Annotated in this window: 54 protein-coding genes (2 of these 54 cut by a window edge); 25 read left to right on the plus strand and 29 right to left on the minus strand. The window is 37.3% G+C overall.

Annotated elements, in window-relative coordinates:
- The 3 genes from rpmG to ND855_RS17295 form a co-directional block, all read left to right on the plus strand.
- Nucleotides 1-119 carry the 3' portion of a 50S ribosomal protein L33 gene (gene rpmG / locus ND855_RS17285; RefSeq protein WP_100715880.1) on the plus strand. The gene continues 43 nt to the left of window position 1, outside the view, so only the last 119 of its 162 coding nucleotides appear in the window; the start codon falls outside the window, past its left edge; its stop codon occupies nt 117-119.
- A gap of 8 nt (nt 120-127) precedes the next feature.
- On the plus strand, nt 128-592 hold the full coding sequence (locus tag ND855_RS17290) for a TraR/DksA family transcriptional regulator (RefSeq protein ID WP_108961089.1): 465 nt from the start codon (nt 128-130) through the stop codon (nt 590-592).
- Nucleotides 593-736: 144 nt separating this feature from the next.
- Complete coding sequence (locus tag ND855_RS17295; protein WP_265359481.1) at nt 737-2815, plus strand: hypothetical protein; 2079 nt, start codon at nt 737-739, stop codon at nt 2813-2815.
- 24 nt (nt 2816-2839) lie between these two features.
- Here the strand turns inward: ND855_RS17295 and ND855_RS17300 are convergent, their stop codons facing one another.
- The gene (locus ND855_RS17300) at nt 2840-3334 is read right to left on the minus strand and encodes a DUF4442 domain-containing protein (protein WP_265359482.1); all 495 of its coding nucleotides are present in this window, start codon (nt 3332-3334) and stop codon (nt 2840-2842) included.
- 42 nt (nt 3335-3376) lie between these two features.
- Nucleotides 3377-4612: a methyl-accepting chemotaxis protein gene (locus ND855_RS17305; RefSeq protein WP_265359483.1), complete on the minus strand. Its 1236-nt coding sequence runs from the start codon at nt 4610-4612 to the stop codon at nt 3377-3379.
- 75 nt (nt 4613-4687) lie between these two features.
- On the opposite strand from ND855_RS17305, the gene ND855_RS17310 reads away from it, so the two are divergent.
- Both ND855_RS17310 and ND855_RS17315 read left to right on the plus strand, forming a co-directional pair.
- Nucleotides 4688-5092 carry a hypothetical protein gene (locus ND855_RS17310; protein WP_265359484.1) on the plus strand — a complete coding sequence of 135 codons (405 nt, stop codon included), beginning with the start codon at nt 4688-4690 and terminating at the stop codon, nt 5090-5092.
- 26 nt (nt 5093-5118) lie between these two features.
- Complete coding sequence (locus ND855_RS17315; protein ID WP_265359485.1) at nt 5119-5490, plus strand: PAS domain-containing protein; 372 nt, start codon at nt 5119-5121, stop codon at nt 5488-5490.
- Nucleotides 5491-5545: 55 nt separating this feature from the next.
- Here ND855_RS17315 and ND855_RS17320 read toward each other — a convergent pair whose 3' ends face one another.
- The 3 genes from ND855_RS17320 to ND855_RS17330 form a co-directional block, all read right to left on the minus strand.
- A complete protein-coding gene (locus tag ND855_RS17320; RefSeq protein ID WP_265359486.1) occupies nt 5546-6961 on the minus strand; it encodes a non-ribosomal peptide synthetase in 1416 nt (471 codons plus the stop codon).
- 64 nt (nt 6962-7025) lie between these two features.
- Nucleotides 7026-8789 (minus strand): LruC domain-containing protein, encoded by a 1764-nt coding sequence (locus ND855_RS17325; RefSeq protein WP_265359487.1) that lies wholly within the window; start codon nt 8787-8789, stop codon nt 7026-7028.
- A gap of 168 nt (nt 8790-8957) precedes the next feature.
- Nucleotides 8958-9689 carry a ubiquinone/menaquinone biosynthesis methyltransferase gene (locus ND855_RS17330; protein WP_265359644.1) on the minus strand — a complete coding sequence of 244 codons (732 nt, stop codon included), beginning with the start codon at nt 9687-9689 and terminating at the stop codon, nt 8958-8960.
- A gap of 145 nt (nt 9690-9834) precedes the next feature.
- Here ND855_RS17330 and ND855_RS17335 point away from each other — a divergent pair, with 145 nt between their 5' ends.
- Together ND855_RS17335 and ND855_RS17340 are read left to right on the plus strand one after the other, a co-directional pair.
- Nucleotides 9835-10170, plus strand: a complete 336-nt coding sequence (locus ND855_RS17335) for a MotA/TolQ/ExbB proton channel family protein (protein WP_407658760.1) — start codon at nt 9835-9837, stop codon at nt 10168-10170.
- Nucleotides 10167-10562 (plus strand): ExbD/TolR family protein, encoded by a 396-nt coding sequence (locus tag ND855_RS17340; protein WP_265359489.1) that lies wholly within the window; start codon nt 10167-10169, stop codon nt 10560-10562. Before ND855_RS17335 ends, ND855_RS17340 begins: the two co-directional genes overlap by 4 nt.
- A 3-nt stretch (nt 10563-10565) precedes the next feature.
- Here the strand turns inward: ND855_RS17340 and ND855_RS17345 are convergent, their stop codons facing one another.
- Both ND855_RS17345 and ND855_RS17350 read right to left on the minus strand, forming a co-directional pair.
- Nucleotides 10566-12560, minus strand: a complete 1995-nt coding sequence (locus ND855_RS17345) for a PAS domain-containing sensor histidine kinase (RefSeq protein WP_265359490.1) — start codon at nt 12558-12560, stop codon at nt 10566-10568.
- Nucleotides 12557-13690: a PP2C family protein-serine/threonine phosphatase gene (locus ND855_RS17350; protein WP_265359491.1), complete on the minus strand. Its 1134-nt coding sequence runs from the start codon at nt 13688-13690 to the stop codon at nt 12557-12559. The genes ND855_RS17345 and ND855_RS17350 overlap by 4 nt, the downstream gene beginning before the upstream one ends.
- A 67-nt stretch (nt 13691-13757) precedes the next feature.
- On the opposite strand from ND855_RS17350, the gene dinB reads away from it, so the two are divergent.
- The 3 genes from dinB to ND855_RS17365 all read left to right on the plus strand — a co-directional run bounded on the left by dinB (nt 13758) and on the right by ND855_RS17365 (nt 16373).
- Nucleotides 13758-14840 carry a DNA polymerase IV gene (gene dinB, locus ND855_RS17355; RefSeq protein WP_456152069.1) on the plus strand — a complete coding sequence of 361 codons (1083 nt, stop codon included), beginning with the start codon at nt 13758-13760 and terminating at the stop codon, nt 14838-14840.
- A 3-nt stretch (nt 14841-14843) separates the two neighbouring features.
- Nucleotides 14844-15545 carry an alpha/beta hydrolase gene (locus ND855_RS17360; RefSeq protein ID WP_265359493.1) on the plus strand — a complete coding sequence of 234 codons (702 nt, stop codon included), beginning with the start codon at nt 14844-14846 and terminating at the stop codon, nt 15543-15545.
- Between the two features lie 69 nt (nt 15546-15614).
- A complete protein-coding gene (locus ND855_RS17365; RefSeq protein WP_291879339.1) occupies nt 15615-16373 on the plus strand; it encodes a DUF547 domain-containing protein in 759 nt (252 codons plus the stop codon).
- 56 nt (nt 16374-16429) lie between these two features.
- On the opposite strand, the gene ND855_RS17370 is transcribed toward ND855_RS17365, so the two are convergent.
- From ND855_RS17370 to ND855_RS17380, 3 genes are all read right to left on the minus strand, one after another.
- Nucleotides 16430-16846 (minus strand): OsmC family protein, encoded by a 417-nt coding sequence (locus ND855_RS17370; protein WP_265359495.1) that lies wholly within the window; start codon nt 16844-16846, stop codon nt 16430-16432.
- A gap of 47 nt (nt 16847-16893) precedes the next feature.
- A complete protein-coding gene (locus tag ND855_RS17375; RefSeq protein WP_265359496.1) occupies nt 16894-17529 on the minus strand; it encodes a peroxiredoxin in 636 nt (211 codons plus the stop codon).
- A 120-nt stretch (nt 17530-17649) separates the two neighbouring features.
- Nucleotides 17650-20421 carry an adenylate/guanylate cyclase domain-containing protein gene (locus ND855_RS17380; protein ID WP_322113584.1) on the minus strand — a complete coding sequence of 924 codons (2772 nt, stop codon included), beginning with the start codon at nt 20419-20421 and terminating at the stop codon, nt 17650-17652.
- 177 nt (nt 20422-20598) lie between these two features.
- On the opposite strand from ND855_RS17380, the gene sthA reads away from it, so the two are divergent.
- The 5 genes from sthA (at nt 20599) to ND855_RS17405 (ending at nt 25007) form a co-directional block, all read left to right on the plus strand.
- On the plus strand, nt 20599-22002 hold the full coding sequence (gene sthA, locus ND855_RS17385) for a Si-specific NAD(P)(+) transhydrogenase (RefSeq protein WP_265359498.1): 1404 nt from the start codon (nt 20599-20601) through the stop codon (nt 22000-22002).
- A gap of 123 nt (nt 22003-22125) precedes the next feature.
- Nucleotides 22126-22623, plus strand: coding sequence for an RNA polymerase sigma factor (locus tag ND855_RS17390; protein WP_083930052.1), 498 nt, complete (start codon nt 22126-22128; stop codon nt 22621-22623).
- Nucleotides 22624-22628: 5 nt separating this feature from the next.
- A complete protein-coding gene (locus tag ND855_RS17395; RefSeq protein WP_265359499.1) occupies nt 22629-23669 on the plus strand; it encodes a FecR family protein in 1041 nt (346 codons plus the stop codon).
- An 80-nt stretch (nt 23670-23749) separates the two neighbouring features.
- Nucleotides 23750-24301 carry a methyl-accepting chemotaxis protein gene (locus tag ND855_RS17400; RefSeq protein ID WP_100715899.1) on the plus strand — a complete coding sequence of 184 codons (552 nt, stop codon included), beginning with the start codon at nt 23750-23752 and terminating at the stop codon, nt 24299-24301.
- 307 nt (nt 24302-24608) lie between these two features.
- Complete coding sequence (locus tag ND855_RS17405; RefSeq protein ID WP_265359500.1) at nt 24609-25007, plus strand: TIGR04452 family lipoprotein; 399 nt, start codon at nt 24609-24611, stop codon at nt 25005-25007.
- Between the two features lie 705 nt (nt 25008-25712).
- Here ND855_RS17405 and ND855_RS17410 read toward each other — a convergent pair.
- The 4 genes from ND855_RS17410 to ND855_RS17425 form a co-directional block, all read right to left on the minus strand.
- Entirely contained in the window at nt 25713-25991 is a 279-nt protein-coding gene (locus ND855_RS17410) for a hypothetical protein (protein ID WP_265359501.1), read from the minus strand.
- Between the two features lie 18 nt (nt 25992-26009).
- The gene (locus tag ND855_RS17415) at nt 26010-26309 is read right to left on the minus strand and encodes a hypothetical protein (protein ID WP_265359502.1); all 300 of its coding nucleotides are present in this window, start codon (nt 26307-26309) and stop codon (nt 26010-26012) included.
- Between the two features lie 61 nt (nt 26310-26370).
- The gene (locus ND855_RS17420) at nt 26371-28422 is read right to left on the minus strand and encodes a S8 family serine peptidase (protein WP_265359503.1); all 2052 of its coding nucleotides are present in this window, start codon (nt 28420-28422) and stop codon (nt 26371-26373) included.
- Nucleotides 28423-28443: 21 nt separating this feature from the next.
- Nucleotides 28444-29949, minus strand: coding sequence for a choice-of-anchor D domain-containing protein (locus tag ND855_RS17425; RefSeq protein ID WP_265359504.1), 1506 nt, complete (start codon nt 29947-29949; stop codon nt 28444-28446).
- A gap of 301 nt (nt 29950-30250) precedes the next feature.
- Here ND855_RS17425 and ND855_RS17430 point away from each other — a divergent pair, with 301 nt between their 5' ends.
- Nucleotides 30251-30991 (plus strand): lysoplasmalogenase family protein, encoded by a 741-nt coding sequence (locus tag ND855_RS17430; RefSeq protein WP_265359505.1) that lies wholly within the window; start codon nt 30251-30253, stop codon nt 30989-30991.
- Here ND855_RS17430 and ND855_RS17435 read toward each other — a convergent pair.
- A complete protein-coding gene (locus ND855_RS17435) occupies nt 30988-31854 on the minus strand; it encodes a bifunctional helix-turn-helix domain-containing protein/methylated-DNA--[protein]-cysteine S-methyltransferase (protein WP_265359506.1) in 867 nt (288 codons plus the stop codon). The genes ND855_RS17430 and ND855_RS17435 overlap by 4 nt on opposite strands.
- A gap of 122 nt (nt 31855-31976) precedes the next feature.
- On the opposite strand from ND855_RS17435, the gene hrpB reads away from it, so the two are divergent.
- Nucleotides 31977-34442 (plus strand): ATP-dependent helicase HrpB, encoded by a 2466-nt coding sequence (gene hrpB / locus ND855_RS17440; protein ID WP_265359645.1) that lies wholly within the window; start codon nt 31977-31979, stop codon nt 34440-34442.
- On the opposite strand, the gene ND855_RS17445 is transcribed toward hrpB, so the two are convergent.
- Nucleotides 34424-34909 carry a hypothetical protein gene (locus ND855_RS17445; RefSeq protein WP_265359507.1) on the minus strand — a complete coding sequence of 162 codons (486 nt, stop codon included), beginning with the start codon at nt 34907-34909 and terminating at the stop codon, nt 34424-34426. The genes hrpB and ND855_RS17445 overlap by 19 nt on opposite strands.
- Nucleotides 34910-34992: 83 nt before the next feature.
- Between ND855_RS17445 and ND855_RS17450 the strand changes: the two genes are divergently transcribed.
- The 5 genes from ND855_RS17450 to ND855_RS17470 all read left to right on the plus strand — a co-directional run bounded on the left by ND855_RS17450 (nt 34993) and on the right by ND855_RS17470 (nt 40549).
- A complete protein-coding gene (locus ND855_RS17450; protein WP_265359508.1) occupies nt 34993-36876 on the plus strand; it encodes a polysaccharide biosynthesis protein in 1884 nt (627 codons plus the stop codon).
- Entirely contained in the window at nt 36873-37331 is a 459-nt protein-coding gene (locus ND855_RS17455; protein WP_238761434.1) for a ClpXP protease specificity-enhancing factor SspB, read from the plus strand. Before ND855_RS17450 ends, ND855_RS17455 begins: the two co-directional genes overlap by 4 nt.
- Nucleotides 37328-38944 (plus strand): NCS2 family permease, encoded by a 1617-nt coding sequence (locus ND855_RS17460; RefSeq protein WP_265359509.1) that lies wholly within the window; start codon nt 37328-37330, stop codon nt 38942-38944. The genes ND855_RS17455 and ND855_RS17460 overlap by 4 nt, the downstream gene beginning before the upstream one ends.
- Before the next feature lie 87 nt (nt 38945-39031).
- Nucleotides 39032-39922: a protease HtpX gene (gene htpX / locus ND855_RS17465; protein ID WP_265359510.1), complete on the plus strand. Its 891-nt coding sequence runs from the start codon at nt 39032-39034 to the stop codon at nt 39920-39922.
- Nucleotides 39923-40015: 93 nt separating this feature from the next.
- A complete protein-coding gene (locus ND855_RS17470; RefSeq protein ID WP_265359511.1) occupies nt 40016-40549 on the plus strand; it encodes an adenine phosphoribosyltransferase in 534 nt (177 codons plus the stop codon).
- Between the two features lie 33 nt (nt 40550-40582).
- On the opposite strand, the gene ND855_RS17475 is transcribed toward ND855_RS17470, so the two are convergent.
- Nucleotides 40583-41620 carry an ATP-binding protein gene (locus ND855_RS17475; RefSeq protein ID WP_265359512.1) on the minus strand — a complete coding sequence of 346 codons (1038 nt, stop codon included), beginning with the start codon at nt 41618-41620 and terminating at the stop codon, nt 40583-40585.
- Nucleotides 41621-41651: 31 nt separating this feature from the next.
- Between ND855_RS17475 and ND855_RS17480 the strand changes: the two genes are divergently transcribed.
- Both ND855_RS17480 and ND855_RS17485 read left to right on the plus strand, forming a co-directional pair.
- Nucleotides 41652-43199 carry a S1C family serine protease gene (locus tag ND855_RS17480; RefSeq protein WP_265359513.1) on the plus strand — a complete coding sequence of 516 codons (1548 nt, stop codon included), beginning with the start codon at nt 41652-41654 and terminating at the stop codon, nt 43197-43199.
- Entirely contained in the window at nt 43200-44672 is a 1473-nt protein-coding gene (locus tag ND855_RS17485; RefSeq protein WP_265359514.1) for a PDZ domain-containing protein, read from the plus strand.
- Here ND855_RS17485 and ND855_RS17490 read toward each other — a convergent pair.
- Genes ND855_RS17490 through ND855_RS17515 form a run of 6 tightly spaced genes read right to left on the minus strand, consistent with a single transcriptional unit; the run spans nt 44669 to nt 51357 of the window.
- Complete coding sequence (locus ND855_RS17490) at nt 44669-45883, minus strand: AZOBR_p60025 family cell surface glycopolymer formation protein (RefSeq protein ID WP_265359515.1); 1215 nt, start codon at nt 45881-45883, stop codon at nt 44669-44671. The genes ND855_RS17485 and ND855_RS17490 overlap by 4 nt on opposite strands.
- Nucleotides 45884-45904: 21 nt before the next feature.
- Nucleotides 45905-47470: a hypothetical protein gene (locus ND855_RS17495; protein ID WP_265359516.1), complete on the minus strand. Its 1566-nt coding sequence runs from the start codon at nt 47468-47470 to the stop codon at nt 45905-45907.
- Entirely contained in the window at nt 47443-48165 is a 723-nt protein-coding gene (locus ND855_RS17500) for a glycosyltransferase (RefSeq protein WP_265359517.1), read from the minus strand. The genes ND855_RS17495 and ND855_RS17500 overlap by 28 nt, the downstream gene beginning before the upstream one ends.
- 1 nt (nt 48166) lies before the next feature.
- Nucleotides 48167-49207, minus strand: a complete 1041-nt coding sequence (locus ND855_RS17505) for an NAD-dependent epimerase/dehydratase family protein (RefSeq protein WP_100715920.1) — start codon at nt 49205-49207, stop codon at nt 48167-48169.
- The gene (locus ND855_RS17510; RefSeq protein ID WP_265359518.1) at nt 49197-50672 is read right to left on the minus strand and encodes a sugar phosphate nucleotidyltransferase; all 1476 of its coding nucleotides are present in this window, start codon (nt 50670-50672) and stop codon (nt 49197-49199) included. The genes ND855_RS17505 and ND855_RS17510 overlap by 11 nt, the downstream gene beginning before the upstream one ends.
- Nucleotides 50673-50706: 34 nt before the next feature.
- Nucleotides 50707-51357, minus strand: coding sequence for a hypothetical protein (locus tag ND855_RS17515; protein ID WP_265359519.1), 651 nt, complete (start codon nt 51355-51357; stop codon nt 50707-50709).
- On the opposite strand from ND855_RS17515, the gene ND855_RS17520 reads away from it, so the two are divergent.
- Nucleotides 51349-52857 carry a peptidase MA family protein gene (locus ND855_RS17520; protein ID WP_265359520.1) on the plus strand — a complete coding sequence of 503 codons (1509 nt, stop codon included), beginning with the start codon at nt 51349-51351 and terminating at the stop codon, nt 52855-52857. The genes ND855_RS17515 and ND855_RS17520 overlap by 9 nt on opposite strands.
- Here the strand turns inward: ND855_RS17520 and ND855_RS17525 are convergent.
- From ND855_RS17525 to ND855_RS17550, 6 genes are all read right to left on the minus strand, one after another.
- Entirely contained in the window at nt 52811-53872 is a 1062-nt protein-coding gene (locus tag ND855_RS17525; RefSeq protein ID WP_265359521.1) for a DUF1574 domain-containing protein, read from the minus strand. The genes ND855_RS17520 and ND855_RS17525 overlap by 47 nt on opposite strands.
- A gap of 83 nt (nt 53873-53955) precedes the next feature.
- Nucleotides 53956-54318 (minus strand): PLU-1-like domain protein, encoded by a 363-nt coding sequence (locus ND855_RS17530; protein WP_265359522.1) that lies wholly within the window; start codon nt 54316-54318, stop codon nt 53956-53958.
- A 58-nt stretch (nt 54319-54376) separates the two neighbouring features.
- The gene (locus ND855_RS17535; RefSeq protein WP_265359523.1) at nt 54377-54823 is read right to left on the minus strand and encodes an SRPBCC family protein; all 447 of its coding nucleotides are present in this window, start codon (nt 54821-54823) and stop codon (nt 54377-54379) included.
- Nucleotides 54824-54926: 103 nt separating this feature from the next.
- Nucleotides 54927-56240 (minus strand): SAM-dependent methyltransferase, encoded by a 1314-nt coding sequence (locus ND855_RS17540; protein ID WP_265359524.1) that lies wholly within the window; start codon nt 56238-56240, stop codon nt 54927-54929.
- Complete coding sequence (locus ND855_RS17545; protein ID WP_265359646.1) at nt 56197-57000, minus strand: DUF1365 domain-containing protein; 804 nt, start codon at nt 56998-57000, stop codon at nt 56197-56199. The genes ND855_RS17540 and ND855_RS17545 overlap by 44 nt, the downstream gene beginning before the upstream one ends.
- A gap of 8 nt (nt 57001-57008) precedes the next feature.
- Nucleotides 57009-57671, minus strand: partial view of an NAD(P)/FAD-dependent oxidoreductase gene (locus ND855_RS17550; protein WP_265359525.1) — the 3' portion only. It continues 609 nt past the right edge of the window; the window shows 663 of its 1272 coding nt (coding positions 610-1272); its start codon lies beyond the right edge, outside the window; the stop codon is at nt 57009-57011.

Below are 57671 nucleotides of genomic sequence, written 5' to 3' on the forward strand. Positions count from 1 at the left end.
CTGGGCGGTCAAATTACTTCCAGACTAAAAACAAGAAGACAAAGTCGGAAAAACTTGTGACAAAAAAATATTGCAAATTTTGCAAAGCACACACGGATCACAAGGAATCCAAAGTCTAAGGAATAAGATGCCTAAACCAGCTGCAAAATCCTCCGCCGAGAAGGGAGTCGACAAGAAGTTCATCGAAGAGGTGCGTGAGCTCCTCCAAGAGAAAAAAGAATCTCTTCTCATCAAACTCAACCAGTGGGAAGATACAAGTTCTCCTTCTGGCCTTAAGGAAATGGGAGATATTGCAGACATCGCATCCGAACTCAACTCAGAAGCCCTCACTTCTGTTTTGACAGAAAACGAAATTGAGACTCTACGTGAGATCGAACTCGCCTTAGAGAAAATTGAAAACGGAACCTATGGTATCTGTGAAGGGACAAAGAAAAAAATCCCCCTTGCCAGACTCAAAGCCATCCCGTGGACAAGATTCACCGTAGAATACGCGGAACAAATGGCAAAAAGCCGTAACCGTGCAGGTGGTTACCGAATGGATTCCCTATCGGCATACCCCACAACTGGAATGGATGTAGATTCTCTCGACTAGAGAGAATCCTCTGATTTTGTCCCAACACTCATTTTAGAAGTTTTCCCTTAAGATCCCTTCCTCTTTTGATTCCCTAGATCGAATTCTCTTTTTTATCTGAAAATACAATTGATTCGCCATACCATTCCTTAAACTCTTTCTATCGTGAGTTTTTTAGATAGGCTTCGTTCTTTACCAATCCTTGACTTAGTATTTTTTTTTGGTGCGAGTATTCTCGTTTGGAATTTACACCGGTACGTAGAGCCTGTTCCCCAAACACTTTTTTATCCTTCCTTTTTCTTCCAGTTTTCCTTTGGTTTTTTCCCACAATTGTACCAACGGAAATGGGGAAGGGTTTGGACAAGTCTATCGGCGATGACTCTTGTTAGACTTCCCTTTTTATCGGGAATACCAATGGTGGGTTCTTACCAATTAGTGGGACTCCTTCTTGGTTCCATCCTTGGGATTTGGGTTAGAGAAAGCTTACTTGTGTTACTTGGCCGCAATGAAACTGCATTGCCAAAACAATCTGAACAAATCATTACCGACTGGATGATTCGAAATCCTACGGGAAAATCAAATTTGCCCATTTGGTATTCTACCTATTTTGGATTTTTATTTTTTATCTTTTGTTTAACTATTTTGTGTTTTTTGGAATACCAAGGAATGGGGATTTTTACAGGTCTTGGGATCCAAGAATATTTGTATTATCCAAAACTTTCTTCAAGAGAGGCCATGGGGCTTTCTTGTAAAATACTAATTCCGCTAACACTTGTCATTTTGTATTTCTTTTCAGAAGAACGTTCGATGCCAACTCCATCAAAGGATAGTTTATCTGAACAAATTCGATTTGGACTATTTTTAGGATTTGGAATCAATCTTTTGGTGATGTGTATCCAATCCATTTGGAGTTTGGAATTTTTTTCACAGGGGACTCACTTAAGTGTCAGTGCAGGTCGTACAACCGGATTTTTCCAAGACTCAGGGTCGGCATCTTGGCTCCTTCCCGTCATCGGATTTTTATGGATGACGAAGTTAACTCATATTTGGCGAAAATCAAAAGAACGTTTTAGTTTAATATTATTAATCCTATCTTTTTTCCTTCTCACTTGGTTGGGATTAAAACAAGGAAAGGCTTTTTGGGTGATATGGGGTGTGATTGTTTCAGTAGGATTCATCCAACTCACAACAGATTTATGGATTGTATCATCTAAAACCAAAATTTTCACACGAATTGGATTGTATTTCGTTTTGCCAATGTTAGGTTGTTTGGCATTCTACGGTATTAGTCTAGTACCAAAAGAATGGGATCTTGTGATTTTAGCAAAACGATTTATGTTATTTCTAAAATCATTCCCAAATTCTCCCAGTTTAGCCTTCCAACAATTGGATTTGGTCCGATATGAGCTCATCAAAGTAGCAAATTTGGGGATCCATGAAAACCTATGGATGGGAAATGGGATTGGATCTTTTCCATTGTTTTTACTTTCCCCAGAACAAAATGGATCAAATGCCAACATTCCCTTCGTTGACTTCCCACCTACATTTTACCATTGGATGTTGTATGAATTAGGCATCCTTGGTTCCATTGTCTTTCTATTTTATATCGGGATTTTCCTTTGGGAAAGAGGGCTTTGGAAACAAGGAATTTTACTTCTTATCCCATTTTTATTTGGAGTCCAAATTCAAAATTCGGATGGTGCCTTTTTATGTTTTTATCTCATTCTTTTAGGGGAAAAAGGAACTGGTTTTTCTCCCAGTTTTGATAAGTATAGGAAAACGATTTGGTTTTCTCCCTTACTCCTCATCTTGTCAGTTGGTCTTCCTTTAAACTACAGTTTGTTCCATTCACAGAAATTTTTAACCTATGGAATTGGGTCGGAATTTCGTAAAAATGAAATCAAAGATTATCAAATCGCATATACAATCCCTCCTGTATCACCTAACTATGAATATGAATTTCATGGAAAAATTTGGGAATGGAAATTGGTAGATATAAATGTTTCCCGTAGTGGCCGAATTTTCTTGGAAACAAACTCAAAATCCTCTCTTGTTGGAATTAATTTTTTAAATATAGAAAGAAATCAGATCAAACAAGAATTATTTTCGGAAACTAAGTCTGGTTATGTTTGGACTGGAGACGCTCCCAAAGGTGCTACTTACATCCAAATTCATACCAGATCTAAATTGGAATTTCGATTACCAAAATCCCAATTTGATGGTTTAGGTCGTTTTCAGTTTTAAATAAAGAAAATCATTTTACTGTGCTTAGGTGAGCCTACGGATGTATAAATCCTTGGTAATTTGAGCCACAGTTTTTCCATCTTCACCAACAACGAGAGCCTCATAGGTTCTAATTGTTTTTTTCTCTTTTTGTAAAAGATTTTTGATTTCTGCAAATTCTGAATCAGGAAGATGGAATGTTGCTGTCACCGTGCCTTCACCTGGTTTGACAAAATCGATTTTGGCTCCTTTGTCCCAAACCATATAATCTTTTCCTAAATTCGCCATGAGTAAAAACATAAAAAAAGGATCACACATAGAATATAAGGAACCACCAAAATGGGTTCCTACATAATTTGTATTGGAGAGAATGAGTGGCATAGAAACTACCATTGTGTTTCGATCGACAAGTTTTGGTAAGATGTTTGCCCCTTCATACGGTTTGAACATTCGGAATGCTTGTTCAAAACCATAAGTTTCTTCTAAAAATTTCCAAAGGGGATGAACTTTGTATTCGAGTAATATCTCTCTATTTCTCATTCACCCAGTTTTTGAATTATAGAACAATCGGTCTATCTCTTTTCAAGTGGTTCCCATCATCATCTTATCTGTGACAGAATGGATGTCTTTGATTTGTGATTTTAAAATTTCAGTTGTTTTTAGGATCACTTGTTGTGCAGAACGAATCTCTTCACATTCATTTTGGATTGTATTGGATAAGGATTGGATTTCGTCTAGGTTGGAATTGATTGTAACAATCTCACCATAAACCTCACCAGAAGTATCTCGCACACGTTCTGCAACATCATCTAATGTTTTTGCTTTGGAAAGGATGGCACCACCTCTCGACTTTAATTCCTGAATGGATTGTACAACTTCCGCGATTGTTCCATGAACAACATGAATTTCCGAAGCGATGAATTGAAAGGCATCTCCAGATTCTATTCCTAATTTTTCAGCTTTCTTGTAATCATTCACATTTTCGTTTAAGATTTTCGAAATCTGTTTTGCATTGTTTGCAGTCATTGTGGATAAATTTTTAATTTCATCGGCAATGACCGTGAATCCTTTCCCTTCGGAACCGGAGTGAGTTGCCTCAATGGCCGCATTGATTGCGAGTAAATTCGTTTGTTTGGATACTCCATTAATGAAGTCGATGAGTTTTAGAATATTCCCTGAGGACTCACTGATCCTTTGGATTGTAAAATTGGTATCATTTACTTTTTTTCTACCATCCTTGCTTAATTGTACTAAATTCTCCATTGTTTCATTTCTGCTTTGGATCTCAGCAATGACAACATTTACAATATCAAACATGATGTTGATTTCTTCGGAAGTTTTACCCACTGCATCCATGAGTTTTACTTCTTCTGAAGCGAGTTGGGAAACAATTTGATACACACGATCAATATCACTTCCTGTCGTTTGGATTTTCGCATTTAATTCTATGATATGATTTCCAATGGCATCCAATCTTTTTTGCAAATCAGAACATGTATCTGTGAGAGACTCCGAATATTCGTGGATATCAATTCCATATCCGGAAAGTAATAAAACTGGATCAGCGGCTAAATGATTTGAGACCAAATCTTCCTTTAGAATATTTTTATTTTGGATCATTCGAAAAATAGAAAATACGAATGTAACAAAAACCACCAAACCAGCTAATATTTGGAGTGGTACTGGGAGTAGTCCGTAAATGGATTGGAATCCAAACATAGCTGCGAGGAGGAGAAAAAGGACTAAGTTGATAGAATCATTCCAAACCAATCGAGAGTAGAGTCTCTCTTTTTCACTGAAGATTTTTTGTTGTGGCATTGGTTTCCCTAATTTTTTGTAGGATTCATTTTTTTTGGCGTATTTTTAACGAAAAATACATCTAATCATTAGACTATGATATTCACGAAAAGGGAAATTGAAGAACACTACCCGCTTTCAGAACGTTTGCGTTTAGAGAAGGCGAAATCACAAAATTCCGTCATATATTGGATCAATGAGTTGGTCCGAAATCAAGTCAGAGGTGCAGAGGACGTGACAAGCCTCATCGAAGTCACAAAAGATTTGGTGATGCAAGTGGAAGACTTATATGCAGAAAAGGAAAATTCTGTGACGAATGCGACAGGGAATCCGTCAAATTCTATAGAGTCAGATTCGATTGAAGAACAAATCTCTGATTTATATGCGGAAAAGGAAATGTTGTTAAAGGAAACAAAAACCCATTCTATTTCTGAGGTGATGGCACTCATCCGAGGTATGGAAGAACAACTCAATTCGATGTATTCAGAATACGAAACATAAAACACATTCGAACAGGAACGAAATTAATGAGCAAATTTATTGACCCAAGTATTTTAGGTAAACTCGGATCCCTTAACCAATCGGATGCAGATGCATACCCATTTGGAATTGTAAAGGTAGATGAATCAGGTAAAATTTTACTCTACAACAAATATGAATCAGAACTAGCCAATGTTCCCATTCAAACAGCGGTAGGGAAAAACTTTTTCACTGAAGTAGCCATCTGTACCAATAACCGTATTTTTTATGGAAGGTTTAAGGAAGGGATGATCTCAGGTGATTTGGACATCGCTTTCAATTATGTTTTTACTTACAAAATGAAACCTACCAATGTGGTGATTCATTTGTATCATGACAAAGGTACAAATTCAAATTGGATCTTTGTAAAATTAAGATAAAAAAGAATCCAATTGAGTAACACTGGGGGAGGAACAAGTTTTTCCCCTTTAGTTTTCATTTTATCAAGTATAGTTTTTCCCTGATATATTCTTCAAGCCCTGACAAACTGAATAAATATCCAGTTTGTTTATCTTCTTCTGGGATTGGGTACCCAATTTTTTTTTCCAATTTCAAAATGAGTTCACTAAAGAGGATAGAATCCATCCCACAATCATAGATGAAATGTTGGTCTGGTTTTGGAACCGAACCCAAAATTGATTCGAGGATTTCAGGAATTGTGGTTTCCGAATTGATGTTTTGAATGTTTTTTCCCTTTTCCTTTAGCGATTGAAGCCTAAGGAATTCTTCATAACAAAAACTTGAGATTTTGGAATAGTCAGTTTTCCCGTTTGGTAATTTTGGGATTTCGTTTTGTTTGACAATCACTCTTGGAACATGACTACTTGGGAGTTCATTGCGTAACGTCTGGTAGATGGTATCAATAGGTTGTAAAGAATCCGTAAATAACCCAATTGTATCACCTGTTTCATGATGCACTGGTACACAAAAAAACTGACCTTCTAGTCCTAAACCAAGTATTTCTGATTCAATTCGGTCCAATGACACTCGTTTCCCTTTGTGTTTGATAATACGGTCTTTCCTTCCTAAAAGATAAAATCCTAGATCCGAATTTTCTCCTAAATCCCCTGTCGCATAATATGAATTAGTGGGCAGTTTATGTAGTTCCCATGCACTCGATTGTAAGGAATAATATTGTTTTGAAACAAATGGACTTTTGACTAAAAGTTCCTGATTTTCCTCTACGGATTGGAATTGAAATTGCAAATTTGGTAACAATTGGAATCTGTTTTGCCTAAGTGGGTCACGGTAACCCATTCCCCCGGTTTCTGTGGACCCATAAATCTCAATGATTGAAATTTCTGTTTTTTCTCTGAGTTCCCGAGCGAGTGGAACTGGAAATTTCATCCCAGAAACAATGGCTCGTTTTGGAAGTTGCATACCTTGTGAAAATGCCAGTTGTAACTGGGGGGCAGAAGTAATGTAGAGAGTTGTTTCCGAATGGTTATATCCATCCCGAAAGACAATGGGTAAACCTAACTGTTTTGGAAGTAAATATCCCCAAAGAAGGCCGTAGAGATGGCAAAAGGGGACTTGGACTTGGATTTCCCTTATCCCATCTAAAAAACTTTGGATTTCTTTTTCCTTTGCCCAAACCTCAAGTTCTGATTGGATTTCTTCCCACTCTTTCCATACTATTTTTGGGACTCCAGTGGACCCGGATGTCACTAAACCAAACGAGCGGTGGTTTGGTGTTTCTAAAACTGGGAGAGGGAATTGTTGGAATTGAGTTTCTAACTTCGTTCCTTGCCAAAGTGGATCTACAAGGATCGGATGGTGGAACTCTAGGTCTTCGAAAAAATTGCCAGATAAAAAGTAATCTTTGTCAGCGAACCGTAAAAGAGAGGCCATAAAACAAAAATCCTCCCCCCGTGGTTTCGGAGGAAGGATTTCTTTTGTTTAGGTAGAATTGTTTTTAAGCAGCTTTTGGATTTCCCATTTTACGTTTCATGAGAAAACCTAACGCAGCTCCTACGACGATGAGGCTTGCTGATACTTCAAATGCGTTATTACGAACCGCTTTGATGAGGTAAGCAGTAAATCCATTGTCTGTGTAAAAATCACTCACTCTAACTACATAAGATGGACGGTTTGGTGCAGGGATTTGGTCGATGTGTAAATACCAATCCTTATGAGCAACACCATTGGAGTTCATCCAAGAGTTAAAGAAAATGTAACCAGAAGTAGATGGTTTGCGAATGTCAGCACCTTCTGTTGGGTGGTTGAAAACACCTGGAACGATGATCGCCCAAGGGAAACCATTTTTGTCTAGGAAAGCGTCTTTTCCTTTTGCATCTTTGAAGTAACCTGGACGGAAAATTTGTCTGAAAACACCGTCAGTTTTTTGGTTGATTGCAAGGAAGTAGTTTAGGTGTCCCCCAACTAGGTTCTTAGTCGCATTCAAATCCACTGGTTCTTCGAAAGTAATTGTAACTTGTGCAGTTACCCCTCTTACAAAGTCATTGATTGTAAAAGTAGATCCAGCTGCAGGAGCATTTTTCTTTCCAAACAATGTTTTATCAGAACTTGGGAGGATTAATACACCACGTTTGAGTTGTGCAGGAGTTAGTGTTCCACCAGTGCAATCACCTGCAGTATTGGCAGTGTATTTGGGAGCAGAAGCACATCCATTCCATGGGTTTCCACTTCCGTCTAGGTAACTGATTTGAACAGTTGCATTTGTTGGAACATCAAGTGAAAGTCTCAATTCGTGATTGTAACCTGCACCTTTTGCAACATGTGTATAAGTTCCACGAATGATCTTTACTTTGTTAGTTGGAGTTTTATCCATCTCAGTACTAAAAACTGTAGAGTGGTCGTTTAAATCCGCATCCCCTGCAGAAGGGAACATGTCCTCAAATGCAATTGTATAACGTCCAGATCTTGCAATGGTTGCTAAGCTTGGATCATCTGGGAATTCGTCAAAATTATTGGCAATTCCATCACAATCAGAGTCAACTGCTTGCACACAACCATTCACAGGTTGGAAATTGGTAGTGTCTACATTGATCACTGGTGCTACAACAACAGTACCCTCAGAATTGGAGCCAGTTGCTGGTTGTTGTACAGGAGCTGAACCCACGATTTCAACAACTTCACCTGTTGTTGGATTCACACCCACAACGCTGATATCTACAGAAACAACTGTAGGAGGAACACTGATTGGAATGGTGACTGAACCATTGCTGTCAGTAGTTCCGACTCCTACAACATTTGGTTCCCCTGTTGTAATGGACTCAGTCACAGTGACAGGAGCGTTAGTCACAGGACCAGCCTCATTCACAATCACAACAGTAACTGGTACAGTGATATTTGTTTCAAAATTAAAATCTCCACCATTGGTTTGGTCAACCACAGTCGTTGTTGTTTCATTATTAACGGTTGTGGGAGCAGGTGTTGGAGCCGCTGGAGTTGGTGTAGGAGTGACTACGGAAGGAGTATCGGAATTACCAGTATCACCAGTGTTTGTATTGGCATCAGGTGTTGTTACTTGGCTTGGATCTGTTGTTTCCAATCCTACCACAGTAAATGTTCCATCACCATCATTTGCGGAAGCCGTAGTGGCCTGTGTGGTTCCATCGCCGAGCCCTAAAAAGGGGAGTAATAACATTCCTTTTTTCTTATTGGAGCAATCCAGAAGAAAGAGTGGAAGCACCAAAAGAATGATCCATCGATTCATATTTTTTTCCTACCTATATAGGGGATTAAACGACAAATATTGAAAATAATCAACGCTTTTGCGAAAAAATTTAGGGAAATCCATGGGATTTCTGGGTAGAAGTACGAACAGGAATCAAAAAAAAGGACAATTTTTGAAACTGATCAGACATAATTGCTTAAAAAAACATCATTTTCCCTTTTTTGCAATGTGGGCAACTGCATTTCCGAAGACAAAATTCTGGAAACGAACATTAGTAAATCCAACCTCATTTAGGATGAGAGAAAGTGATTCTTGGTCAGGGTAAAGTTTGGAAGAATGGGGGAGGTAATCAAACATTTCGTTTTGTTTCCCGTACAACAAATGCCCAAACAAAGGGACGATTTTAAAAAAGTAAAAATCAGCAAAATATTTCAGGAATTTGGGTCTCACACGACCAACATCCAAATTGACATACACTCCATCTTTCTTTAACACACGTTTGATCTCAAATAGGCATTTTTTTAAATCAGAAACATTCCTAAGGCCAAAACCCATGGTTACAATATCAAAACTCCCTTCGGAAAATTGTTTCAGGTCCATAGCATCACCTACAAGGAGTTTAACCTGTGTTTTCCCTTCCACTTTCGGGAAGGCATAGGATAACATCTGTTCTGAAAAATCGAGTCCTACCACTGTTTGCAATTGGGGGTCCAAGGATAACCGATAGGTAATATCACCTGTACCACAACAAAGATCCAGTGCAGAAGTTGCGTTAGGGACCTCTTTTTTCGCTTCTTTGACAACCCAATCCTTCCAGATTCGATGTAGGTAAAAACTATTCCAATCGTTGAATCTGTCGTAAGCTCTCGCGATTCCATCAAAGTTCTTTCTCACATATTCGGGTTTCTTTTCTTGGGAAGGCAGTTTGTATTGGTTCATAGAGGTCGATACATCCATGAATTGGACATTTTCAATTCCCGCAATTTTGATTTTTATTCTTCTTTTGGCTTTTTCGATGATTTCTTTGGCTTCTTTTTTGCGATTGTTCCTTGGATTTCGAAAATTGGAAGAAAAGGAAACAAGAATGAACTGTTTCCCGAAAGTACCATCTGAAGATGAGTTGGATCTGTTTTTTTCTCCCTTAGAACGAACTACCCATTGGTTCCCAACCATAGCTTCCTTAGCCATGTTACTTGGTTTACTTGGAACAGTGATTGGGATCAACACTGCCTTTGGTGAAATGGAAGCCCAAAAAAAGGTAAGTTTGGAAGTATTGGCAGGTGGAATCAAAGATGCTTTGAATACTACTATCGCTGGGTTACTTGTAGCTATCCCTTCCTTGTTTTTCCATCGAATCATTGAGAATAAAATTCGATATATATCGGAACTGATCGCAAAAGACCATACCAAAACAGAATGAAACTCAGAAAACCTAAACAAGAATCAGGAATTGATATTAGTAGTTTGATTGATGTTTTGTTTATCCTTTTAATCTTTTTAATGTTAGCTGTTCGATTTTCAGAACCAACATCATCCCTCTCATTGGATTTACCCAAATCAAAAACCGAAAGTATTGGAAATGAAACCTATGCTTTCAAAATTCAAATCAGAGCTAGTGGTGATCTATATAAGGATGATACCAAAATGGATATGGATAAATTTGTAAAAACCTTAGAGATCAATTCTGATCCAAACAAAACTGTAATCTTAGAAGTACACCAACACATCGAATTTGGAACTTTTGTTACAGTCACAGACATTTTAAAACAAAAAAATTACCAAAAAATAGACATCAAAACTGAAAAACAATGACCTTTAAAGGGAAGAAGATTGAACCAAATCGATTAAAAACTTGTATCGTTTGTTCTTCACTTTTTCGAGTAAAATGGTTTTCCCTTTTTCTTCCGAAGGGATTTTGCCAAGTAGTTGTAATAATTGGCCGAAGTTTTGGATTTTAATCAATTGTAAAATTTCATTTTTAAACTGATTTTCTTCTGAATTTAGGAAGTCCTGTACATATTCTTTTTCTCTTTCGTCAACCTTTGTTATATGCCAAACTTCTTTAGAATTTGTAGGGCCAATTTTTGATTTCTGAATGAGGTCATTTGGAATTTCAATCAACCGTAGAAGAGGTAATTCAAATACAAAAGTAGAACCTTGGTTCAATTCACTGTCTACATGGATAGTTCCACCCAAAAAATCAACTAGTTGATGGGATATGGAGAGACCAAGTCCTGTCCCTTCTTGGTAGGAACTACCTTGTTCTGTTTGTTGGAAAGCTTCAAATATAGAATGGAGTTGCTCTTTAGGAATTCCAATGCCAGAGTCTTTGACAGTAAAACAAACCAAATCAATATTAGGTTCCAATCCTTGCTTAATCTGGATTTCCAAATTGACGAATCCTTGGTTAGTAAATTTCAACGAATTGCCGAGTAAATTGACTAATATTTGTCTAATTTTTTGCAGGTCTGCTTCATAAAATTTATTTTCAATTGTTTCCGGTTTTAGTAGCTCAAAATGAATTTGTTTTTCTGCAAATCGATACGAAAACATCGAAAATAATGTGTCCCATAATTGAATTAAAGAAAATTTTTCTCTAGTCTCTGTCATCTTACCGGCTTCTATTTTAGAAAGATCTAATATATCATTGATCATTCCTAATAAATGTACACCATTTTCGTATAAGGAATTAACATATCCTTTTAAATGGTCAGGCAAATTAGGATCTTTTTCTAAGATTTGAGAGAATCCGATGACTGCATGTAATGGTGTTCGAAGTTCATGAGTGATTTTGGAAAAAAATACTGATTTTGATTGGTTCGCTTTGATCGCTGCTTCGACTGCTTTTTGCAGTCGTTTGTTTTGGAGTTGGATTTTTTGCGAATAATCATTTAGTTTATCTTCAGCGAGTTTTCGGTCAGTGATATCAAAAACAGTCGATTTACTAATCACAAAATTCCCATTTTTATCATATGTTGGAATAGAATTTAAACTCACAAAGAAGGTGGATTTATCCTTTCTAACAAACTCTAATTCAACTCCCGTTAAAGTTTCATGAGGAAATGAATGAATGATTTGTTGGAATTTTTCGAAACTACTTGGGGTTAATAAATCATTAATTCGAAAGTTACCAACAATTTCTTCTCTTGAATAACCCAACCAATCCAATTCAGTATCATTGATTGATACTAGAATATTATCTTTGTCTAGAGAGTGATAACCACAAGGAGCATTATTATATAAATCCAGAATCCGTTCATAGGATTTCATTAAGTTCTCTTCGGCAATTTTTCTGTTTGTGATATCGATCCCAATTGATAACACTTCGTGTGGATAACCGAATTCATTTTTCAAAATACGATTGGACCAAGTAACAGTTCTTTTATCATCTAAACCTACATACACGTCAAATTCTTGGCGAATGTTTTGTTCGGGACGATGAAAGATGTTCCATAATAACGATTTGATTTCATTTGATTTTTCAAATGGTATCCGAAACAAATCCAGGACTAAGTCTTTTCCTTCTGCCTTGTCCTTTGGTATTTGAAAAAATTCTTCAGCATAGGGATTTACAGAATGGATTCGAAAATCAGGACTCCAACGAATGATGATTGAATTTGCGGTATCGTATATATCTTGGTATTGTTTTTCTTTTTCGCGAATGACTCTTTCAATTTCTTCAGCATTGATTAAATTCTTTCGGAATAAAATTTTCCTTAGTTTTTTTTCCCTCCTGTATGCATTATGATAAAAGTATGCAAAATACAAAAGGGTAGAAGCAATTCCAATGGATATGATTTGTTCTATCATTTTACTTCAAGTAATAACATTGTCATATCATCTGCAACTTTTCCTTCGGAATACTTTAGCACTTCTTCCGAAATCGAATCTAAAAATTGTTGAGCTGGTAAATTGAGATTTTTTTCAACAAGTTCCGAAAATTTTTGATCTCCTAAATATTCTTCTTTTTCATTTGGTACTTCAAACATACCATCTGAAAATAAAAACAATCGATCACCGGATTGTAGTATGATGTCTTCATTACTTGTATTCAACTGATCTGGGAACATCATTAGACAAAAACCTTTTGTACCCAATTTTTGAATATTTCCTTTTCGAAGTAAAAACATGTTATGGTGGCCTGCCATCGAATAAGAAAGTAAGTTTTCCTCAGCACGGTAACGAATATAGATAGCACTGATGAAATGTGTACTAATTAAAGGAGTGAGTGTGTTGTGAATCCAATATAAACATTCGCTAGGTGACAAAAATGATTTGTTCATTGTTTTGAATGTTATGATTGCCATTAGAGATACCATTGCCGCGGCGATGCCATGACCAGTTACATCACCAAATAATATATCCAAATCTCCTGAAGGAAGGACATCGTAGGTAATCAAATCCCCACCAACTAAATCCATAGGTTTATAGGATGTATAAATTTCATACAAGGGAGATGGAGGGAATTGAAATGTTACCAGTTTTTCTTGGTTTGTTTTTGCTAACTCCAAATCTTTTTGAATGGCATACAATAAATCAATCCGTTCCTTTTCTAACGTTTTGATTTTGAGATGGGTTCGAATCCTTGCTAAAATTTCTGATTCCTGGAATGGTTTTGTGATGTAGTCAACAGCTCCAGTTTCTAAACCTTTTACAATATCACTTGTTTCATTTAATGCTGAGAGAAAAAGGATAGGTGTATTTTTATGACGTTCCATTGCCAAAAGTCGTTTTGCCACTTCGAGTCCGCTGATTCCTGGCAATAATATATCGAGTAATATCAGATCAAAATCCAAAACATCCGCAAGTTCTAAAGCATACTCTCCGTCGTATGCAACGGCAACTTCATAACCTTGGCCTAGTAAAATATGGGTGATGATTTCCATATTGGTTTCATTATCATCAACGACTAAAATTTTTGCGGCTAATTTAGAATTCACTATGCAAAAAGGATGATTTACAAAAAACTTTTGGCAAGGTTTTTTTAGGAGATAAAAATTCTCCCTAATTCAAATGAGAAAGATCATCCACATTGATATGGATGCATTTTATGCATCAGTTGAACAACGTGATTTCCCAGAAATGAGAGGGAAACCAGTGGTTGTTGGTGGATCTCCGCATTCTAGGGGAGTGGTTTGTGCTGCAAGTTACGAAGCTAGAAAATTTGGAATTCGATCAGCGATTTCATGTTACCAAGCATTCAAACTTTGCCCTGATGCAATTTTTACTCCTCCACGATTTGATGTTTATAAATCAGTTTCAAAAGAAATTCGTAGAATCTTTTTGGAATATACTGATTTAGTCGAACCTTTATCTTTAGATGAAGCTTATTTGGATGTAACTATTAACAAACAAGAGATTCCACTTGCCAGTACAATCGCCAAAGAAATTCGAAAAAAGATTTGGGAAAACACAGGGCTCACTTGTTCTGCCGGAGTTGCAACAAACAAATTTTTGGCGAAGATGGCTTCCGAAAAAAATAAACCAAACGGATTGTATGTCGTTTTACCAGGGGAAGAAATTTCTTTCTTAGATGAAATACCTTTGTACCAATTTTTTGGAATTGGGAAAAAAACTTTTGAAAAACTGCAACACTTAGGTTTTTCAAAAGGGAAAGATTTGAGAAATGCAGAGGAATCATTTCTTGTTCATGAATTTGGAAAAATGGGTGCTGTATTTTATCGGATGGCAAGGGGAATCGATGATAGAGAAGTTGTCCCTTCCCGTGATCCCAAATCCATTGGTGTGGAAACCACTTTCACTCATGATTCAGAAGATTTTTCTTATTTTTTACTCAAACTGGAATCTCTTTCAAAAGAACTTGAAATGAGAATGTTGAAAAAAAACAAAAAAGGTAAAACACTTACCTTAAAAGTAAAATTTGAAGATTTTACAGTAAAACAAAAATCAATTACTTCTGACGTTGTTTTCTTCTTGGCAGACAACCTTTTCCAACAATCCTCGAACATGTTGGCAAATGTTTGGAAGGATAATTTTGATCCTCCAAAAAAAATTAGACTTTTGGGACTATCAGTTACCAATTTTTATGAAAAAGAAACTTCGGAAGACCAACCTTCCTTATTCGGATAATTTATGTTAGATGATGAAAACGATTTAGAATCTTTAGGACCATTAAAAGTATTAAGAGTAAAGGGAGACCCTGATGCTCCCACGGTAGTTTTGTTTCATGGATATGGTGCGAGTGCATTTGATTTATATCCCATCCATGAAGTTCTTGTTACAGACCAAAAATTCAATTGGGTTTTTCCACATGGCCATTTGAGTATTCCTCTGATGCCTGGGTATTCAGGGCGTGCCTGGTTCCCGATTGATATGGCCGCCTTAGAAGAAGCGATACGCAAAAATGATTTTCGAAATTTTGCAGACAAAGACCCAGAAGGTATGGATATCGCAAGAGCTTCCGCATATTTGATGTTAGAAGCTCTAGGTGTGCCATGGAACCAATTGATCTTAGGTGGTTTTTCACAAGGAGCAATGCTTGCTACCGATATTACACTCCGAAATGAACTTATGTCCAAAGGATTAATGATCCTTTCTGGTGCTTTAGTCAACGAATCTCTTTGGAAAGATTTGGCACCAAAAAAATCAAACTTACGATTTTTCCAATCTCATGGCGAATACGATCCCATTTTAGGTTATGCCAATGCGAAAAAGTTGGAAAAGTTACTTCGAGGTTCAGGTTTGTTAGGAGAGTTCATATCTTTCCCTGGAGGACACGAGATTCCTGCTCCGGTGGTCCAAGGGATTAGCCGTTATCTGAATAGTTTATCCTAATTCCAGGCCAAACTTTAAAATTGAAGTGTCAATCGGGGAACAGGTCTGTCTAAGTTCTGGATGGTTGTTATGAAACATTATTTTGCACTTTTTTTCGTTCTGGGGATGTCCCAATCTCTAATTGCACAGAACTTTGATCACAAACATAGTGTTTGGGACTCGTTACTCAAAAAACATGTCAAAAATGGACTTGTCTCTTACAAAGGATTTATCTCTGACTCATCCCAATTGAATGGTTACCTTGACCAACTAACAAAAGTTTCTGACAGTCAGTACCAATCCTTCTCTGAAAAAGAAAAAATCAGTTTTTTAATCAATGCTTATAATGCATTTACAGTAAAATTGATAATGGACCATTACCCTGTGGACAGTATCACCGACATTGGATCGCCAATTTCTAAAATCAATTTGGCTAGAGGGATTCCTTGGAAAAAAGAATTTTTTAATCTACTTGGAAAGTCCAGACACCTAGATTGGATTGAACATGAAAAACTGAGAAAAGATTTTATGGAACCAAGGATCCATTTTGCAATCGTTTGTGCATCAATCGGATGCCCGATATTACAATCCGAAGCGTATACACCTGTTAACTTAGAAAAACAATTACAAACAGCAAAACTAACGTTCTTAAAAAACCCTAAGAAAAATTCTTATGATAAGAACACAAATACTCTGTATTTAAGTAAGATATTCAACTGGTTCCAACCTGACTTTACCAAAAAGATGTCACTCATCCAATTTGTACAAGATGGATTTGAAGATACGATCAAACCGGATGCCAAAATCATTTACAATGAATACAATTGGGATCTAAACGAATTGAAATAAGAACCCAATTCGATCAATTGATCGAAACTTGTAATAATAGATTGGTTTTGTAAAATTTATGAAACCAATTTTAGTTCGTAAGTGATTGTTGCGGTTTTTTCCAAGGTTTTTGCAACGGAACAATACTTTTCTAAACTCAAGTCAATTGCTCGTTTTACTTGTGATTCTTGGAATTCTCCTTTTACAAAAAATTTCATATGGATTTTTTTGAAGAGATTGGCTTCGTCTACCTTTTCACGGTCCGCTTCCACATCCACTGAATAGTCTTTCACTTCAATGCGATATTTGTTTAAGATCATGATGACATCAATGCTACTGCAACCTGCAAGTCCCATGATGAGAAGTTCCATTGGCCTCGGACCAGAATTTTTGCCACCAATTTCGGGTGAGGCATCAATCCGAATGGAATTGCCTACTTCGTTAGTTGCTTCTAAGACAAATGGGGCTTCGATACGTTTTAAATGAATGTGCATAAATCATGTTCCACACAGGCGGGGTGTTTTGCCCCGCCACTTTTACACTATTTATTCGGTTGTGGTGTGTAACGTAAATAAGGTTTGATTGTACGAAACCCTTTTGGGAATTTTTTCTTTGCATCTTCATCGGAAACTGATGGAACGATGATTGTATCTTCTCCATCTTTCCAGTTTGCAGGAGTTGCAACACTAAATTGAGACGTGAGTTGTAAAGAATCAATGACCCGAAGTAACTCATCAAAATTTCTTCCAGTGGAAGCTGGGTAAGTAAGAGTGAGTTTTACTTTTTTATCTGGTCCTACTACAAACACGGAACGAACTGTCGTTGTTTCGCTTGCATTTGGGTGGATCATATCATATAAATTGGATACTTTTTTATCAGCATCTGCTATGATTGGGTAATTTACATTTGTGCTTTGTGTTTCGTTGATATCAGAGATCCAACCTTTATGGCTGTCCACAGGGTCAACGGAAAGTGCGATCACTTTGACATTTCTTTTTTCAAACTCAGGTTTGATTTTAGCCACATAACCTAACTCAGTTGTACAAACTGGAGTGTAGTCTTTTGGATGAGAAAATAAAATCCCCCAACTTTGTCCTAAATATTCATGGAAGTCAATTTTACCTTCCGAAGTTTCCGCTTGGAAATTGGGTGCTTCATCGCCGAGTCGTAGTGCCATCTCGTGTATCTCCTATAGGGTCAGATACTTCCCAATATTGAAACCGTATCGACAAAAGCAAGAAAATTATACAATTTATTGGATACTTTGTCTATTTTAGCAGAAAATACTATGTATTTCCTACTTTTTAGTCCTTGTGAACGAACCGTCCCAATCCAATTCTGGAGGAGTTTCAATATAGTATTGGCAACGTTCCAATAGAAGTTTACAAGCTTCATCGTGAGAGGACTGGTATAGAGTTTCGAACTGCCGTTTTGCTTCTGGAAATTTACGATTAAAATAAGAGAATAGGGCTGTTTCGTATGCATTCACGAATTTTTTCTCTTCTTCTGTTTCTTCTCCCTTTTTGCATCTCACTTCATACAGAGTGACTGGTTTGGATTTTCCTTTCACACGAACAGTATCAAGTTTACGTGTGAAAAAATGGTCTTTGATTTCATCGTGGACAAATTCTGAAACGAGGATACAAACTCCATAATCCTTACCTGCTGCTTCAAGCCTTGCTGCTAGGTTGACTGTATCTCCCATCATGGTGTAGGAAGCGAGAGCATCGGTTCCCATAAAACCAACTTTCGCATAACCCATGTTAAGTCCGATTCGGAATTTCATATCATGGGCTTCTGGTATATAGGCATTATTTTGGATCCATTCTTTTTTGAGACCTTCTAATTTGTCTCTCATTTCCACACTAGCAGAAACTGCTTTTAAACAATGGTTTTCAACATCAAGTGGTGCATTAAAAATTCCAACGATGGCATCCCCAATGTACTTATCCAAAACTCCATCATGTTGTTTTAGGATGAGTGTCATTGCGGAAAGGTATTCATTGAGTAGGTCAGCAAGTTCCTTCGAATTAAGTTTTTCAGAAATGGTACTAAAACCTGCAATGTCAGAGAAAAAAGCTGTGATCACTTTTTCACTTCCTTGTTTTAATTTTTCCAAATCCTTTAATGCTTCTCCCACAACAACAGGGTCCACCATACTTCCTAGTACCCCTCGCATTTTTTCCCTTTCTTTGAGTCCTGAAACCATTTGGTTTAAAGCAACTGTAAGATTTCCAAATTCATCATTCCCACCATCATCAAAATGTACGTGTAAATTCCCTTGCCCTACATCTTCTGCACTTCGAATGATTTTACGTATTTTTTGAACAACGACCCCAGAGATAAAAATTGCGAATAAAATCGCAACCAAACAGATTGTGATAGCAGTGAATACAATTTGGTTTCGATTGTCTTTGATGGCACGGATTCCATCTGTTCGATCCACTAACGTTCGGATGAGTCCCGAAAAGTTATCACGTAACACCATCAACGGAACATTCTCAGCTTCTAATAAATGTGTTCCATCTAACTTCCACATAATTTCTTCTGATTCACTTCGGGAATGACCAAAACTTCCATCAGGGAAGAGTTTTTTGAGTTCTTTTGTAGGAGTTTCTTGTTCTGCAGTGATGATCCATTTCCGAATGGCTTTCCAACGATTCCTTTGTTCTTCTCTTGCCTCAGGGTCTTGGTAGTATTTTTCATACTCTAAAGGATCTGTTTTAAACTTTAATAGTACCCAATCTTCTAAAGTTACATCACGTAAACTTCGTAAAGACTCGATTTTTTCTTCTAGTTCCTTGGAAATTGGATATCGCAATGAAACTTCGTCATAAATTTTTTCTCTATCTGAGACTAGTTCATTGTACGATTTATAATAACTCGTAAATAATTTGTCTTTGGCAGGTGGAATAGGTGGTTTTGCATTTTTTAAGTATTGAATTCTTTCTCTTAATTTAGGGATGAGTTGGGAAAGTTCATTCGTGATACGGTAATCTTCTTTGATCACTTCTCTATGATCACCTAATTTTGATTTGATGCCAATTAAGTTAAAGGCACGTTTGGTGGAGTTTTGATGGCGGAAAAGGGGAGAATGAAGTGCTTGGATTTCTCTTTCTCTCCACTCATAAACATATTGTTTTTCGTTTTCTTCAACCGATGTGATATCATCCGAGAGTTTTTGAAACGAATCTACCAAACTACTTTCCATTTGGTCAAAATGATCTATTTTTGCTAACGGAGATGTATTATCAATAATTTGAGTGTCAAATGAAGCAATGGATGTTTCCCCTTGGATCATTGCTGAAATGGGAAAAGTTTGGATCCGAAATAATTTAGTATCGAGTCCTAATTCTTCTAATTTTCTCTTTTTGGAGTCCGCATAAAACTTTGCGATGTAAAGATCCAGTTTGGATTTATGATTCCGGATTTCTTTTTTGATATTTTTGATATCGAGTTCCCATTTTGATTTTGCTTCATTTTCCTCGGGAGTAGGTTGTTTGATGATATCTAAATACTTTTCTTCATTTTTTACATACGCTGCAGCAAGATTGACTAATGTATTCCAATCTCGTTCGCTGATATTTCGATTAGATGCTTCCCTTAGCTGTTGGCGAATTTCTCGTTCTAACATTGTTACATCATCTTTGGTTAAGTAGACCGAAAAAAATGTATCAAATTTCTTAAGAACTTTAGAAGAACCAAGGGAACCAAATAAATTGGTTTTGAATCCAAAAACAGAAACCGTTTTTTTCTTCGTAACAAGTTTTGCTGTTTGGTATTTTTTTAATTCTTCCTGTTGTTTTTCAATTCTTGATTTGAACTCTTCGATCCGAATTAAATTTTGGGAGATAGATTCAATCTCCATCACAAGGCCGGCGATAAAGTTCTTTGAAACAGCGGCTTGTTTTTCATAACTTTCGGAAAGGATCGCTGTTTGTTGGCGGACGGTGATGATGGACAAAAGTAAAATGGTTAATGCAATCAGAGTTCCTGTAAACCAAGCAAGTTTTGCGCGAATCCCTTCCGATAGGATCTTCCAAAGGGATAACATTCCCGACTGAATCATTTTTAAAAATTCCATAGGCTCTACAAAAGAATAAAAAGGCAAAATGCAATTGCAAGATTTTTTGTCTTTCGACTTTAAGTTTGTTAGGTGAAGATTACTAACGAATCCTTCCCAAATCGATTCAAACAGCATTTTTGCTTGCTATTTTTCACTTTCTCGGTAGCGTTCTTTTATCCAATGTCTATCAATCGATTTGATTTAATCGCTATCGGGGGCGGTCCTGCCGCTCAAAAAGCTGCTATCCAAGCAAGTAAACTCGGCAAAAAGGCTGCTATCATTGAAAAAGATCCTTATTTAGGTGGTGGTTGTGTCCATTGGGGGACAATCCCTTCCAAATCTCTCCAGGAAACGAGTCGGTTCTACAGGAACTTAAAACTTTCCAATCTACACGGATTACAATCCCCACAAACAACACAACTCACTCTCCAGGAGTTAATGTTTCGTGCCTCCACTGTCATCGAAAAAGAAGAAGATGTGACCCGGGAACAGATGATCCAAAACCGAGTCACAACTCTCACAGGTTGGGGAAAAATTGTAGATCCAAACCGGGTCGAAGTAACGGACTCGGCGGGAAGGAAAAAAGTTTACGAAACAGAAAACATTCTCATTGCAACTGGCAGTAGCCCAAGACGACCATCGAATGAAAATATTCCTTTTGAAGAAGGATTAGTTTACGATAGTGATGGTTTGTTTGCGATGAAAAAGTTGCCAAGCACATTAGCTGTGATTGGAGCTGGAATCATTGGTTCCGAGTATGCTACCATTTTTGCTCATATTGGAGTCAAAGTGCACCTATTTGATTCCCAAAATCGGATTCTAGGTTTTTTAGATGAAGATATATCTAACGAAATGACAAGGATCATGGAAAATGCAGGAATACAAATCCATGTCGATTCATCGATCACCAATTATAAAAAAATTTCCGATGAAGAAGGTTTTGAACTTACAACTAATAAAGGTGAGGTGGTGAGAGTCAACCAGGTCCTAATTTCACGAGGAAGGCTTGGAAATGTTGATAATTTGGGACTGGAATCTGTAGGGATCATTCCAAATGACAGAAAACAAATCCAAGTGAATGAGAATTACCAAACCAATGTTCCCACTATTTACGCTTGTGGAGATGTGATTGGATTTCCTAGTTTAGCATCAGTATCAATGTACCAAGGTGCTTATGTCGCAAAACATATGTTTGGTCATCCTTCTGTCCCTGTAGATGCGGAAGAATTCCCGATTGGAATTTATACACTACCAGAAATTGCAACGATAGGTCCTACAGAAGAAGCTTTGAAAAAACGAGGGGTTTCCTATGGAGTTGGTCTTGCTAAATTTGATACTATCACTAGGGCTCAAATCAGCGGAGACCAAGTTGGATTACTCAAAATTCTATTCGATAAACAATCGAGGCGGGTTCTTGGTGTTCATATCATTTCAGACAAAGCAACAGAACTCATAACACTTGGGCAATGTGTAGTGAACCTAAAAGCGCCTATTGAGTATTTCACAGAACATATTTTTAATTACCCAACTATGATTGGGGCTTATAAAAATGCTGCAAACGATGCCCTTTTACGCGAAAAATAATCTGAGTTTTTGAGAATCTGAGGTCCCCTAATTGTTTTCTTTTACAGAGAGGAATGGGATTTTACTTGTCAGAGACTCGGTTTTACGAACACATACAAGATTGTGTCCGACAATTCTGTCTCCATGAGTCAAATCTACGAAAGAAGTCATAAACGAATTTTTGACTTTCTTTATAAGTACACTCAAAACGCGGACACAGCCATGGATTTGATGCAAGACAGCTTTTTAAGTTTCCATAAACATTATGGCAATGCTGGTCTCTCGGAAGAGAAGTCCGTCATGGTTCTGTACACCATTGCTCGCAATTTATCCATTAATTATGCTAAAAAATTTTCCACGTCTAGGGAAATTGCTTCTGATGAAATCGAATTCCACAGTCACAATCCCAAATTAGAAACAAAAGCGGAATACCAAGATTTGGAAGACCGGTTGTATTCGTTTCTAGGAGAACTTTCGGAAGATGAAAGGTCAGCATTATTACTCAAAAACGTAGAAGGATTCCAACTCGTTCAAATCGCAGAGATCTTAGGAGTTTCTGTTTCCACCGCCTCTAGGCTTGTCATCAAAGCCACTGAGAAAGTATTGGCCATAGCAAAAAGGGAAAATCTGGTTCCAGATTAAAACGAATGAGCGAATTTGAAGACCAAAAACACATAGAAGCGTTGGAAGCCCTTTTACGAAAACCGTCGAAGGTGACTGAGCAAGTGGAATTCCCAAATTGGGAAACTTTGGCTACACGTTCCCCTCGCCAAGAATGGAGTGATTCACCCTCTAGACCAAACAAAGTCCTATCCTTTTTTCGGAAACCAGCGGGACTTACCCTTGTGGGAGGGACTAGTTTTGCCATCGCCGCCGCCATATTCTTTGCCTTTATCATCAAACAGAATCCCACTTCTAACGAGGTCTCTTCCTCGGCAGTGGTGGAAAAAAAACGCCAGATCCTTTCTCCTCTTTCTGTTTCTGTATCCCAGCTTAAAGGGAAGGTTTTTATTTTTCCAGCTGGTAGTACAACAAAAGTACCTTTGGTTGAAAAGTACCAAATCACTTCTGGAGATATCATTTCTACAGAACTAGCATCCCAAGTAGACTTACAGTTTGAAACTGGTTCTTGGATCCGAATCAATCCGCAATCGGAAGTCATTGTTCAGTCATTACAAAAATCTGATACGGGATCCTATTCACAAAAGTTCTCTGTGAAAAAAGGGAAACTTTTTGCTTCTGTTTCCAAACTTTCGAAAGACAGTGAGTTTACTGTCCAAGCAGGCGAACACCTTACGCAAGTTCGTGGGACTATTTTCAGCATTTCATACGACGGAGTTGTGGAAACTGTTGCGGTACGAGAAGGATCTGTTGCCTTTGGTGAATTAATCCTAAATGCGAAACAACAAGCAGTTGTTAAACAAGGAGAGTCGTTCCCAGTTATTGCTTCTCAAGTGAGTTCCAAAGAAGATAAGGAACTCAAAGCGTTTTATACCCAATCCATACTGGCCAAAGAGTCATTACTTTACCGTGAACATTCTCGATTAGAATTGGTTCGTTTAGAGGATGGAACGGAATACCGAGGTGTGATTTTAGGACAATCGGAAACCCATCTCCACTTCCAAGGAATGGATGGAAAAATCGAAATCCCCATCAAAAACATTCTCGAAACCGAAAAAATCCGTTAAAAATCATAAGTTTTTTGACAAGATTTCCTTTTTCTGAAAGGCTCTTTACCGAATACCTGTAAGACCATATAAAGGAAATTATGCCAGAGAATCACAAAAAAAACTTTCGATTTCGTTATCTCATCGATAAAGAATTCCAATTAAAATTCTTAGCACATTATTCTCTTCTGTTTATTTCTGGGGTGATTGTCACTCTTTTGTTCTTATATTGGTTGAACCAATCCAAATATGATGGTGGGGCAGTGTTCCGCCTTCGTCAGGATGCACAAACTGTGTATTGGAAAGTCGAAAACGAAGATGCGGCACCTGGAGAAGCGAAAGAAAAGTTTGTACCACGTGAAATTTATCTGCCCAATTACGACCACCAACTGAATTTATACACCATCCAATTTGATGCTGTGGTGACACTGTCTGTCTTGTATTTATTGTTAATCACAGTTTTCTCCATTTTCAAATCACATAAGATGGCAGGTCCTGTCTTTAGCATCAAACGTTCTTTGCAGAGAATGGCATCTGGAGACCCAATTGAAACCATTCGGATTCGAAAAGGGGATGAATTCCAAGAGTTAGTAGAAGTTTTGAATGAAGTGATCCAAAAGAGGATGAACGACCAAAACAAGAAGTCTACATAATATTTCTATGTCACATGAAAGTAGGGGCGGCCCCCGCCCCGAATTGGGTGGTGGAGGTGGGCCTTGTGGGTCTTTTTCCCAAATCCAACCTTAACATATTTCAAACAAATCGTCCACTCCATCCTACACATCTGAAAAAATTACGAACAAAAGTTCATATTTGGCACCAAATCTAATTGAGATTTGAAAACATCCAAATCGTTTTTTTTGATTCAAACCCAAATTGAATTCATTTTCCAAAAGGCAAACATCCGATTCTTGATTCCGATTGACTTTACTAAATGAATAGGGGTACACTTTTTCCGATATGAAACAATCTGGAAAATCGATTCTCGTAGGTATCATTCTTTTGGGAATGATCTTAGTAACAAATTGTAACCAGCCAACGCTTGCTAGGCTCAGTAATGACAATATCTTAGGATCCGATGCAAAGGCAGAACTTCTCCAAGCTTCGAAAAGAATTGATGGTGTCAAATTTGCTCCCCTGGGAGTGAACTCATCTGGAGCAGAAGCATCTTCAGCACTTCTCAACGGTGTTTTGATTCCAATCCTTGCAGAAATTAATCCTGATAAGTATTATAAACGAGATGGAGTAGAAGCTTGTGTAAAGAATATCTATATTCTAGGATTAGCACTTCCCAATTATGCTTCAGTCGAACTCTCTTGCAAAATTGAGGAAGTCACTACCTTTGATTTTTTGAAATAAACAAAAAATCTACATAATAATTCTATGTCACATATAACTCAGGGCGGCCCCCGCCCTGAGTTGGGTGGTGGAGGTGGGCCTTGTGGGCTTTTTTCCCAAATTCAACCTAACAGAATTTCCTCATTCTTTCAACTTAGTCTCAAAATCTCCCAATTTTTTTTATACTTTAGTTCATGTTTTGATCATTTCAACCACCTATCTATCCATCACCTAACTGAAATGAATTGGCATTAATAAAAATAAAAACTATCTGAATCCAAATGAATTCATTTTGTTTTGGTTTCGCCACCGATCGTAGCGGAAATCCTTTCGCATCGCGAAAGATTGGAGCGTAGAGCGGGATCGCATTTCGGGAGAGAGGTTCGAATGTAGATTCCAATTGCGAGGCACCTCCGTTCGCTGTTTCTGTATGACTGATTCTGAATTTGTTTCCAATACAACAAATAGTGTTTCTTTGTAGATGATTACGTGATGCAGTGAGTTACTTCCCATAATCAATCTTATGTCGCATAACAAGTGTTACTGCTTTGTGCAGAAAGGCACATCGGTAACACTTTAGATCACTCACATGGATTACATTAGAGAAGAAGCAGGATGGTATCCGAATCTTCGGAACATTTCGATCCGAATGACAAGTGATTTTCGCAACAATCGATCACTTTAGGATCGATAAAGCTTAAAATTGAAATCTATTCTAATCGAACCTTATTTTGTTCCACAGGCTTTTTTCTTTAAGTCTTCACAAAGATAGGAACCTACCAACCTTTCTGCATCACATTGGAATTTAGCAGATGCTTTGATTTCGGTACTCCCTGTGACTGCGGAAGCGGATTCTGAACAATACGTATACGATTGGTAAATCACAAGTGAACATGCTAAATAATCTAAATCCGCACGTTCACATTTTTCATAAGACTCACTGGTCTTCGTACATTGGATTAAGAAGAGTAAAACTAAAACGAGAAAAGAATGTCGAATGATCACGTTGGTACTTAGACAATTTTATGGATTTGAAGTGGAATTTTTTTTCTCGAGGATGGCATTCGTTTCCACATACCGGATGGAAGGACTTTGTTTTAGCTCCATTTTTAATTTTTCTAATCCAGGATCCGATTCGAATTGGATTCTATAAGCAGGTTTCATTTTAATCTGGAGTTCCAACTGGTAATTACCGAATCCCTGGAGAAGTTGTTTCCATTCTTCTGTAGATAACTCTTTTTCTGTCCCAACAATGTAGTCACCGCGATTTGCGATTGGTTTCATTGGAACATTTGTTAGTATTGGTTTTTTACGTTCTGGCATACTTTCCTTCACCCCTTGCGCACAGGAAACGTAAGGGATGAAAAGAATATAGAGTAAAAGTTTATTGAAGCGTTGCTGTAACACCCGTCACCTGATTGATGTGTTTCACGGAAGCATTCGCATTAATAGCTTTGCCGTATTTTGTATTGGATGATATTGATGCAGTCGCAGTTCCTCCATCTATTAATTTTTGGATAACTTCCGCATAAGTAAACAGAGGATTATAGGCTCGAATCAATGCCGCAACTCCTGCTACATTTGGTGTTGCCATTGATGTTCCATTGTAATTTCCGTATGAATTATTGGATGCAATCCATGCGCTTAGATAAAAGTCTCCAAACATTACACCACCGTTCTGAGTAGAACTATCTGATTTATATCGATATCCTACAGTACAACTTGTTGCTGCCGTATTCATACAATTTGTCAAAGTAACTTCTTCTGATAATATGAAGGAATATCCAACTCCAGAAATAGTTTTTCTACATAATCTTTGCACATACATCGATCGATTATAGTCAGGAAGAGTTAATAGTGTTCCTCCTGAAAATGGGCTAGATGCATCATTTTTGTAATATACTTCCGTATAATCATAACATGTGTCTCCGATAGATTCTCCATCGGAAACTATAGTTTGAAATAAGGATACTTTTGTTGCATTGCTTGGGATGGTGAATGATTTATAAACAGTTCTATCAATATTTGCTGAAACAGATGTTGGATTATTGTAAGGTGGAGTAAAATTGAAGTTAATAACCGAACAATCGTTTGGTAATGCCAACCCTTTCAAAGTACCTGATCCAACTGTACAAGACTGGTAAGCCCAAGTTACAGCACCACCTGAACCACCTGTTGTCCAACCCGTATAATTTGAAGTTCCTTCATTGTATGTAGTTTCACTTCCAAAAATACTATAAATATTGGTTCCAGGAGCACCGAAGTCAACAGCACGATTTGCAGCAGTAGTTGTTGTATCAAAATTAGAAAAACTTGCACGTTGGAAATTTTGATCTAGTGCAGCGATACAAATTTGATTGGCATTATTGTTTTTGCATGGGTAAGAATTTCCAGATGCAAGATCTGTGTTTTCATTTCCAGCTGCTACTACAACTAAAACATCATTGGCTTTTGCAAATTCCACCGCATCGTAAATCAACTGGCTGTATTGTGTTCCACCTAAACTCATGTTGATGATTTTGGCACCATTTCTTACCGCAAAGTAGATTCCGTCGGTAACAGTAGCGTTACTTCCTCCACCTACTCCCAATACTCGAACTGACATGAGTTGAGCAGATTGGCAAACTCCAGAAATTCCTTTATTATTATTCCCTACTGCTCCAATGGTCCCAGCCACGTGACTACCGTGTCCTTCCTCATCCTTTGGATCGTTGTCTCCGGAAGCAAAGTCCCAACCATGTTTAGGACAACCTCCACCAATCGTATTCCCATCTTTATCTTTGCAACTTGCGGAACCATCCCACATATTCGCTGCTAGGTCTTCATGGTTATAGTTGATGCCGGTATCAAGCACTGCAATAATGATAGAACTACAGTTCGATGTCACATCCCAAGCACCTAATACATTCATATCTTTCCCGATAGCGGATGCACCAGGTGGGTTATTCGTTGTATAAGATGGTGATGAAATGGTTTGATTTGTGTTATTTAAACCCCAGAGTTTTCCAAAATCAGTATCGTTTGGTGCAGTAGCTTGGGCATAGTAGTAGTATTTTGGCTCAGCATATTCGACAGAAGGATCAAGTTTGGCACGACTGACCGCATCAGCTACCGATTCATTACTCGCAATTTTAACAGTTGTAAAATTTGCTCTTTTGCTCACATGTCCAACTTGAAAACCTAATGATCTCGAGCGATTGAATATTTCATCACTTGAGACAGATGGTTTGAATTTAATGACAATTTCATCAGGTGCAAAATCAGGTCGATTTGTTGCTCCAGATTTTGAATGTGAATTGGTAATACTACTTTCAAATCGGAACGGTTCAGTTAAAAAATTCCGTTGGTTTGGATTGGAAATGATAACCGTTGATGTAAGAACTGTTATTAGACAAATGAGTTTTATTTTCGAAGCGTAACTTAGTTTAGTTTTCATATCTATTATTTTCCTTTTGGATTAGGTAGACGGTACATTGACTGATGTTTGAGTCGATGGTGTCCCACCGGTTGTATTGTATTTACCAAATGCAAAAACCTTTATATACCATGTCCCATAGGTATTCACTGTGATGATTTTGGTAAAAGGTGTTGATCCACCAGCATTTGGGACTGTGTCGCAAAATATAGTAGTTCCATTTACATCCGCAGGATTAAATCCACTTGTTTTACTATAACAAACCTTATAACCACCATCTGTATCATTCACAGCTTTTTCTTTTAAGGCTGTCCATGAAACTGAAATGCCAGCATTTGATTTTCCAGTCCCTTCTACTGTGATATCAGATGATGAGGAAGAACCATTGTTTCCATTCGTACTAGTGACTCTTACGACTGCTGTTTTTGATCCACTAGCTGAAGGGGAAAATGTTACTGTAAATGTAGTGCTTTGTCCAGGAGTTAGTGAAGTTGTACCTGCAGCACTAGTTACGAATTGATCAGTATTCCCGCTGAATTCATTTACTGCAAGTCCTGTGAGTGTTGCGGTTCCATTGTTAGTGATCGTAACCGTTTTTGCCGACGAAGATAAACCTGGCCATAAAATTCCAAACGTTGGAAGTGTCCCACCAGTAGTGTAAGAACTAGAGTTATGTGAAATTGCAATGGTTGGAACTGGTTTTACTGTTGCCGTTCCGTTCACCGTAAATATAAAATTGGAAGGAGTTGCGTTCACCGTAATCGTAGCTGATTTTGACGTTGGAGTTGTATTCGCTGGCGAAAACGTTACATTAAATGTAAATGTTCCGTCTTTTGCTAACGTTGATCCATTCGCAACAGAAACTGCAGAAACTGTAAACTGTGCATTGGAACTTTCCACAACGGGAGTTCCTAAAGTGGAGGATAGACTCCCCGTGTTACTGATTGTGAATTGGATTGGTGTTCCTGAAGACTGTTCTTCCACACTCCCCATACTAAAACTTCCATTGCTGACAATCTCAGTTGCTCCTTGAGAGAGTGCCAGCCGTGCTGCAGCAGCTCCTCCTGTCCCCGTGAATGTGAGTTGGAAAGCAGAAAGTGCTGGATCTGAAGTGGATAACTTTACGACGGCTGTCTTAAGACCGGTTGAAGTTGGTTTGAATCGCAAAGTAAAGGTTACGGACGCATTGGGAGCTAAAGTTGTTTGGTTCGGTTGCGTCAATTGAAATTGATTGAGTTCGGATTCAGTCATATTAACTATAGGCGATCCTGGTAAAGTCAGGGATGTGGTCCCTTTGTTTTGGATGGTGAGTGTCGCCAATTTTCCATTCGTAGTATTGATGGGTTCAGTACCGAGATCAATACTTGCTCCACTTTCTCTGACAACACCTGAATAGGTAACTTCTAACTTTGGTGCACCTACGTCCGTTCCCCCACCACCAAGTCCTAGGAGTGCAAATGCGGCTCCACCACCGCCCCCCCCTGCTCCTGGGCAAGATATAAATGTGAAGATAGAGAATAAGGGAATTAGAATGTACTTTTTTTGCATGTGATTTGGGCCCAACGTCCGAATTTTTGACCAATATAATTCACGTTCGTCTACTTTCAATCACACTGTTTTCACTCCATGGTCATACAAACCGTTAAAAACGGTGCAATGCCATTTTTAGAACGTAAATTCTGGTTTGCTTCCATTTTTTTTAATCAAAAGAGGAAACATCATAGCTGTTAGGAGAATTTTTTATAGTATAATCATTGTTTGGTTCATATTTAATGATGGAATTGTAAAGAATTTCACTACTTCCAGAACTAAGCATTGCTTTTATTTCTGAATCATGGTAATATCCAGTATGGTATATTACTTCATCCTCACAGCCATTCCTTTTGCCATCGTTTCCGCTTTTTGTATCCATTGGATCACCCTTAGCGAAGAATCAAACCCAGAAAAACGTTTAGAGATTTCCCGAGGGGTTTATTTAGGATTCTCTTTCCAAGTGATTGTTTTTGCTTGGTTATTATTCCAATTGGGTCACTCACGATTTGCCTTTCCAGTCATTGCAATCGCCTTTTCTATGCTAGGTGACTGGTTCAATTTGCAATTTCCTTTGGCTAAAAAATATATGAAAGATCCCGTTTTAGGTGGCATCTTTAGTTTTGCCATTGCTCAAGTCTTTTTTATATTGGCCATTCGCCAATTGATCACATGGGAAGAATTGTATTCTAATACGAGACCTTTTATCATTAGTTTACTTTTTATAATTTTACCTGCTGTGATTTTTTATTTTAGAGTTTACAATCCAAATCGCTCTAAATGGGTGATGGCCTCTGCATTTATCTATGGAATTATTTTGTGTTTTTTTGTATCCTTATGCATTAACGCCTATTTATTGTATGGTGGTGTTTGGATTTATTTGGGAATTGGAGCTGGCTTTTTCCTTCTCTCGGATGCTGTAATGGGCGAAACAACAATCAATGGCACAAGGCATCCAAAATGGGAGTTTCAAGTTCCATGGATTACCTATCTCATTGCTCAGTGTTTTTTACTCGTTGGGTTTTTTCTTGTTTCCCATACGAGAATGCTAGCCCATTAAAAAGTGAGTTCTGAATCCATTGTAAGAGAGTGGGTTGCATTTTCCCACATAAGTAATGTTTGTTTGCGTTTGGGATCCCACCGGTAACCGCCAAATAAACCAGAAGATTGAATGACTCGGTGGCATGGGATGAGTACTGCGATTGGATTTTTCCCAATGGCGGTACCCACTGCACGATGTGCATTTTTTTGGCCAATGGATTCAGCAATTTCTCCATAAGTGGAAGTATCTCCAGAAGGGATCGATAGAAGTGATTGCCATACCTTTATTTGGAAGGGTGTCCCTAACACGGAGAGATGGATGGGAGATTTCGGTACCCGAATGGTTTGTAAAAAATCTTTCACTGGATTGTGTATTTCTCTTTTCTCTTCTTTCCATCTTGCATTTGGGAAACTCACTTTGATAGCTGATAAACATTCCTCTTTGTCACTTCCCTGTTGTAAAAATTGTAAATTCTGAATCGATTTCTCAGAGGAGACAACAACCATTTCCCCTAAAATGGTAGGGAAAAACTCATAGTATAAATGTACCCCTTCTCCAAACGATTTATATTCACCAGGAGTCATCCCTTCTAATTTGATAAATAAATCGTGTAATCTGCCCGTGCTGGATAATCCCAAACGATAGGTTGTGTCTAATATTGAATTTTTTTGTATGAGTCGCTTAGCGTGCGTTAAAGTTACTGAAGATAAAAATTGTTTTGGAGAGACTCCCACATACTCTAAAAACAGTTTTTGGAAATGAGAAGGACTTAATTTGGCAAATTGAGCCAATGAATCTAAACTGGGTTGGGATTCAAAATTTTGAATCAAATATTCAATTACGTTTTGAATGAGTTGGTAATGTTTTCCTTGCGATTCCACAATGAAAGTTTACCCAATCGGTATCGATTCGGAAACCCGATTCTTGTGATTTTTTCGAAAAAATACATTTTGTTTGCATTTTTTTGCAGGTATTGGAAGTATTTTTTTATATCAAAACGACTGTGAATCCCAACACTGAAACATTTCCTGTATTATCCGCCTTACAAAAGATAGTTGCATCTATCCAAAAAAATCCTGTCACAATTTTGGATGCACCACCTGGTTCTGGTAAAACAACTGCCTTACCTTTGGAACTTTTAAAATTCAATTTAACTGCAGGCAAAAAAATTTGTATCCTTGAACCAAGACGGATTGCAGCAAAAAATGCAGCAAAACGGATTTGCCAAACCATTGGAGAACCAGTGGGAGAAACTGTTGGGTACCGTGTCCGTTTTGATTCTAAAATCAATCGAGATACAAAAATCGAATTTGTTACTGATGGGATGTTAACAAATTATCTACTGTCTGATCCTGAACTTTCAGACTATGGTTTACTTATCTTTGATGAATTCCATGAAAGAAGATTAGAATCGGATTTTTGTTTTGCATTGGCTAGAAAAACCCAAGAAATCTTTCGTAGTGATTTAAAAATTCTCATCATGTCTGCTACTTTAGAAGGACAAAACTTTGTTAACTTGGGAATCACAAATCCCCCAATTGAAGTTTCAACCGTGACACATCCATTAGAAATTTTCTATATGGGGCAATCTCAAAAAAATCTTCTACAACGAATCATCGACCTAATACCCAAGGCAGTCGAACAGACAACAGGTGATATTTTGGTTTTTTTATCGGGGAAAAAAGAAATTTTAGATTTAAAATTCCAACTTGAATTAAACCAGACTATCAAAGAGAATTCTATCGTTCTTCCTTTGTTTGGCGATATGAATTTATCTGACCAAGAAAATATCTTTTTACCAGACTCTCGAGGCAAAAAGAAAATCATCTTATCCACAAATATTGCAGAATCATCTGTAACAATTCCTGGTGTGCGAGTTGTTTTTGATTCTGGTTATTTTAAACATTCTATTTTTGATCCAGAATCCGGAATCACACATTTGGTCCGAGACCGAATTAGTCTTAGTAGTGCAAAACAAAGAGCAGGACGTGCATCACGGGAAGGGAAAGGATTCGTTTATAAACTTTGGTCCAAAGAAGAAGAAACAAATTTTTTTGATCGTACAAAACCAGAAATCCTCGAAGGTGATTTAGACCGTTTGGTTTTGGAAATCAAATCATTTGGTGAAGAGATAAATTCTCTTCCCTTCCTTGATCCACCAAACAAAGGTTCACTGTTACTTTCCATGGCACGTTTAAAATTATTAGGTTGTTTAGATAAAAATAACCAACTAACCGATTTAGGGAAAGAAACATTATTGTACCCTCTTCCCATTCGATTGGGATGTGTGATCTCAAGGTTACCAAAAGAAAACGAAACAATCATTGCAGATATTGTTTCCATTCTTGGAAAAGAATCCACCGGTACAGAAACAAAGGAATTTCCAAATTCCATTTCACAAAATTCATTCTCACAAGAATTGAAACTCGTATATGATCAAATTTTAAGCATTTTTAAAGGGAAAAATGCATATCCTCAAAAAAACAAAAATGAACTTAGGGATTATTATTTTTGCAAAGGATTCCCAGATCGGATTGGGAAACGAAAAGAAAAAGAGGGAAAAGAATACAAACTCTCCAATGGAAAAATTGGTACGTTTAATTCAAACTTACTCCAATTATCCGAATTCATACTTGCACTCGATACAATTTCGTTTGGATCCACTTTGTACATCACACAATACCTCCCCATTTCCCTTGAACTGATCGATGAAACTCTAAACGAACATATTGAAATCGTACAAAGCCCTGAAATCAGAACAAACCAACGGAATGAATCTTTTTTAATCGTCAAAGAAGAGAGAAAAATTGGGGATCTGATTTTGGATTCGAAAGAACTGACAAAACCAAATCCTTCAGCCATTCAAAATGCACTCTTAGAATACTTATCTCATATGGATTGGGAGTATGAATGGAATAAAAGAGAAGAACTTTTCAATTATTTCAATCGAGTCCAGTTTTTGGTCAAAAATGATGTGTTAGGTGTCAATGTATCCTTAGACCATTTGAAATCATCGGTAAAGGATTGGTTGTTTCCATTTCTAAATTTTGAAACACAAAAGTTTTCTTTAACGAATCTTCCATTCTTAGAAGCATTTAAATCATATGTAGGATATGAAAACCAATCGATCATCCAGAAAGAAGCACCAACATCAATCCAAGTTCCTTCTGGTTCTACTCTTCCCATACAATACCATGGCAATGAACCTGAATTACATGTCAAATTACAAGAGTTATTTGGACTGAAATCCTTACCAAATTTGGCGAATGGGAAAGTTAAAATCTTAGTCCATTTGTTGTCACCTGCAAGAAGGCCAGTCCAAATTACAAAAGACTTAGAAAGTTTTTGGAATAATGGTTACCATGAAGTAAAAAAAGAGTTAAAAGGACGTTACCCAAAACACCCTTGGCCTGACAAACCTTGGGAAGCCATTCCCACAAAACATTTAAATCACAACAAACGTTCGTAAGTTGAGACCCAACCTTTTTGGTTCACAAAAAATTTTGATTGGCAATTGGGACAAAGATGATCACCCATTTGTTTAAATCTTAGTAAAGTTTGGCACTCGGGGCAGTGGATGGTTTTCACTTCTTGTGGTGACTTTGGAGTGAGTTCGTTTGCGGGAGTATCCCCGATATAAAAAGATTCTAGATGATGGATACACTCTGCTTCTTCTTTAAAAAACGAAAGGACTGCATTTTGTTCAGAAGGGATTTCCGATTTTAATCCAAAGCCTGCTAGTTTTGAACCAGTTTCTTTGCATCTCTCCGTCATTTTCCTCAAAAATTCCCAACCTACTTCCGTCACCTCTGTGACTTCTGTAAAATCAAGGCAAAAAAGTGAAGGCGAAAGAGTTTCTTCCTTTAGTTTTAAATAAAGTTCCGAGCCAATTTCTGCGGAAAAAATCCCCGCAAGGCGGAAAAGAAGTGATTTCAAACAGGTTTTTCCTCTTTTCTATTCTTCGGAACAGATTCTGTATTTACAAGGAATTTTGTTCCAAATACCTTTATTTATCAGATATGAAATCGATCCCAAGACGATACTGGGTTTTTCCTGTAGACATTCTCTTTATGTTTTTGTCCTATTTTCTCGCACACTTGGTGCGATTTGAGAATATTGGGTTTCTTCACAATTACCCGGATTTTTGGGTCTGTGCCACGATCGTCGTGGTCACGAGAAGTATCGTTTTTTTATTTTCAGGGATCTATCGTTCTTTGTGGTCCTATGCTTCGTTACACGATCTATTAGCCATCATCAAAGCAACCATCCTTTCTTCCTTGGTTTCTACATTAGCCCTTCTCTTTTACAATCGATTTTACCAATTATCACGAATGGTTCCCATTCTTGATACACTCATCCTTTTAGGATTTTTGTGCCTCCGAAGTTTGAGTTGGAGGATGATTAGGGAACAAATTTTTAGTCCTGACAAAACCAGGAAAGGAACTCCCATCCTGCTCGTTGGTGCGGGGAAATTAGGAAGCTCTTTTTTAACTGAAATTAGGCGAAACGTAGACTTAGATTATTTCCCTATCGGATTTTTGGATGATAATGTTTCCAAAAAAGGTGGTTACATCCAAGGGATTCCCATTCTCGGATCAACCGAAGAGATTGGAAAAGTTTTGAATCGTTATGCGGTCAAAAAGGTCATTATGACAGTTCCACAACCCGATGGACGTGTTGTAAGCAAACTGATGAAAGAATGTGAAGGTGCGGGTGTTGAGTTTAAAATCTTACCTACATTTGGCGAATACCTTGCCGAGAAACCAAATATCACACAACTTCGTGAAGTACAAGTTGAAGATTTACTTGGTAGACCTACTGTTGATTTAGAAATTGAATCTATCCGTTCTTACTTGGAAAAAAAAGTCATTCTCGTAACGGGAGCTGGTGGATCCATTGGATCTGAAATCTGCCGCCAAGTCGCACTTTTTAAACCTAGTGTACTTGTTATTTTAGACGCCGCCGAAACACCGTTATACGAGATCGACTATGAACTTCGGAAAAACTTTTCTGAATTGAATATTGACATTCGACCAGTCATCGCTGATGTCAAAAATTTATCGAGAATCTCGGCTGTTTTTGAAGAACATAGGCCATCTGTTGTTTTCCACTCAGCTGCTTACAAACATGTTCCCATGATGGAGATTAATCCTTCAGAAGCAATTCTCAATAATGTGATGGGGACAAAAAACGTAGCGGATGTTTGTCGATTGATTGGAGTGGAACGTTTCGTACTCATATCTACAGACAAAGCTGTAAACCCTGTCAATGTGATGGGTGCCTCAAAACGTGCTGCTGAAATTTATCTGCAACATATCTCTCAAAATTCTAGAACCAAATTCATCACAGTTCGATTTGGGAATGTATTAGGTTCCAACGGAAGTGTGATTCCTCGATTCCGAGAACAAATCAAACGTGGTGGTCCTGTGACAGTGACTCACCCGGAAGTGATCCGATACTTTATGACAATCCCAGAAGCCACACAACTTGTGTTACAAGCAGGGAGTATGGGTGAACATGGGGAAATCTTTTTACTCGATATGGGTGAACCGGTTCGTATTTTATCACTTGCCGAAGAGATGATTCGCCTTTCCGGATACACACCTTATAAAGATATTAATATTGAATTTTCTGGGCTTAGACCTGGGGAAAAATTATACGAAGAACTTCTGTTAAATGCTGAAGGGATCAAAAAAACCCATCACCCAAAAATTCGAATTGCTGCTCCACTAGATCATTACAATTTGTTACTCTTTCAAAATAAACTGAATCGGTTATTTTCCCTCGCAAAAGCCAATAAAAATAGGGAAATTTTTGCAGGACTAAAAGACATCATTCCAGAATATAAAATCCACGATGAATACATCGAATGGGAAACTTCACACGGTAAAAGGAATTTATGAGCCAAAACCTCACGCAGGAAGAAATCACAACATTACGTGAGTTCAAAAGAGATTTATTCAATTTATACTGGGAACGATTTGGAGTATTTTATCTCCATGTAATGCCTCATCCAAAATTGGAAATTGGGAAACGTGGTCTACTCAATGCAGAAAAAGAATCTGGTATTGTACTCGTGTTTGGTGACAAAGCAGTAAAAGTTTTGGATAGTAAGCCAGATTATTTATTTGCGGAATTACAATTTGGTTCCACTTGGGAACCAACCATGATCCCTTGGGATGCAGTTTTCAGAATTTACGACAAATTCCAAAATTCTGCTACACAACTTCGATTTTTACAAATCGAAACAAACACAAACCCTGAAGAATCATTATCCAAACCAAAATCCCAAAAACCAGAAGTCACTGGCGACGGGAATGTCATTCGAGTTGATTTTGGAGGCAAACGAAACGAATGAATTTTTTTACCATCACACGCGGTGACCTAGATGGATTTTTTGGTCTCATGGTCGACAACCTCATCCAACTTCTTGTTCTCTCAGCCTTATGTATGGGCGTATGCGGATTTCCTTTACCATTTATCACCTCTGTTGTGTTACCTGGCGCTGCAATTTCCTTACTCATTGGGAATGTTTTTTATGCATGGCAAGCTTGGAAATTGGGACAAAGGACAAATCGTACGGATGTAACTGCGATTCCATACGGGATCAATACGGTTTCTCTATTTGCATTTATCTTTTTTGTAATGTTCCCCACCTACCAAGCGACAGGTGATTATAAGGAAGCATGGAAAGCTGGGTTACTTGTTTCTTTTGCGTCCGGTCTCATTGAAGTATTGGGATCATTTATTGCTGCAAAAATTAGGAAATACACTCCTCGGGCAGCTTTACTTTCTGCTTTAGCAGGCATTGCACTAACCTTTATCTCAATGGACTTTTTGCTACGAACGTTTGAGAGACCCATGATCGCCTTTATCCCTCTTGGAATTATCCTCCTTCAATATTTTGGGAAAGTACGATTCCCATTTGGCATTCCAGGTGGATTTTTATCAATTCTTGTTGGTGTACTTTTGTCTTATCTTTCTGGTTTTTGGGGAGATCCAATTTACAAAGAAGGTGGGATCCAAAACGGATTGGCAACTTTGGGTTTTTATTTCCCTCAATTGTCGTTATCTTCCTTATTCGAAACTCTAACCTATTCAAATTTACAAGCATACTTTTCCATCATATTGCCCATGGGAATCTTCAATGTGATTGGTTCTTTACAAAACATCGAATCTGCAGAAGCTTCTGGTGATAGTTTTGATACAAAAACTTCCTTACTTGTAAATGGAGTTGGTACACTCGCTGGAACCGCATTTGGTTCACCTTTCCCGACTACGATTTACATCGGCCATCCAGGCTGGAAAGCGTTAGGTGCAAAACATAGTTATTCTATGTTATCTGGTGTATTCATGACTATTGTTAGTCTCTTTGGCCTTATGGGTTTAATACAAGCCTTAATTCCTGTGGAAGCTGGAATGGCAATTGTTCTTTGGATTGGAATCATCATTACAAGCCAAGCCTTCCAAGCAATCCCCAAACACCATTCCCCTGCTGTTGTTGTCGGTTTGTTACCAGCGTTTGCTGGTTGGGCAGTTCTTATCATCCAAAATGTTTTTTTATTTTTGGATGGGAAACTTCAGGGAATCTTACAAGAATTAGGTGCAAAACAGGCATATCATTTTTCACTTTCTGATATTCCTCCTCACTTAACTTTCCTTCCCTATGCTCTTTCTGGAATCCTTTCCCTTTCACAAGGATTTCTGATTACATCCATGATTTGGGCAGCAATGGTAGTCTTTATTTTGGAAAGAGAATGGCTAAAAGCAAGTTTGTGGGCAGTCATTGCCGCTTGTTTGTCCATATTTGGTTGGATCCATGCATACGAACTGAAAGGGAATGCTATTTTCAATCGGTTTACAGAAATTGCAAATTGGGATTTCCCGATTGCATATGTTTCTCTTGCGACCTTATTTTTACTCATTCAGTTCCTTGGTTCCAAAGAAAAAGGCGAAAATTTAGAACATTAAATTGCTTGTAATCTTTTCGTGAGAGGCTTACAGTTTCAGTCTAATATGTAGGTTCTTGTTAAAGAACCGTAAGGAGAACAATTTCCTATGACTTGGATCAAACGAATCGGTTTTTTCCTGTTAACCAATATTTTGATTATGACAACAATCTCCATCGTGACTACCCTTTTGGGTTCGATGGGATTTAGCATCCGTGCCTATGGTTTGGATCTAACACAACTCATTGTATTCTGTTTAATGTGGGGTATGGCGGGGTCTTTTATTTCGCTCTTACTTTCCAAAATGATGGCGAAATGGACGATGGGTGTCAAAGTCATCGACCCAAAACAAGCTTCTGCTCATGAAATGGACGTGTATCGTCGAGTGCAGTCTTTAGCACAACGTGCCCACCTTCCCATGCCAGAAGTGGGAATTTACGAATCTCCAGAAGTAAATGCGTTTGCTACTGGACCTAGTAAATCAAGTGCCCTTGTTGCCGTTTCCACGGGACTACTCAATCGAATGAACACACAAGAGTTAGAAGGTGTGCTTGCACATGAATTGTCTCACGTAGCAAACGGAGATATGGTGACCTTAACTCTGATCCAAGGTGTTGTGAACTCTTTTGCAATGTTCATCTCTCGTATCATTGCTTACGTAGCGTCCAATGCAGTGAAAGAAGAAATGGCTCACATTGTAAGAATTGTTGTGACCATCGCTCTTGACATTGTTTTCTCAATCTTAGGATCTATGGCAGTTGCTTATTTCTCTCGCCAAAGAGAATTCCGAGCAGATGCAGGTGGTGCTAAACTTGCGGGAAGAGAGTCGATGATTTCAGCTCTCGAATCCCTTAGACAAATGGTGGAGATGCCAGAAGACCCAAGAGGAGAAGCAATCGCTTCCTTTAAAATATCTTCTAAGAAAGGAGGATTCTTATCTCTTTTTGCCACTCACCCTGCATTGGAAGATCGAATCCTTGCTCTCAAACAAATGAGATAATCATTTCCAAAAGTTTAAAAACAATTCGAAAGGTCGGCAATTGCCGGCCTTTTTTTATTGCAAGACCCTTGACATCTTTGGTTTCATCCTTATATGTCCATTGTTAAATCTAAGATTCGAACCATTCCTGATTACCCAAAACCAGGGATTTTGTTTCGAGACATCACTTCCCTTCTCATCGACCCAGAGGGTTTCCAACTGACCATTGGGATGTTTGTAGAACGATACCAAAATGCAAAATTAAATAAAATTGCAGCGATTGATGCAAGGGGATTTATTCCAGGTGCTGCACTCGCTTTCCAATTAGGAGTTGGATTTGTTCCGATTCGAAAAAAAGGAAAACTACCTGGGAATACCATTTCCGAATCCTATGCTTTGGAATATGGAGTTGACCATGTGGAAATCCATACCGATGCCATTGTACCAGGAGACAAAGTTCTCATCATGGACGATTTAATTGCAACTGGTGGGACCTTGGAAGCATCGATAAAACTCATCCAAAACCTAAAAGGTCAAATTCATGAATGTTCTACTATCATCAACTTACCTGATTTAGGTGGAGCAAAAAGAATCAAAGATACTTATGGTATAGATGTTTATTCTATTTGTGAGTTTGAAGGACACTAAACCTAGCTATTAATTCATAACAAAAAGTTTCGACTAAACGTTAGTTTTCCAATCGGAACTTTTTGTTTTATCCACTCTGATATTCACTTCATTTCCTAAAAAATTCCATCTTACTAAAAATAGTTTTTTAAGGATATGGATTCCACGTCCACCAGTTACCAATTTTCTATCTGATTCAATTGGGCTTGGGATTGACCTTGGGTTAAATCCTTTTCCACTATCAATCACGTAAACATCAATGTATTTTGAAGACTCAAACACATGTACGGTGATGATATCCTCTTCTCTTTTCCCACCGTGTTCAAGAGCATTGTCCAAAGTTTCATCTACTAAAATTTGGAACCAGAAACTATCCATTGTTTTGCGCCAATTTTGTTTCTCATACAAATTCCAAAGTTTTTCTTTCACTAATCTTGAATTGGACCTATTTGCAGGAATCTGTTCCTCAAAGATTTGTTTTGATCTTTCAAATAAAAAAGAAAAAGGATGAGTTAAGTAATCCTTCGTAAAGGAATAATGGAATAAAAATACGGTAAAACAGAATAAAAACAATAAATTCAAAAATAAGAAAAAATGCAGAAAATAGGAAGTAGAGATTGGGATGAGTAATGGGAAATTACAAATGATTAGGAAACTAAAACAAGTTACAAATGCTGCATAATAAATATATTCCATGAAAGTTTGAATCGCTGGGAAATTAAAACGCAGTTTTGCAATGATCAAGTAAGAAAACACAATGAATGTCACTATATAATAAGCGTTATAGTAATATTTCAATAGTATCAAACTAGCCTCAGGATATACATCGTTGAGTATTCCTAAATCAACCAACAGTAACATGATCCCCATACCAAAAACAAAAGAAGAGATGATGAGTAGTTTTGGGAAGTTACGGAAAAAAGTAGGAAAATGGAGTCCAAAAAAAATCAGAACAAATGATAAAAAAACAAGGAATGTCGAAATGATATGCGGGTGGTTTAGGATTTGGTTTTTTAAAAACAAAGTATCGAGTAGGATTGTCAAATTACCAACACAGAAAAATCCAGCAAGAATTGAAAAACTTGTTTTCATTCCCGTGCGAGGGTTCTTTCTAAAGGAAACGATGCCTGTGATTAACGAAAAGAAGGCTACCGATCCGAATAAAATGGATTCAAAAAAACTCATGCAGAATCAGAAAAAAATCTTAACCTCCCCACTTCGCTTTGCGAGTACTATTTTATTTTTTCTCACTTTATTCTCCTCCAGGATCGTTGCCGAACCCAACAGCCAATCCATTGACGAATTGAGGAAATCTGTAGTCCAAATCCGCGTATTTTCACAAGCAAAAGATCCTTATTCACCTTGGATGTCTTCCGGGATCTCTGCTTCCACAGGCTCTGGATTTATCATTTCAAAGAACAGGATTCTTACCAATGCACATGTTGTTTCAAATGCAAAATTCATTGAAACGCAGAGAAACAACCAAACGGAATGGTACGAAGTAAAGGTTCTATATATTGCACATGATTGTGATTTAGCAATCTTAGAAGTACCAGATCAAAATTTTTACACCGATAGTATGGAATTAGAGTTAGGTGGTTTACCTGAACTCGCAAGCCCCGTGGATATCATAGGATATCCCATTGGAGGAAGTAAAATTTCTGTCAGCAGAGGGATCGTTTCTCGTATTGAACAATCTAGTTATGCACATTCTCAAATTGATAGCCATTTGGTTGTTCAAGTTGATGCGGCAATCAATCCTGGGAATTCAGGTGGTCCTGCATTTCAAAATGGGAAAGTAGTTGGTGTTGCTTTCCAAGCATCAACCAAGGGTGAAAATATCGGTTATATCATCCCAACCAATGTCATCCAACATTTTCTAAAAGATATAGAAGATGGTGAATACGACGGTTATGTGGAACTTGGGATCCAAACACAAAATTCATTCTCCGAATCACATCGAAACTTTTACGAAATCCCCAGTGGAGAGGAAGGTGTATTTGTCACCCGTGTGTACAAACAAGGTTCTGCAGATGGATACCTTCAACCTGGCGATTATTTAACAGCCATTGATGGTCGCAAAATCGGAAGGAATGGAAATTTAAAAGAATCAAACTCAATCGATTTTTTAGAAGTCATAGATAACAAATTTGCTGGAGAAGAAATCCAGTTTGATCTCATTCGAAAGAAGAAAAAAATTCGAGTGAGTTTTCCTGCGAAAAAAATGCCGCAGATGGAAAACCAAAGGTCAAGGTATGGCGCAGATTACCCTTATTTACTTTTGGGAGGTCTCGTATTCCAATCTGTCAATAGAGATCTATTGGAATCTTGGAGTAAAATTGGACAAACACAAGGAGGAAGTTTACTTGTGTATCGATTTTATGAAGGTTCGAATTTATTAGATGGTGAAACAGAAGATATTGTATTATACCGTAAATTACCCCACCCCACAAACTCACATTCTGACTTTTATCTCAATATGGTTGTTGAATCATTTAACGGTACGAAGGTGCGTAATCTGAATCATTTCAAAAACTTAGTGCAATCTTCAAAAGATAAAACCTACAAAATTTATTTTTATGGAATCCAAGTTCCGATGATTTTGGACCGAGAAGAATCTGAAAAAGCAGACGAACAAATCAAACGAACAAACCATATCAAAGGTAAATAAATGAAATTTTTATCACCAATCCTCTCATTTTTGATTCTCTCAATTTGTTTTTCTGTCTCACTCATAAGTAAACCAGTGCCTGTGGCCAGTCAGGATCCTTCGATTTTACAAATCAAAGTCACTGTATTGTACCCTAATTATATTCAACCTTGGAGATTCAAAAATCCAGAGATTCGTCAGTCCACAGGAATTTATATCGGTGAAAACAGGATTCTTGTACCTGCGCAAGCGATCTATTTTTATTCTAATATAGAAGTGAAAAAACCCGATACCTTAAAAGTTTATACAGCAGAAGTTGAACGAATCGATGCAGATTTAGGACTCGCCATACTTAAGTTAAATGACTTATCTTTTCAAAAAGATTTAAAAGCTGTTATCTTTCAAAGTGAAGTATTTTTACCTGGCACTGGCACAGTGATGGAGAGTAAGGACCAAAGGAATTCAGAAGAGAAAAAACTCAGAATGATCCGAATGGATATCGATTCCTATGCAAGCGGTTATGTGGAATACCCATACATAGAAATCCAATCCGAAGAAAAATTAGATGGGGTTGGTGAACTTGTATTAGATGTTACTTCCCGTATCCCACAAGGAATCTTATACCAATTCAAAGAAAATGGAATGGGAAAAATGATCCCTTCATTTTCAATCAAACACTTCATCGATGGCAAATCATTTCCGTTTAAAGGATTTCGATTCAAACCTTTAGTGGATAGTGCCTCTCGGAATGACTATGGTCTACGTAAAGACGATTTAGGTGTACTCGTTGCCGAAATTTACCCTGGATCATCTGCAGAAGGAATTTTAAAATTAGAGGATGTGATATTAGAAGTATCAAATTTCAAAATAGATCCAAAAGGTTACTTTGATCATCCAAAATTTGGCAAATTAAACATGTCCTATTTGTTTCATAACACAAATGAATCGGATTCTGCGTTTGAAAAAAAAATAAAAATCAAAGTGTTTCGAAACAAAAAACCTATTACATTAGAAATAGAATCCAAACCCTTAAACGAAACAGCCATACGAATTCCACATGGGAATACTAGATCTCAAATGCCAAAGTATTTAATGTTAGCTGGAATCATATTCCAAGAACTTTCAGAACATTATTTGACAGAACATGGGAATCAATGGAGAAACCGAGTCAGCAAAGAGTTATTATACTTAAATGATTTTTATCGAATCAAAAGGAACTCCAAAGAAGGAAAAGTGATTTTTTTATCACAGGTTGTCCCACTCTCAGGAAATAAAGCCTATCACATGACCCACCAACTGGTGTTAATATCAGTAAACGGCCAGGAGATTTCATCATTAGAAGACTTACGTACTATAGTGAACCAGAATGAGTCACCATACATAAGATTTACAATGAATGATGGTTATGAACTGATTTTCAAAAAAGAGGAAATCAGCTCATTGAATGAAGAAGCTAAAAAAAGTTTTCAAATTCCATCTGATTCCAATTTTTAAAACCCAACTTGGAAATTCATTTGTTTCGATATGAATAATACTTTTAATAGAAAGAAAACAAGGATTAATAAGGTCATCAAAATATATTCCTGTTTTCTAATTTGTCGATCTTCATTCATCAAAAGGAGTAAAATTGGTATCGATAATGTAAACATGCGTGATACGTTTTCATAAACTGACCAAAAATGGTAATACCCAGCCGTAGCAACCATAAACATTACAAGAAGAAAGGAAATTCGAAACTCCCAACCTTTTTGTATTTTGCCTGTAAATGGTAGAAACACTCCCAAAAAAAAGAGAACCACTAAAGGGAATCTAGATAACAATCGGGCTAATTCTTTAATACTTCCACCAGATGCCAATTGCCTCCATATCGATTCTGAATAAGAAATTAATCCTTCAAATGGCAATATAAAGTCTGTAAGGCGGCCAGGTCTCCAATTTGGAAACTTATAAGATAAATAAAGATGCCAACAAACAGGAATGACAAGAACTGATCCGACGACGATGACTCGTTTCCAATCCATTCGTATCAAAGCAAGTAACCCAAGTGGGAATAGAAGGAATAAAGCAGGTTCTTTTGTTAAGATTGCCAAACTCGACAAAAGTACAAATTGAACCCATTTTTCCTTCACATAAAAATAATAAGCAATGATGAGTAAGGAAACCATTACGGAATCACTAACAAGCACGTAATAACTACCAAGCGCAAATGGACTCAGTAGATACAAAACCGCATATGGTTTAGTTTCTTCATTTAATAGTTTTCGTAGAAAAAAATAAGAGATTAGGATAAGAGAAATATTCCAAAAATACATCCCAAAAATAGCAAAACTTTTACCAAAAACACCAAAGATGGCGATTAACAAAGGATAACCGATCCGAGGAGCACGGTAAGATTCATCGAATCCTTTTGGCCAATCTAAATTCAAATTTGCAAGTGGTCTGGAAAAATAGTAAAAAATCTGACCATCATAACCTGCACCCAAATCACCAGTTTCCCCTTTGAATAAAATGGCATTATCTGGAGTTTCTGAGTCATTTTGTAAGGCAAATTCATGGCCAAAATTAACCATCGAACTTGGATTCCATTGGTACTTTTTCCAATAGGAAAGTGTCGATACACCCCATAAAATCAAAAACAAACTAACGGTTAACCACTGTTTTGTGTTCAAGTATTCAAAAAAAGGATTGAGTTGTTTCAAAATCATTTAGATTCTCCTAAGGAAAGGTTAATTCTCTTTGCTGATGATTGGCGCAATGGAAGATTCAAAAATTGAATTGTATATTTTTGCACCTTCATACGTTAGATGGTGTGGGTCAAAAAAATAACGAACATCTGAAATCACTTCTGTGTGATCAATGACTGTTTGTCCACGTTTTGTTAACTGCTCCTTTAAGTGAGAGATCCACTCTTTTCGCCAGTTTGAATTTTTATAAAAAGCAAATTCAATTGGATTTTCAGGAGATAGGACGATAACAAAAGGAATATGATGTTTGTAGAAAAATTCTGAAATTTCTAAGATCCGAATGTACTCAGACCAAGGTTTGAATTTTACCGTGTTTACATTTTTTTTAGCTTCACGGACAACATGTAATCTCCACAATTCTTGTCGGTTTCCAGCATCCCTAATCATTCGCTCAAAATATTCTTTTTTGAACTCGTCCACTGACATTTGAACAAATCGAGTATCATCCCAATAACTTGCCCTTGAATAAGAACGATTTTCATTTTGGATACTATTACAAAAAAAATGCGCCAAACGAATCCCAACTTCTTCATCTCTGCCATAACGAATTAAGTTGACTTCTTTTGCAGTCGGGAGTTGTGAAAGAATTTGTATCTTTACGATACTCCAAGGTAAATTGGAAGGATTTAATTCTTTCCAACGAATGTCTAGCCATCCTGATTTTTGAATGTTGATGATTTGTGTATGAATCGGTGCATTGTTAATCAGTGTATGTTGATTTTCGAAAAAAAGGAACTGGAGTTTTGTATTTTTATTTTGAACAAAAATAGATTCAGTGTCTTTCTGTTCCTTACACTCCATCGTTGCAGATGTTTTTGTCCAACCCTTGGACCAAATTCCTTCTTTTGGTAGGACCCCTTGGTATAAATGGTATTTCCTACCACTTCGAAAATGATTATCAATATACACAACTATCGGATCCCAAAAGAAAATTCGGTAACGACTTACGTAAAATAAGGCTTTTGTTGCCAATTTCGATAATGATTTACGATCTATTTCATTCCAATAATCTTTTAGATATGAGGTTGGGTAGATGGTTTTTGTCGGATAACGAGACGAAAACTCTTTGACCCATGTTTTTTCATCAAATGAAAATGACTCTCCATTCTTTGCCAAATACTCCCATTGTAAATCTGCAAAATTATGTAGATACACCACCAAATTTGGATTTGTTGAAAGTAAATTTTCTTTGTAGTAATAAAGATCCGTTGGAGCCATTGCTACATGCGAAAAAAAGGAATACTTTGTATTTAGTTTTTCATTTTTATTCAGTTCGTCTGGTAATACCGAATACAAGGCAACAGAACTTCCTGTGACAATGGTTCTGTGTTTGTCATTGGATGATTGTAATTCTTTAGTTTTGTAAATAAAGTTGTACCAAGGCGAGGAATCCCACTCGGTTTCATTCGGAAATAGAAAATACAAATCAAAAAAGAAAATACGGTCAAAGAAAAAAATTGCACATAACAGCGCAATGGTGGATAAAAATACCTTCCATTTCATTCCGAGTGTATTTTGATTTAAGGGTACTCGGGAGTCAGTTTCCATTTTCTTAATAAAAGTTTTTTTGCAAATTGGATCGCAAGTTTTAGTACCTTACGGTTAAAACTACTGTTCGAAAAAACATATTTGATCGGGAGTTCTTTTATACTTCCATTGTTTTTGGAAACTATGGATAAAGCTTCCATATGAAAATCAAATGCAACCGACTCTAATGGATAGGATGCAATTTTTTCAAACATCAGCTTTGAATATCGCCTATAACCACTTGTGCAATCACGAAGATTGTTCCCAAATAAATTGAAAACTCCATTCGATAAACAATAATTCATTACTTTAGCTGCTAACCATGAAATGAATTTTCGGTACAAAGGTACATTGACTGTCGAAGTCCGAGATCCAATCACCAAATCACAGTTAGGGAATTGGATAAAGTCTTTTAAATAGGCAGCATCATGTGATAAACCAGCATCCATTGTAACGACCCAATCATATTTTTTTTCGACAGCATACTTCATACCATCTTGAATCCCTTTAGGTATGTGAGTATTTTTTTCATGTCGAATTACATTGAGTCGTGTTCCAAATTCTTTTTGGAGTTTCTTTAAAATAGCAGGAGTTTCATCTTTACTAGCATCATCAGTGACGGATACATCAGCATAAACGATGGCACCGCGAACCACCTCTTCGATAGTCGCGGCTTCATTATAAGCAGGAATAATCACTAATGTTTTGTTAGCCATTTTATTTCCCAGCGATGTTGAATACGTCTTTGTTTGCTTCAATCCATTTCAAAAGACGAGTGACACCTTCTTTTGGTAAAATTTTAGGATTGAATCCAAACTTTTTTGCTTCTGAAATATCACAAATGAAATAACGCATATCACCAGGTCGCTCCACTTCAAAAAGGATTTCCTGTTTTTTCCCAAGAATTTCACCAATTAAGGTAATACATTCTAGCAAGGAAATTTTATGTGGGCTTGCTCCCCCGATATTGTATACACCAGGGATTGGATTTTTGAAAAATTCAAGATACGACTTTGCTCCGTCTTCAGCATGTAAGATGTCACGTGTTTGTTTGCCAGTTCCAAAAATTCTAAGTGGTAATCCAAATACAGAACGAATTGCAAAGTTAGCAACCCATCCATGGTCTTCACCGCCAAACTGACGTTCGCCGTAAATTCCTGTGAATCGAAAACTTGCAGCTTTTACTCCATACATATCTGTATAGGAGCGAACATAATGTTCTGCACTCATTTTTGATGCATGTAGAGGAGATATTTGGCCAACCATCGTTGGATGAGTAACAGGGATTTCGACTGGCTCACGGACGTAAGAGGTTTTATCTTCTTTTAAGCTATCATTGATTGAATTTCCGTACACATGAATAGAAGAAGTGTTTACGACAGGAATTTTATGTTTCCGCGCTGCTTCCATCACATTAAAAGTTCCAATTACGTTGGTTGAAAAATCAAGCTCTGGGTCTTCCCAAGAGATCGTCATTGCTGGTTGTGCAGCAGTGTGAATGATATAATCACAATCGGCACTTCGATCCATCAGATGTTCAAGATTACGGATATCACCTTTCACCATTGTGACACCAAGTGATTTGAGATAATTCCAATTATAATCTCTAGTCGCATCAGATCCGTAACCAGTTCTTTTTAACTCATATTTTGTCATGTTATCAAAACTGACAACATCCCAACCTTCTTTACGAAATAATTCACAAACATGCGAACCTAAAAATCCGCATCCACCTGTAACCAATACTTTATTCGCCATCGCGACTTTCTCCTAGGAAAAACTTTTTTGATAATATCAATTTGAATATTTGGAATGAATCAGAAATCATATCTCGAAGACGATATTCGATCTGCCCTACTGGCTTAAAATAAGACACAGGAATTTCTATACATCGCATATGTGATCTAACGATGTCAATCATCAGCTCAACAATAAACTTTCTGTCTTCGACAACAAGTTGTGATCTGACTCGGTCATAGGATTCTCGCCAAACAGAGAAAAATTGGCAGTCGACATCTGTAAATCTAGGTTCTTGTCCCCACCAAAATACTTCGACAAGTTTGCCCATCAGTAAATTCACCAAACGATACAAGGGTTTTAGATTTGAGCCTTGTTCTATCATCTGCCTTGTGGTTCTTGTGCCAATAACCATATCCGAATCCTTCATATATTCCAGAAGTTTCGGATAATCTTTAGAACGAAAAGATCCATCGGGTGATACAACTACTAAAATATCTCCCGTTGCATATTCAATTCCCCTTCTCACTTGTTCACCTAATCGAGTAGGATCTCCATCACCAGGGAAAGTATATGTTTTTACTTTTTCTTTTTTTGCAAGCGAGAGAGTATCATCTGTTGATTCATTGTCAATGACTATGATTTCATTAAACTTATCTTTAAAATCAACAATCACATCGGTAATGGAACGTTCATGATTATTGGTTGGAATGATAAGGCTAGTTTTAAACTTAGAAAACAAATCATTTCTTACTTCATAAACAGCGTGGTAATAATCCTGCATTGAATTGATGTTAAAGTATTCACAATTCAACATCGTTGCATATACACCACCCGTTGACTCTTTTGCCATTTTATCGATAACATCTGTTATCTCAATGACACCCGATTTTGGTGAAGGAGGTGTTTTTTTAAAAAAATCAAAGTATTCAGGTGTAAAAAAATAACTTCCTAATCCCAAAAGTTCGTTAGGTGGATTTTCTGGTTTTTCTACCAAATTCAGAATTTTGTCTTCAGACAGTACAACGGAATAATTTTTACGAATACGAGACAAAAGAGAAGTTTTGACAACTCCGATGGAAGCAGCCATTTTTGGATGTTTTTTCAAAACTTTTAAAAAGTTTTCATGGTCAGTTCGGTAATAAAACTCATCACCCAAAATAGTTAAAAATGGCTCTCGGATCGTTTTTTCGAGGCTGGCCACATCCGATGCAAGTCCTCGTTCTGTCCAATCCACGGGTTCGATCACAACTTTGGGAAGTGCCAATCGAATTTGTTCTAATTCACTGATAATCTGTTCTTTGAGATGTCCCACAAGGACATATACCTTTTCGATTCCAAAGGTTTTGACCATTAACTCCACGTTTCGATGGAGGATGGTTTTACCTTCTATGACAAAAAGGGGTTTTGGAATAAAACTAGTGCGGGGGTAGGCTCTTGTGCCTTTTCCAGCTGCGGCTATCACCCCAATTCTGATCTTTTTCAATGTAAAAGGAAAGTCCCTGGAAGGAACGTTTGGGTCAATTAGAAAAGGATCGTTTCCATTGGTAGAATTGGAGTTCCTGGTTCCGTTTGAACCCTGAAAAAGACTCCCAATTCCCTTTGGAAGGGTTCCAAATTTTTGCGGGTGGTTTTCCCCCCAAACCATTCAAATGGAAGCCCCAAAACCCCTCCGTAACCTCAGGAGCGTCAGGGATTTGTACGGCGACAGGGTTCCCAACTGTGTGGTCCAATCGGAAACGGAAGGGAAGATTTGTTTCGGTACCGAGTAAGGATTCGGAGATCACCCACTGGTCTTTTTCATTTTTCCTTAGGTGGAATACCAAATGGTCACAATCAAACCTGCGTAAGAGGGCAAATTTGGCATCCCAAAGCGTTTTGGCTCGGATCTGACAAGCTTCTGGAACTAAGATCCAATTGTCACCTTCCTTCGTCATTTTCCCTACAAACAATACTTCTTCCCAACCAAAGGTTTTTTTGTACCGAAGTTCTTGGGCATTGTAAAAAGACTTTCCCTTTTCAGAAAAAATTTCTATCCCTAAAAGTAAGTATCCGTTTTCAGTTGTTTGACGGTCTGAAAAATACAATCCTTCAATTGACTTTCCATAAAAAGGATTCGTCCAAAGAATGGAGAGAGTAAGGAAAAGTAAAATCGCTAAATTATGATGCATTTTCGAAAAAAAATCTTACTCCCTTTTTTCTTTTTAATCACTTCATTCTCACATTGCAATCCGGTTAATTCTGAAATTGGGAAAAATGATGACCTCATTTTGTTACTTGGAGCGTATTCCTTACTGGGAGCCAATTGTTTTTCTGGCCCTGATTTATGGGCACGCGATTTGCGAACTCAAAGTAGTGTATGTGTTCCAGTCGAACTTGTTAGTTCTGGCAACTACATAGAAGTGTACAAAGAAAAATCCTTATCGTTAAACTTTAACTTAGTCCAATTTGCTAAAGATTTTGATACCATCACATATCCCAAATTGATTGAAACATTTGGAACACCGAGTGACGTCGATGGTGATGGGAAAGTTAAAATATTAGTGATGGACATCAAAGATGGAGCAACGGCTAACAGCGCCTATGTTGCAGGATATTTTGATCCTATAAATTATTTTCCAGATAATTTCCTACTACGGGTGAGATCAAATTTTGCAGAAGTTTTGTACTTAGATGGAAAGGAACTGATCACAGCAAATACCAAAGACCCAAATGCATTTGCATCAACAGCAGCACACGAGTTCCAACACTTACTAAGATTCCCAAGGATGTATGAAGCAAATCAATCAGACGAATTGTGGATCAATGAAGGTACAAGTGAAGTTGCAAGTGACATTGCTGGGTATGGACCGCAAACAAGTCGTTTGGATTGTTATTCAGGTGTAAACGACTCTAGATGTGATGACGGAATCAACGGGGTTTCCTTATTAGATTGGAATAGCAGTAGTTCGGATGTTCTAAAACAATATTCCTTTGCTTATGTATTTATGAGATACCTCTATGATAGTTCCGGAACGAATGATACTCAAAGGAAACAATTTTTTCGTAATACTGTAATTGGGGTTGGTGGCACTCGTGCCAATGCCACTGGTAATCTTATGAATGTATTCAAAACCAGTGCAAATTATGATTCAACTGTACTAACCAGTACAAATTCAGATATGTTTTTTCGATTGTTTGCAGTTCTCTCAGCACAGAGTTTTGGGATTGGGAATGTATCTTCTGTCCAACAAGTCGCAAGTGATGGGCAAGGAGCAACAACCGTTGATTTGTCAGGAGTTTTGACTAAATACCCTCTTTCTTCTAGTTTGAATCGACTTGTCTCAAACCCTGTGACACCAACAACTAGTAAAACGACAATCAAACAAGGAGCTGCAAACTTTTACACTTCCGCAACCCCTACTTTTTCAGCTCCCGATACTCGGAAGAACTATGGTCGACTAACAGGGATTTCACAAGGAATTGTTTTTTGGGCAGACTCACCCCAAGGATTCAATACAAGCCTTAAATACGTCCCAGGACAAGATGATACCCCCATTCAAAATCCAGGCAAACCTAGATCACTTAAATCAGTCATTGAAAATTCAACTCAAAATGGGATGACCCCAATTTGTGGAATTGAATTTACAAACGATTTGGCTCATACTTACGAAAGTATTCCAATAAAATAGAACGCATTAAACTTCTATAACAATCTTTGGCGACGTGTCCGCCATCAGCATACGCATTACAATTATAAGAAGGATCATGTTTCAATTTTAAAATCGAATAGTTATGATTTTTGGTAATGGAATCAATTTCCGTTTCCCATGTTTTTACAAGAGATTCTTTTTCCATCAAGGATTCAAAATCAGGAGACGACAAAGGCCATACGATCACTGCCTTGATTTTTTCTTCTTGCAATCGGTTTAGAATTTTTTCATAAAATCCAAATTGCATATTACTCCTTTGGTAAGATGCAAACAACCAATCAAGTGTTCTATGGCTTGTTAAAAGGAGGGCGTTGGAATCTTTTTCCATGTAATTATCAATGGGAGACAAACCATTCCCATTATGAGAAATTATATAATCATAAGTTGACTGGTGCATTCCTAGCACATTATCTAAATATGGATTTTTGTAATTTTTCCACATTTGGTCTATATAAGGTTTATATGTTCCAACTGCGAAAAGTTTGCGACCAAGGTAAAAGGAAACATGGTCTTTTCCAAACAAAGATAAATTAGAAAGAACATAACCTAAATCAAAACTATAAGTTAAATTCGAACTTTTGAAAACAGAGTTTTGATTGAATTGGTTTGGATCAGTTTCCATGATCACAAGGTCAGGTTTGATGCCTGCATCTAATATTTTTGTGAGTTGAAAATCGTAATAGGCTGGAGTTGTGACTGCCGAAGATAAATTGTAAATTTCCCAATCAGGGTAAAAAGATACTAACTCATCATAATCAAAATACAACAAACGAGAAGATCCTAAAATCAGCATGATTTTTTTCGTTTTAGGAGAGTTTACACCGGGTTTCTCTTTTAATAATTTTTCTAAAAAATCTGATTTGGCTTTATAATTAACAGCTGTTAGGTCAATCTTGGCGAGTGTTTGGATGTATGGGATCCTAAAAATAGAATCCACTAAAAACAAAAAAATCAAAAGGTAAACTGGATAAAAAAGGAACCGTGCCTTGAGCATATCTGAAAGGAGAAAGGAAACGGATTAAAATGTAAAGCGAATTGAGATAACTCCCTCAGACTTTCGAATGAGGGAGTAAGTGATTATGCTACTTGTGTACGAGCAAGTTTGCGTTTCTTTTTGAGACTTAGGAACCAATCATCAGCCTTACGAACGTGGCTTACTAACTTTTTCACGTGTTCTCTATTTTCTGGATTTAAGATTTCACGTGCTTCTTGGATGATTTCTTCCACTGTCTTCACATGGAATGTGAAATAACTAGTAAAGAGTTCATAATACTCTCTATCAGTGTTTTCCCAATCCTTTGATTGAATGTCATCAAACAATTCAGATAACTGTGGTATGTCGATCTCAGGTGTCGCATCAAAATGATTGTTCATCATTGCGATACGGTCTGTTATATCAGTTAATTTCTGGAAATAAGATTCCAATTCAGGATATTCCATCTTCCAACCCTCCTTAACAACCCTTACTTTTACCAGGATTTTAGAAAGGGTCGAGAGATCAAGTTTTTTTCATAAATTTGCTGATATCTGGATTCTGTTTTAAAAATTCTTTTAAGAGGACAGCTTGTCCATCCCAAGCATCTTTTGCACTTTCCAACCACACATTTGATGATTCGTTATCAGGGAATCCTCCATTAACAATCGTTAATCTGGATTGATTGGGTGAGATAGATTCGAAAATTAATTGTAAAAAAACATCTCCTGCGGGATGGTCTTTCCACTCCATCACAAGTTCACGAAGAGGTTCTATTTTTTTATAAGTTCCATGTGAAGTGAAATTTCCTTCAAGTCCAAGTTTCCAAGTCCAAGAAAACTCCCCTCCTACTTTTGGCCTACCACGTACTTCATCTGCCAACCAATGCACTAACACTTCATAAACGGTGACCGCTGACCATAAACGTTCAATTGGTTCATCAAATGTAAAAATAGACTTGGTTTCTCTCATAGACAGAGAAATACGTTTGGAAGCTTAGTTTGGCAAGATGTTTTTTAAGCAATAAAATCCCAATGGATGGAAATAATACCCTTCCATTGGGAATGATTCTGATTTAGATATTTAAATTGTTGGGCCTTACATAAACAGATTGAACAACGCTGATATTTCGCATCTGGAAGGCAGCTGCACAATATGCTAAATAGTATCTCCACTTACGAATAAAGGTTTCGCTATATCCTTGGTTTCTCACTTCTGTTAGATTTTCTTCAAACGCTTTTAACCACAAACGAAGCGTTTTTGCATAACTGAGTCCCATATCTTCTAAATTATGAAGATACATGTCACCTGTACGGTTAATGGCTTGGTTCATTCGGCCAATGGATGGCAAAAGTGATCCTGGAAAAATATGTTTTTGGATAAAATCAATTCCCTTTTTAAAAGAAGTGAAGCGAGCATCCGGGCAAGTGATCACTTGTAAAGCCATGATTCCATCTTGTGTGAGTAAATCTTGGCATTTTTGAAAGAAGGTTTCGTAAAATGCATCTCCTACTGCTTCTAACATCTCAACTGATACTAATTTTGTATATTTACCTTCAATTTTACGATAATCCTGAATACGAATCTCAATTTTGTCGGATAAACCTTCTTTTTCAATCCTTTCCTTCGCAAATTTGTATTGTTCTTCTGATAACGTAACAGTAGTTACTTTACATCCATAGTTCTTTGCTGCGTGTATAGATAAAAATCCCCATCCACTTCCAATTTCCAATAAATGATCTTTTGGATTTAGTTTTAACTTTTGACAAAGTTTATCAACTTTAATCGTTTGTGCTTCTTCCAATGACTGGTCGAGAGATTCAAAATAAGCAGAACTATATGTCATTGTAGGATCAAGAAATAATTTATAAAAACTATTTCCCAAATCGTAATGTTCCACAATATTCTTTTTACTACCAGTTAGTGTATTCCTTCGGAGGAAATGTAAGAACTTATTTCCCAAATTGAATAAATCCAAATGGAATAGTTTTTTCTTGGCTCCAGATAAATTTGGAGCTTCGTCCACATTCAATATAAACCAAGAAATTACATTTTCAATGGAGTCTGTATCCCAATCTCCAGTTAAATAAGATTCGGAAAATCCAATATCACCATGTAACACTGATTTTTTGAAGAATACAGGATTTTTAACATGGATTAATGCCGAGTGAAACTTTGGATCAAACTTACTATTGGTATCTCCTAATATCACTTGTTCTCCACTGGGGAGAATCATTCGAAGGGATCCACGTTTCATGGAACTCATCGCTTTAAAAAATATTTTCCTGTAAATTGGATATTGTTCGGTAACCGACTTATCCTTTAGTTCAATAAAAAGCTCTGAATCAATCGTTTCTTGTAAAAGGGACTGGTTCGCTGATTTTTCCAAGGGGAACTCCTGTTTGTTTCTCTAAGTTTTGGTGTTTCTTTATATAAGGGGTATTTTTGATCCACAACTTGAATGCTTGCCAATGAATCAATGTTATTATTTTGACGGTAATAATTGGAAATTGGATGAAAAGTTTTAATAAGTATTTCGTTTGAAAGCGAATTTTTTTTCCTATAAAGGACGTAATCAAAATTCGTTTCCCATCTTCATAAGAGTCGACTCCGATCTGTAATTTTTCATTGGGTACATTCAGTCGAAATTCAAATTCGGAATCTAAGGCAATGAATGGAGAGACATAAAAGTTCTTTGGTTCTCGTATGTATACCTCGGGGTCTGCAATGGTTCCCTTACTTTTTTGGAATTTCCCAATGTATGGTTTGATTTCCCCAAAGGTATTCCCTACTTCTGCAATTGCAACAAGTGGTTCCCCCAATGTATCAAAACAAAAGTAAAAACTAACAGGATTGAACACATAACCTAAAACTCTTAGATTGGTTAAGAGGAAAATTTTACCAATTGGTCCTTTGACACCCGAAGCTTCCAAAAACGTTTTTACATTTTCATAAATGGATTCTTTTCCGAATTGTAAATGGTCTTTGTCATAAAAGGAAAACAAATTCCACCGATTTCTGGAAAACAAAAAACTAGACTTCGCCAAGTTATCAATTTCTTCCAAGTCCAAATAAAAATTAAATATTTTATATTGGAATTTGTTTTGTGTGGGAGCGGTACGCATATGAAATACGTCCGCTTCATACATAGAGGAATTTAAGTCCATGGGTCTCTTTTTAAAATACTTTTTGATACATTCACTGCAGACAAAAATCCATCTTCATGGAATCCATATCTAAAATAAGCACCTGCATAAAAAATTGGCCCATCTTCATTTAACATGGGCAAACGATTTTGACCAAGAGACGCTTCGACCGAAAACAATGGGTGTTCATAATCTATTTTTTTGATTGTATGGCTTTGTTTCACACGACCTGGATCATTGATTGTTACAAAATAATTCTTCTTTTTGGATACATTTTGTAATCGATTCATCCAATAGATGGTGTACGGTTCCAATTTTCCACTGTTTGATTCAGTGATTTTATAATTCCAACTCGACCAACAAGATTTGATGGATGGCATATCGGAATCATCTGTATGTAATGTGGCTGTATTGTGTTGGTATTTGTAGAGAGGGAGTAATTCTTTTTCGAGTTTTGTTGGGTTTCCTAGTAATTTCGCGGAAATATGCCCATGAGTTGCAAGAAGGACTTTGTCAAAAACTTCCTTTTTCCCTTCAGGTAACACAAGTTCCACTTTTCCATTTGGCAATCGGTTCACGGCGAGTACTGGTGTATTCAATCGAAATCGGTCTTGGATGGGAGGAACAATTCGTTTTACATATTCTTTAGATCCACCGTCAACGGTATACCATTG

This window comes from Leptospira paudalimensis (genome assembly GCF_026151345.1).
GTDB classification, from domain to species: domain Bacteria; phylum Spirochaetota; class Leptospiria; order Leptospirales; family Leptospiraceae; genus Leptospira_A; species Leptospira_A paudalimensis.

What these genes read in the sequence shown, in the direction of transcription:
- ND855_RS17405 (WP_265359500.1), top strand. Translation starts at nt 24,609, where the DNA reads ATGAAACAATCTGGAAAATCGATTCTCGTAGGTATCATTCTTTTGGGA.
- ND855_RS17425 (WP_265359504.1), bottom strand. Translation starts at nt 29,949, where the DNA reads ATGCAAAAAAAGTACATTCTAATTCCCTTATTCTCTATCTTCACATTT.
- ND855_RS17335 (WP_407658760.1), top strand. Translation starts at nt 9,835, where the DNA reads ATGAACTGTTTCCCGAAAGTACCATCTGAAGATGAGTTGGATCTGTTT.
- ND855_RS17315 (WP_265359485.1), top strand. Translation starts at nt 5,119, where the DNA reads ATGAGCAAATTTATTGACCCAAGTATTTTAGGTAAACTCGGATCCCTT.
- ND855_RS17330 (WP_265359644.1), bottom strand. Translation starts at nt 9,689, where the DNA reads ATGAACCAATACAAACTGCCTTCCCAAGAAAAGAAACCCGAATATGTG.
- ND855_RS17415 (WP_265359502.1), bottom strand. Translation starts at nt 26,309, where the DNA reads ATGCCAGAACGTAAAAAACCAATACTAACAAATGTTCCAATGAAACCA.
- ND855_RS17395 (WP_265359499.1), top strand. Translation starts at nt 22,629, where the DNA reads ATGAGCGAATTTGAAGACCAAAAACACATAGAAGCGTTGGAAGCCCTT.
- ND855_RS17365 (WP_291879339.1), top strand. Translation starts at nt 15,615, where the DNA reads ATGAAACATTATTTTGCACTTTTTTTCGTTCTGGGGATGTCCCAATCT.
- ND855_RS17400 (WP_100715899.1), top strand. Translation starts at nt 23,750, where the DNA reads ATGCCAGAGAATCACAAAAAAAACTTTCGATTTCGTTATCTCATCGAT.
- ND855_RS17390 (WP_083930052.1), top strand. Translation starts at nt 22,126, where the DNA reads ATGAGTCAAATCTACGAAAGAAGTCATAAACGAATTTTTGACTTTCTT.
- sthA (WP_265359498.1), top strand. Translation starts at nt 20,599, where the DNA reads ATGTCTATCAATCGATTTGATTTAATCGCTATCGGGGGCGGTCCTGCC.
- ND855_RS17300 (WP_265359482.1), bottom strand. Translation starts at nt 3,334, where the DNA reads ATGAGAAATAGAGAGATATTACTCGAATACAAAGTTCATCCCCTTTGG.
- ND855_RS17545 (WP_265359646.1), bottom strand. Translation starts at nt 57,000, where the DNA reads ATGTATGAAGCGGACGTATTTCATATGCGTACCGCTCCCACACAAAAC.
- ND855_RS17480 (WP_265359513.1), top strand. Translation starts at nt 41,652, where the DNA reads ATGCCTGTGATTAACGAAAAGAAGGCTACCGATCCGAATAAAATGGAT.
- ND855_RS17345 (WP_265359490.1), bottom strand. Translation starts at nt 12,560, where the DNA reads ATGATAGAACAAATCATATCCATTGGAATTGCTTCTACCCTTTTGTAT.
- ND855_RS17495 (WP_265359516.1), bottom strand. Translation starts at nt 47,470, where the DNA reads ATGGAAACTGACTCCCGAGTACCCTTAAATCAAAATACACTCGGAATG.
- ND855_RS17340 (WP_265359489.1), top strand. Translation starts at nt 10,167, where the DNA reads ATGAAACTCAGAAAACCTAAACAAGAATCAGGAATTGATATTAGTAGT.
- ND855_RS17470 (WP_265359511.1), top strand. Translation starts at nt 40,016, where the DNA reads ATGTCCATTGTTAAATCTAAGATTCGAACCATTCCTGATTACCCAAAA.
- ND855_RS17520 (WP_265359520.1), top strand. Translation starts at nt 51,349, where the DNA reads ATGATGCATTTTCGAAAAAAAATCTTACTCCCTTTTTTCTTTTTAATC.
- ND855_RS17290 (WP_108961089.1), top strand. Translation starts at nt 128, where the DNA reads ATGCCTAAACCAGCTGCAAAATCCTCCGCCGAGAAGGGAGTCGACAAG.
- ND855_RS17530 (WP_265359522.1), bottom strand. Translation starts at nt 54,318, where the DNA reads ATGGAATATCCTGAATTGGAATCTTATTTCCAGAAATTAACTGATATA.
- ND855_RS17450 (WP_265359508.1), top strand. Translation starts at nt 34,993, where the DNA reads ATGAAATCGATCCCAAGACGATACTGGGTTTTTCCTGTAGACATTCTC.
- ND855_RS17525 (WP_265359521.1), bottom strand. Translation starts at nt 53,872, where the DNA reads ATGCTCAAGGCACGGTTCCTTTTTTATCCAGTTTACCTTTTGATTTTT.
- ND855_RS17325 (WP_265359487.1), bottom strand. Translation starts at nt 8,789, where the DNA reads ATGAATCGATGGATCATTCTTTTGGTGCTTCCACTCTTTCTTCTGGAT.
- ND855_RS17505 (WP_100715920.1), bottom strand. Translation starts at nt 49,207, where the DNA reads ATGGCGAATAAAGTATTGGTTACAGGTGGATGCGGATTTTTAGGTTCG.
- ND855_RS17305 (WP_265359483.1), bottom strand. Translation starts at nt 4,612, where the DNA reads ATGCCACAACAAAAAATCTTCAGTGAAAAAGAGAGACTCTACTCTCGA.
- ND855_RS17460 (WP_265359509.1), top strand. Translation starts at nt 37,328, where the DNA reads ATGAATTTTTTTACCATCACACGCGGTGACCTAGATGGATTTTTTGGT.
- ND855_RS17420 (WP_265359503.1), bottom strand. Translation starts at nt 28,422, where the DNA reads ATGAAAACTAAACTAAGTTACGCTTCGAAAATAAAACTCATTTGTCTA.
- ND855_RS17320 (WP_265359486.1), bottom strand. Translation starts at nt 6,961, where the DNA reads ATGGCCTCTCTTTTACGGTTCGCTGACAAAGATTACTTTTTATCTGGC.
- ND855_RS17375 (WP_265359496.1), bottom strand. Translation starts at nt 17,529, where the DNA reads ATGGCACTACGACTCGGCGATGAAGCACCCAATTTCCAAGCGGAAACT.
- ND855_RS17475 (WP_265359512.1), bottom strand. Translation starts at nt 41,620, where the DNA reads ATGAAAACAAGTTTTTCAATTCTTGCTGGATTTTTCTGTGTTGGTAAT.
- ND855_RS17430 (WP_265359505.1), top strand. Translation starts at nt 30,251, where the DNA reads ATGGTATATTACTTCATCCTCACAGCCATTCCTTTTGCCATCGTTTCC.
- ND855_RS17515 (WP_265359519.1), bottom strand. Translation starts at nt 51,357, where the DNA reads ATGCATCATAATTTAGCGATTTTACTTTTCCTTACTCTCTCCATTCTT.
- ND855_RS17500 (WP_265359517.1), bottom strand. Translation starts at nt 48,165, where the DNA reads ATGGCTAACAAAACATTAGTGATTATTCCTGCTTATAATGAAGCCGCG.
- ND855_RS17490 (WP_265359515.1), bottom strand. Translation starts at nt 45,883, where the DNA reads ATGATTTTGAAACAACTCAATCCTTTTTTTGAATACTTGAACACAAAA.
- ND855_RS17360 (WP_265359493.1), top strand. Translation starts at nt 14,844, where the DNA reads ATGTTAGATGATGAAAACGATTTAGAATCTTTAGGACCATTAAAAGTA.
- htpX (WP_265359510.1), top strand. Translation starts at nt 39,032, where the DNA reads ATGACTTGGATCAAACGAATCGGTTTTTTCCTGTTAACCAATATTTTG.
- ND855_RS17370 (WP_265359495.1), bottom strand. Translation starts at nt 16,846, where the DNA reads ATGCACATTCATTTAAAACGTATCGAAGCCCCATTTGTCTTAGAAGCA.
- ND855_RS17380 (WP_322113584.1), bottom strand. Translation starts at nt 20,421, where the DNA reads ATGATTCAGTCGGGAATGTTATCCCTTTGGAAGATCCTATCGGAAGGG.
- ND855_RS17310 (WP_265359484.1), top strand. Translation starts at nt 4,688, where the DNA reads ATGATATTCACGAAAAGGGAAATTGAAGAACACTACCCGCTTTCAGAA.
- ND855_RS17455 (WP_238761434.1), top strand. Translation starts at nt 36,873, where the DNA reads ATGAGCCAAAACCTCACGCAGGAAGAAATCACAACATTACGTGAGTTC.
- ND855_RS17535 (WP_265359523.1), bottom strand. Translation starts at nt 54,823, where the DNA reads ATGAGAGAAACCAAGTCTATTTTTACATTTGATGAACCAATTGAACGT.
- ND855_RS17485 (WP_265359514.1), top strand. Translation starts at nt 43,200, where the DNA reads ATGAAATTTTTATCACCAATCCTCTCATTTTTGATTCTCTCAATTTGT.